This is a genomic window from Spiribacter vilamensis, assembly GCF_004217415.1.
Classification (GTDB): domain Bacteria; phylum Pseudomonadota; class Gammaproteobacteria; order Nitrococcales; family Nitrococcaceae; genus Spiribacter; species Spiribacter vilamensis.
This window is the reverse complement of sequence record NZ_SHLI01000001.1, coordinates 625,793-682,268: the sequence shown is the minus strand read 5'-3', so window position 1 is coordinate 682,268 and position 56,476 is coordinate 625,793. Positions and strand designations below refer to the sequence as shown.

The 56,476-nt window shown below is 61.9% G+C and carries 55 protein-coding genes, 1 other RNA gene and 1 pseudogene (1 of these 57 only partly in view); 38 read left to right on the top strand and 19 right to left on the bottom strand.

Annotated features, from left to right (window positions below; all coding sequences use genetic code 11):
* Positions 1–697, top strand: the end of a protein-coding gene (gene recN / locus EV698_RS03400) for a DNA repair protein RecN (RefSeq protein WP_130502745.1). 974 nt of this gene lie to the left of the window's left edge; only the last 697 of its 1,671 coding nucleotides appear in the window; the start codon falls outside the window, past its left edge; its stop codon occupies positions 695–697.
* 9 nt (positions 698–706) lie between these two features.
* On the opposite strand, the gene fur is transcribed toward recN, so the two are convergent.
* Positions 707–1,195 carry a ferric iron uptake transcriptional regulator gene (fur, locus tag EV698_RS03395; RefSeq protein WP_130502744.1) on the bottom strand — a complete coding sequence of 163 codons (489 nt, stop codon included), beginning with the start codon at positions 1,193–1,195 and terminating at the stop codon, positions 707–709.
* 34 nt (positions 1,196–1,229) lie between these two features.
* On the opposite strand from fur, the gene EV698_RS03390 reads away from it, so the two are divergent.
* On the top strand, positions 1,230–1,613 hold the full coding sequence (locus EV698_RS03390; RefSeq protein WP_130502743.1) for an outer membrane protein assembly factor BamE: 384 nt from the start codon (positions 1,230–1,232) through the stop codon (positions 1,611–1,613).
* Here the strand turns inward: EV698_RS03390 and EV698_RS03385 are convergent.
* Positions 1,610–1,915, bottom strand: a complete 306-nt coding sequence (locus tag EV698_RS03385) for an RnfH family protein (protein WP_239016194.1) — start codon at positions 1,913–1,915, stop codon at positions 1,610–1,612. The two genes, EV698_RS03390 and EV698_RS03385, sit on opposite strands and share 4 nt — an antisense overlap.
* A 4-nt stretch (positions 1,916–1,919) precedes the next feature.
* The gene (locus EV698_RS03380; protein ID WP_130502742.1) at positions 1,920–2,357 is read right to left on the bottom strand and encodes a type II toxin-antitoxin system RatA family toxin; all 438 of its coding nucleotides are present in this window, start codon (positions 2,355–2,357) and stop codon (positions 1,920–1,922) included.
* A gap of 117 nt (positions 2,358–2,474) precedes the next feature.
* Here EV698_RS03380 and smpB point away from each other — a divergent pair, with 117 nt between their 5' ends.
* The 5 genes from smpB to EV698_RS03355 all read left to right on the top strand — a co-directional run bounded on the left by smpB (position 2,475) and on the right by EV698_RS03355 (position 5,210).
* Positions 2,475–2,963, top strand: coding sequence for an SsrA-binding protein SmpB (gene smpB / locus EV698_RS03375; protein WP_130502741.1), 489 nt, complete (start codon positions 2,475–2,477; stop codon positions 2,961–2,963).
* Positions 2,964–3,016: 53 nt separating this feature from the next.
* Positions 3,017–3,374: a transfer-messenger RNA gene (ssrA, locus tag EV698_RS03370) on the top strand.
* 144 nt (positions 3,375–3,518) lie between these two features.
* The gene (locus EV698_RS03365) at positions 3,519–3,800 is read left to right on the top strand and encodes a type II toxin-antitoxin system RelE/ParE family toxin (protein WP_130502740.1); all 282 of its coding nucleotides are present in this window, start codon (positions 3,519–3,521) and stop codon (positions 3,798–3,800) included.
* A 1-nt stretch (position 3,801) separates the two neighbouring features.
* Positions 3,802–4,062, top strand: a complete 261-nt coding sequence (locus EV698_RS03360; protein ID WP_130502739.1) for a helix-turn-helix transcriptional regulator — start codon at positions 3,802–3,804, stop codon at positions 4,060–4,062.
* Between the two features lie 35 nt (positions 4,063–4,097).
* Positions 4,098–5,210: an SLC13 family permease gene (locus EV698_RS03355; protein WP_239016193.1), complete on the top strand. Its 1,113-nt coding sequence runs from the start codon at positions 4,098–4,100 to the stop codon at positions 5,208–5,210.
* Here EV698_RS03355 and EV698_RS03350 read toward each other — a convergent pair.
* Positions 5,207–7,336, bottom strand: a complete 2,130-nt coding sequence (locus EV698_RS03350; RefSeq protein ID WP_165385710.1) for a sensor domain-containing diguanylate cyclase — start codon at positions 7,334–7,336, stop codon at positions 5,207–5,209. The genes EV698_RS03355 and EV698_RS03350 overlap by 4 nt on opposite strands.
* A 178-nt stretch (positions 7,337–7,514) precedes the next feature.
* Complete coding sequence (locus EV698_RS03345) at positions 7,515–8,366, bottom strand: cysteine hydrolase family protein (protein WP_165385709.1); 852 nt, start codon at positions 8,364–8,366, stop codon at positions 7,515–7,517.
* Between the two features lie 80 nt (positions 8,367–8,446).
* Here EV698_RS03345 and EV698_RS03340 point away from each other — a divergent pair, with 80 nt between their 5' ends.
* The 9 genes from EV698_RS03340 to EV698_RS03295 all read left to right on the top strand — a co-directional run bounded on the left by EV698_RS03340 (position 8,447) and on the right by EV698_RS03295 (position 17,899).
* The gene (locus tag EV698_RS03340) at positions 8,447–9,976 is read left to right on the top strand and encodes an ABC transporter substrate-binding protein (protein WP_130502736.1); all 1,530 of its coding nucleotides are present in this window, start codon (positions 8,447–8,449) and stop codon (positions 9,974–9,976) included.
* Between the two features lie 8 nt (positions 9,977–9,984).
* On the top strand, positions 9,985–10,938 hold the full coding sequence (locus EV698_RS03335; protein WP_130502735.1) for an ABC transporter permease: 954 nt from the start codon (positions 9,985–9,987) through the stop codon (positions 10,936–10,938).
* Positions 10,895–11,737 carry an ABC transporter permease gene (locus EV698_RS03330; RefSeq protein ID WP_130502734.1) on the top strand — a complete coding sequence of 281 codons (843 nt, stop codon included), beginning with the start codon at positions 10,895–10,897 and terminating at the stop codon, positions 11,735–11,737. Before EV698_RS03335 ends, EV698_RS03330 begins: the two co-directional genes overlap by 44 nt.
* Positions 11,734–13,713 (top strand): dipeptide ABC transporter ATP-binding protein, encoded by a 1,980-nt coding sequence (locus EV698_RS03325; protein WP_130502733.1) that lies wholly within the window; start codon positions 11,734–11,736, stop codon positions 13,711–13,713. Before EV698_RS03330 ends, EV698_RS03325 begins: the two co-directional genes overlap by 4 nt.
* An 84-nt stretch (positions 13,714–13,797) precedes the next feature.
* The gene (locus EV698_RS03320) at positions 13,798–14,574 is read left to right on the top strand and encodes an SDR family NAD(P)-dependent oxidoreductase (protein ID WP_130502732.1); all 777 of its coding nucleotides are present in this window, start codon (positions 13,798–13,800) and stop codon (positions 14,572–14,574) included.
* Positions 14,575–14,979: 405 nt separating this feature from the next.
* Complete coding sequence (locus tag EV698_RS03310) at positions 14,980–15,468, top strand: fasciclin domain-containing protein (protein ID WP_130502730.1); 489 nt, start codon at positions 14,980–14,982, stop codon at positions 15,466–15,468.
* Between the two features lie 119 nt (positions 15,469–15,587).
* Positions 15,588–15,986, top strand: coding sequence for a YkvA family protein (locus EV698_RS03305; protein ID WP_130502729.1), 399 nt, complete (start codon positions 15,588–15,590; stop codon positions 15,984–15,986).
* A 412-nt stretch (positions 15,987–16,398) separates the two neighbouring features.
* The gene (locus tag EV698_RS03300) at positions 16,399–17,082 is read left to right on the top strand and encodes a VIT1/CCC1 transporter family protein (protein ID WP_130502728.1); all 684 of its coding nucleotides are present in this window, start codon (positions 16,399–16,401) and stop codon (positions 17,080–17,082) included.
* Between the two features lie 43 nt (positions 17,083–17,125).
* Complete coding sequence (locus EV698_RS03295; RefSeq protein WP_207220489.1) at positions 17,126–17,899, top strand: hypothetical protein; 774 nt, start codon at positions 17,126–17,128, stop codon at positions 17,897–17,899.
* A 22-nt stretch (positions 17,900–17,921) separates the two neighbouring features.
* Here the strand turns inward: EV698_RS03295 and EV698_RS03290 are convergent, their stop codons facing one another.
* A complete protein-coding gene (locus EV698_RS03290; protein WP_130502727.1) occupies positions 17,922–18,221 on the bottom strand; it encodes a ribbon-helix-helix domain-containing protein in 300 nt (99 codons plus the stop codon).
* A gap of 173 nt (positions 18,222–18,394) precedes the next feature.
* Here EV698_RS03290 and EV698_RS03285 point away from each other — a divergent pair, with 173 nt between their 5' ends.
* From EV698_RS03285 to gloA, 3 genes are read left to right on the top strand one after another with little or no spacing between them, the layout of a single operon-like run.
* The gene (locus tag EV698_RS03285; protein ID WP_130502726.1) at positions 18,395–18,961 is read left to right on the top strand and encodes a tat (twin-arginine translocation) pathway signal sequence; all 567 of its coding nucleotides are present in this window, start codon (positions 18,395–18,397) and stop codon (positions 18,959–18,961) included.
* 12 nt (positions 18,962–18,973) lie between these two features.
* Entirely contained in the window at positions 18,974–20,560 is a 1,587-nt protein-coding gene (locus tag EV698_RS03280; RefSeq protein ID WP_130502725.1) for a GMC family oxidoreductase, read from the top strand.
* Between the two features lie 17 nt (positions 20,561–20,577).
* Positions 20,578–21,117 carry a lactoylglutathione lyase gene (gloA, locus tag EV698_RS03275; protein WP_130502724.1) on the top strand — a complete coding sequence of 180 codons (540 nt, stop codon included), beginning with the start codon at positions 20,578–20,580 and terminating at the stop codon, positions 21,115–21,117.
* Positions 21,118–21,131: 14 nt separating this feature from the next.
* Here gloA and EV698_RS03270 read toward each other — a convergent pair whose 3' ends face one another.
* The 4 genes from EV698_RS03270 to EV698_RS03255 form a co-directional block, all read right to left on the bottom strand.
* Positions 21,132–23,339 carry a PepSY domain-containing protein gene (locus tag EV698_RS03270; protein WP_130502723.1) on the bottom strand — a complete coding sequence of 736 codons (2,208 nt, stop codon included), beginning with the start codon at positions 23,337–23,339 and terminating at the stop codon, positions 21,132–21,134.
* Positions 23,340–23,445: 106 nt separating this feature from the next.
* The gene (locus tag EV698_RS03265) at positions 23,446–24,120 is read right to left on the bottom strand and encodes a response regulator (protein WP_130502722.1); all 675 of its coding nucleotides are present in this window, start codon (positions 24,118–24,120) and stop codon (positions 23,446–23,448) included.
* Positions 24,121–24,145: 25 nt separating this feature from the next.
* Positions 24,146–25,027 (bottom strand): ATP-binding protein, encoded by an 882-nt coding sequence (locus tag EV698_RS10485; protein ID WP_420853045.1) that lies wholly within the window; start codon positions 25,025–25,027, stop codon positions 24,146–24,148.
* 551 nt (positions 25,028–25,578) lie between these two features.
* On the bottom strand, positions 25,579–26,052 hold the full coding sequence (locus EV698_RS03255; RefSeq protein ID WP_130502720.1) for a PepSY domain-containing protein: 474 nt from the start codon (positions 26,050–26,052) through the stop codon (positions 25,579–25,581).
* Between the two features lie 141 nt (positions 26,053–26,193).
* Here EV698_RS03255 and EV698_RS03250 point away from each other — a divergent pair, with 141 nt between their 5' ends.
* From EV698_RS03250 to EV698_RS03240, 3 genes are read left to right on the top strand one after another with little or no spacing between them, the layout of a single operon-like run.
* Positions 26,194–26,547, top strand: coding sequence for a PepSY domain-containing protein (locus EV698_RS03250; RefSeq protein ID WP_165385708.1), 354 nt, complete (start codon positions 26,194–26,196; stop codon positions 26,545–26,547).
* Positions 26,544–27,215, top strand: coding sequence for a response regulator (locus tag EV698_RS03245; RefSeq protein WP_130502718.1), 672 nt, complete (start codon positions 26,544–26,546; stop codon positions 27,213–27,215). Before EV698_RS03250 ends, EV698_RS03245 begins: the two co-directional genes overlap by 4 nt.
* On the top strand, positions 27,212–28,567 hold the full coding sequence (locus tag EV698_RS03240) for a sensor histidine kinase (RefSeq protein WP_207220488.1): 1,356 nt from the start codon (positions 27,212–27,214) through the stop codon (positions 28,565–28,567). The genes EV698_RS03245 and EV698_RS03240 overlap by 4 nt, the downstream gene beginning before the upstream one ends.
* Before the next feature lie 58 nt (positions 28,568–28,625).
* Here the strand turns inward: EV698_RS03240 and EV698_RS03235 are convergent, their stop codons facing one another.
* Positions 28,626–29,123 (bottom strand): phasin family protein, encoded by a 498-nt coding sequence (locus EV698_RS03235; protein WP_165385707.1) that lies wholly within the window; start codon positions 29,121–29,123, stop codon positions 28,626–28,628.
* Between the two features lie 194 nt (positions 29,124–29,317).
* On the opposite strand from EV698_RS03235, the gene putP reads away from it, so the two are divergent.
* Positions 29,318–30,784: a sodium/proline symporter PutP gene (gene putP, locus EV698_RS03230; protein WP_130502716.1), complete on the top strand. Its 1,467-nt coding sequence runs from the start codon at positions 29,318–29,320 to the stop codon at positions 30,782–30,784.
* Between the two features lie 99 nt (positions 30,785–30,883).
* Positions 30,884–32,128, top strand: a complete 1,245-nt coding sequence (locus EV698_RS03225; protein ID WP_207220487.1) for a glycerophosphodiester phosphodiesterase family protein — start codon at positions 30,884–30,886, stop codon at positions 32,126–32,128.
* Here EV698_RS03225 and EV698_RS03220 read toward each other — a convergent pair.
* The 6 genes from EV698_RS03220 to EV698_RS03195 form a co-directional block, all read right to left on the bottom strand.
* Positions 32,125–33,324 carry an MFS transporter gene (locus EV698_RS03220; protein WP_130502715.1) on the bottom strand — a complete coding sequence of 400 codons (1,200 nt, stop codon included), beginning with the start codon at positions 33,322–33,324 and terminating at the stop codon, positions 32,125–32,127. The two genes, EV698_RS03225 and EV698_RS03220, sit on opposite strands and share 4 nt — an antisense overlap.
* Before the next feature lie 148 nt (positions 33,325–33,472).
* The gene (locus tag EV698_RS03215) at positions 33,473–34,330 is read right to left on the bottom strand and encodes a fumarylacetoacetate hydrolase family protein (protein WP_130502714.1); all 858 of its coding nucleotides are present in this window, start codon (positions 34,328–34,330) and stop codon (positions 33,473–33,475) included.
* Positions 34,331–34,374: 44 nt separating this feature from the next.
* Positions 34,375–35,886, bottom strand: coding sequence for a sugar ABC transporter ATP-binding protein (locus EV698_RS03210; RefSeq protein WP_130502713.1), 1,512 nt, complete (start codon positions 35,884–35,886; stop codon positions 34,375–34,377).
* Complete coding sequence (locus tag EV698_RS03205; RefSeq protein ID WP_130502712.1) at positions 35,883–36,884, bottom strand: ABC transporter permease; 1,002 nt, start codon at positions 36,882–36,884, stop codon at positions 35,883–35,885. The genes EV698_RS03210 and EV698_RS03205 overlap by 4 nt, the downstream gene beginning before the upstream one ends.
* A gap of 14 nt (positions 36,885–36,898) precedes the next feature.
* Entirely contained in the window at positions 36,899–37,873 is a 975-nt protein-coding gene (locus EV698_RS03200; RefSeq protein WP_130502711.1) for an ABC transporter permease, read from the bottom strand.
* 80 nt (positions 37,874–37,953) lie between these two features.
* A complete protein-coding gene (locus EV698_RS03195; RefSeq protein WP_130502710.1) occupies positions 37,954–38,904 on the bottom strand; it encodes a sugar ABC transporter substrate-binding protein in 951 nt (316 codons plus the stop codon).
* Positions 38,905–39,084: 180 nt separating this feature from the next.
* Here EV698_RS03195 and EV698_RS03190 point away from each other — a divergent pair, with 180 nt between their 5' ends.
* From EV698_RS03190 to EV698_RS03130, 13 genes are all read left to right on the top strand, one after another.
* Positions 39,085–40,842 (top strand): extracellular solute-binding protein, encoded by a 1,758-nt coding sequence (locus tag EV698_RS03190; RefSeq protein ID WP_207220486.1) that lies wholly within the window; start codon positions 39,085–39,087, stop codon positions 40,840–40,842.
* 24 nt (positions 40,843–40,866) lie between these two features.
* A complete protein-coding gene (locus EV698_RS03185) occupies positions 40,867–41,676 on the top strand; it encodes an SDR family NAD(P)-dependent oxidoreductase (RefSeq protein WP_130502709.1) in 810 nt (269 codons plus the stop codon).
* Between the two features lie 88 nt (positions 41,677–41,764).
* Entirely contained in the window at positions 41,765–43,063 is a 1,299-nt protein-coding gene (locus EV698_RS03180; RefSeq protein ID WP_130502708.1) for a M24 family metallopeptidase, read from the top strand.
* A gap of 2 nt (positions 43,064–43,065) precedes the next feature.
* Positions 43,066–43,830 carry an SDR family oxidoreductase gene (locus tag EV698_RS03175; RefSeq protein ID WP_130502707.1) on the top strand — a complete coding sequence of 255 codons (765 nt, stop codon included), beginning with the start codon at positions 43,066–43,068 and terminating at the stop codon, positions 43,828–43,830.
* A gap of 10 nt (positions 43,831–43,840) precedes the next feature.
* Positions 43,841–44,584, top strand: a complete 744-nt coding sequence (locus EV698_RS03170) for an SDR family oxidoreductase (protein ID WP_130502706.1) — start codon at positions 43,841–43,843, stop codon at positions 44,582–44,584.
* A complete protein-coding gene (locus EV698_RS03165; RefSeq protein WP_207220485.1) occupies positions 44,584–45,723 on the top strand; it encodes an alpha-hydroxy acid oxidase in 1,140 nt (379 codons plus the stop codon). Before EV698_RS03170 ends, EV698_RS03165 begins: the two co-directional genes overlap by 1 nt.
* Before the next feature lie 76 nt (positions 45,724–45,799).
* Positions 45,800–46,738: an AEC family transporter gene (locus EV698_RS03160; RefSeq protein WP_130502704.1), complete on the top strand. Its 939-nt coding sequence runs from the start codon at positions 45,800–45,802 to the stop codon at positions 46,736–46,738.
* A 110-nt stretch (positions 46,739–46,848) separates the two neighbouring features.
* Entirely contained in the window at positions 46,849–47,883 is a 1,035-nt protein-coding gene (locus EV698_RS03155) for a DUF3179 domain-containing protein (RefSeq protein ID WP_239016192.1), read from the top strand.
* The gene (locus EV698_RS03150) at positions 47,880–48,431 is read left to right on the top strand and encodes a hypothetical protein (protein WP_130502702.1); all 552 of its coding nucleotides are present in this window, start codon (positions 47,880–47,882) and stop codon (positions 48,429–48,431) included. Before EV698_RS03155 ends, EV698_RS03150 begins: the two co-directional genes overlap by 4 nt.
* A 2-nt stretch (positions 48,432–48,433) precedes the next feature.
* On the top strand, positions 48,434–49,864 hold the full coding sequence (locus EV698_RS03145; protein ID WP_130502701.1) for a dihydrolipoyl dehydrogenase family protein: 1,431 nt from the start codon (positions 48,434–48,436) through the stop codon (positions 49,862–49,864).
* Positions 49,840–51,456, top strand: coding sequence for an ATP-binding protein (locus tag EV698_RS03140; protein WP_130502700.1), 1,617 nt, complete (start codon positions 49,840–49,842; stop codon positions 51,454–51,456). The genes EV698_RS03145 and EV698_RS03140 overlap by 25 nt, the downstream gene beginning before the upstream one ends.
* Complete coding sequence (locus EV698_RS03135; RefSeq protein ID WP_130502699.1) at positions 51,453–52,070, top strand: response regulator transcription factor; 618 nt, start codon at positions 51,453–51,455, stop codon at positions 52,068–52,070. The genes EV698_RS03140 and EV698_RS03135 overlap by 4 nt, the downstream gene beginning before the upstream one ends.
* A 12-nt stretch (positions 52,071–52,082) precedes the next feature.
* Positions 52,083–52,736, top strand: a complete 654-nt coding sequence (locus EV698_RS03130) for a TVP38/TMEM64 family protein (protein WP_130502698.1) — start codon at positions 52,083–52,085, stop codon at positions 52,734–52,736.
* Here EV698_RS03130 and EV698_RS03125 read toward each other — a convergent pair.
* Positions 52,733–53,971 carry an NAD(P)-binding protein gene (locus EV698_RS03125; protein ID WP_130502697.1) on the bottom strand — a complete coding sequence of 413 codons (1,239 nt, stop codon included), beginning with the start codon at positions 53,969–53,971 and terminating at the stop codon, positions 52,733–52,735. The genes EV698_RS03130 and EV698_RS03125 overlap by 4 nt on opposite strands.
* Before the next feature lie 244 nt (positions 53,972–54,215).
* Positions 54,216–55,214: pseudogene (locus EV698_RS03120) on the bottom strand (patatin-like phospholipase family protein).
* Positions 55,215–55,353: 139 nt separating this feature from the next.
* On the opposite strand from EV698_RS03120, the gene EV698_RS03115 reads away from it, so the two are divergent.
* Positions 55,354–56,352, top strand: a complete 999-nt coding sequence (locus EV698_RS03115) for an XrtA/PEP-CTERM system-associated ATPase (RefSeq protein ID WP_130502696.1) — start codon at positions 55,354–55,356, stop codon at positions 56,350–56,352.
* Positions 56,353–56,476 lie beyond the last annotated feature (124 nt).

Sequence of the window (56,476 nt, the reverse complement as noted above, 5' to 3'; positions counted from 1 at the left end):
CGAGCGCTTGCGCTACGAGCTCGAACGGCTGGAATCGGCGGACGAGCGGCTCGTTACCCTGCAGGCGGAACAGGCCGAACTGCTCGGGGACTATCGTGCGGCGGCGGAAAAGCTCTCGGCCTCTCGCCAGACCGCGGCCGAAACGCTCGGCAAGCGCGTCGGCACGCTCCTCGGCGAGCTGGGTATGGCGGGCGCCGAACTGATCATCGTGGTCGAGCCCAGTCTCGAGGCCGCGCCATCTCCCCATGGCGCGGATCGGGTGCGCTTCGATATTCGCACCAATGCCGATCAGCGCCCCGCCCCACTGCAGAAGATCGCCTCGGGCGGCGAACTCTCGCGCATCGGCCTGGCGCTGGAAGTGGCCACCGCCGATACCGCCGAGCTGCCATCACTGATCTTCGACGAGGCGGACAGCGGCATTGGCGGCGCCGTCGCCGAGGTCGTCGGACGGCAGTTGCGGGACCTCGCGCGGCATCATCAGGTGATCTGTATTACCCATTTGCCCCAGGTTGCCGCGCAGGGGATGAATCAGTTGCAGGTGGAAAAGCGCCAGACCGAGACTGGCCGAACGGTGACCGACGTCCAGGCGCTGTCGGCGGAACAGCGCATCGACGAGATCGCCCGCATGCTCGGCGGACTCGCCATCACCGAGAAAACCCTGAACCATGCCCGCGAGATGCTCGACCAGGCGGGTTGACGGCGGATTCTACGGCGTCGTCTCGCCCTCGCGACGTGCCGCCTTCGCGCAGTCCGGACAGCGGCCGTAGAGGATGAGCGAATGGCTCTGCAGCTGGTAACCGGAGACCGCCGCGACATCCGCCTGGCGGCGCTCGATGACCCGATCCTTGAATTCCTCCACCTTGCCGCAATCGACGCAGACCAGGTGATCGTGCTGAATGCCCGAGTTGAGCTCGAACACCGCCCGATCGCTGTCGAAATTATGCCGAATGACAATGCCGGCCTCGGCGAACTGGGTGAGCACACGATAGACCGTGGCGAGCCCGATATCCTCGCCGTCGTCGTGCAGACGCTGGTAGACCTCTTCGGCGGCCAGGTGCGCACGCTCGCGACCCGCGAGGATGCGCAGGATCTTGAGTCGCGGCGCCGTGGCCTTCAGTCCCGCGCGGCGGAGCTCATCCGACTCGTGGCTGATTTCCCAGGGAATGTGTGAGACGGGACGGGCTTGAGTTACCATTGGCTAAACCACTCGGAACGACGTTCTCTTTATAATGATTCCAGTATATACCGGCAAACGGATCATCGCAGCCACTATTATTGCCACGCTCGTGGCAGGCTGCACCAGCACCGTCGACAACCTTCCTTTCCTCTACAAACCCGAGATCCGTCAGGGCACATTGATCGATGAAGAGGCGGTCGACAAGCTCCGCCCGGGGATGACCGAGCGACAGGTCCGATACGTGCTGGGCCCACCCACTATCGAGGATCCCTTCACCGACAACCGATGGGATTATGTCTACGAGGTCGAACCCCGCAGCGCCGATGTCGAGGCCGTCTCGAGGCGCCTGACGCTTCGGTTCGACGAAGGTGGACTCTCCGGTGCGCAGGGTGATTTCGTTGACGCCGATCACCCGCTGTCCGACCCGACGGGTTAGCCCTGCCGAGACTCGCGCTGCGTTCGAGCCCGCGCTCGGCGTTGCGCCTTCGGATCGATTTGCAACGGGCGGTAGATTTCCACCCGATCTCCGTCATTGAGGGCGGTATCGAGGTCAACCGGCTGCGAGAAGATCCCGATCCCCGATTCCGCCGGATCGAGACCGGGAAACTCGGCGAGCAGTCCGGATTGCTGGATCGCCTCGCGGGCGGTGGCCCCGGATGGCAGGTCGAGGCTGATCAAACGCTGGTCCGACGGGAGCGCATAGGCTACTTCGACGGTGATCATCGGTTTGTTGACCATCGGCTCAGCGCGGCCCGTAACAGGCGTTGGCCCGGGTCACGAACGAATCGACGAGCGTGCCGGCAACCTGTGTGAAAACCTTGCCAAAGGCCATCGCGAGCAGCCGGCTGGAGAACTCGAACTCCAGATCCACCGAGACCTTGCAGGCGCCATCGCCCATCGGCTCGAAGCGCCAGACCCCCTCCAGATGCCGGAACGGACCCTCGACCAGGCGGATCTCGATCCGTTTTCCGGGGTGGCGATGGTTGCGGGTGACAAAGGATTTCTCGAAGCCCGCCTTCGAGAACAGCAGTTCGCCAACGACCCGATCCTCGCTGCGCTCGCGCTCATGGCTTCGCTTTACCCAGGGCAGGAAATCCTCGTAGCGCTCCACATCGTCCACCAGATCGAACATCTGGTGCGCGGAATACCTGACGATGGCGGAGCGTGAAACGGTGGTCATGCGGTGTGCTCGAGCGTTGCCGATAAAACAGCATCGAATGGTAACAAACTCCGCGCATCGGCTCATTGCCGTCATGCAGCATTGGATGCCGGGCCTCCGCCCCGTTAAACTGGACAGGTGAGCAAGAAATCAGGCAAAAAGAAATCCGGCGGCGACGACTCGAGCATCGTCGTCAATCGTCGTGCGCGCTTTGAATTCTTCATCGAGGAGCGATTCGAGGCGGGGCTTGTACTGCAGGGCTGGGAGGTCAAGAGCCTGCGTGCCGGGCGTGCCAACCTCACCGAGGCGTATGTTTTCATCCGCAACGGCGAGGCGTTCCTGATCGGGTGCAACCTGCCGCCCCTGCCAACCGCATCGACGCATATCCATCCCGACCCGACGCGGACGCGCAAACTGCTACTCCATCAGAAAGAGCTCGCCAAGCTCGTCGGCGCCACCGAACAGCGCGGTTATACCCTGGTGCCGCTCGACATGCACTGGTCGCGCGGCCGGGCGAAGCTCAGCATCGGGCTTGCCAAGGGCAAGAAGCAGCATGACAAGCGCGCGGACAAGAAGGAACGCGACTGGCAGCGCGAGAAGGGACGCCTGCTCAAGCACCGCGTTTAACCGCCCCCTTCCCCCGGAACCCGGTACGCGCTAACCTGTCTAGTGAACTATCTGGGGACGACATGGCTTCGACGAAGGTCGCGAAACTCCAGGTGCATGCCGGGGACGTCACTCAACCTCGTTAACAATGTGACAAAAAAGATAGTTGCCAACGACGACAACTTCGCTCTCGCGGCCTAAACACCCGTGAGCTGTTCGCACTCGATCGCCTGTGGTTGGGTGTAGAACAGGCATATTACACAGGCTAGCCCCGCGAGGAGCCCGGACTCGCGCGGCGAAACATAACGGGATCGCGGCAACCTGACCCTGGCCGTTGGGTCGGTGGCTGCTAAAAATAAAGACGGCGCTAAGCATGTAGACCCTGTAGCGGAGGTCCTTCGGACGCGGGTTCGATTCCCGCCGTCTCCACCATCCAAGAGTTTCAGGAGATCCACCAACGTCTACTGAAACGCCTCAAAAGCCCCGTTTTCGGGGCTTTTTTACGTCCAGAGCATTCATCGGGATCCGCTCCTGCCGAGTTGACATACCATATATGGTATATATACCTTCTGTGGTATGTGGGAGATATTCGAGCACAGGAGAGTGGCGAAAAACCTGGCGGCAGCGCCTGTCGAGGTCCAGAAGCGGTACGAGAAATGGAAAGATATTGTCGCCATCTCGGGACCTCAGGGGCTGCGCCACATTCGGGGTTTCAACGACGAAGCTTTGTCCGGTAGATGGAAAGGATTTCGGTCGTCGCGACTCAATATCCAGTACCGCGTCATCTACCGAGTGGAAAAAGATCAGGTGCTTGTAGAAGTTGAGAAGGTAACTCCCCACGATTACAGGAGGAATTGACATGAGCGAGTATCGTAAAGCCAAGAAGCGGATGGAAGTTTCTGTTGGTGAGTCAGTCCGCATCCTGCGTGAACTGCAGGAGATGAGTCAGAATGGATTGGCTAGCGCTACCGGAATATCTCAATCCACCATCTCTGCCATAGAGAATGGTCGCGTTCGTCTCGGTGTAGACCGTGCCAAGGTTCTGGCGCGGGCTTTGCATTGTCACCCTGCGGTCCTCGTGTTTCCTGGTTGGGATGTCGAGGGCGAGTCAGCCGCATAACCAGCGGCTCTTAGGCGACCGTCTTTCCGAGGCTTTTGATCACCATCTTCCGAAACGCCCTCGCCCGGATCGGCGAGGATTATCTCCTGCTGGGCCTGCTATTTGCCCTGATCCCGCTTCTGATCATCGATCAGCCGTCGGTGGGCGAGGTAGTGGGCTACGTGCACTGGCAGACGCTCATGGCGCTGGCCGGCCTGATGCTGCTCAGTGCCGGCCTGGCGTCGAGCGGTTTTCTGACCCATGCCGGGGGCTGGCTGCTCACCCGGATGGCCACCGAGCGGCGGCTGGCATGGGTGCTCGTCGTGTTCTCGGCGCTGCTCGCCGCCGTTGTCACCAACGACGTGGCGCTCTTCGTTACGGTGCCGCTGACGCTTCGGCTGATTAACGACAACGATCGCCTGCTGGGGCGGCTGGTCATCTTCCAGGCGTTCGCCGTCAATGCGGGATCGGCCCTCACACCGGTAGGCAATCCCCAGAATCTGCTGCTGTGGCGATCTTCCCCCGCTGGATTCGTCGACTTCACACTGGCCATGCTTCCCCTCGCCGGCGGGTTGCTACTGCTCGTGCTGGCGCTTGTGCCGCTCGCCTTCAGCGCCCGCCCGCTCCTGCATCAGGCATCGATTACGGCGGAGCGTATCGATCGACGACTGGCTACCGCCGCGCTGATCGGTTACCCATTATTTCTGGGACTGGTCGAGGCGGGATTCGCGCCAATCGCCGTCGGCCTGATGGTCGCCCTCGTTGCTCTCACCCGTCGCAGTGTTCTGCTCAACGTCGACTGGACGCTGCTGGGCGTTTTCGCACTGATGTTCGCAACCCTCGGAATCATCGCCGATTTTCCGGCAGTTACAGACATCGCGCACCGGATCTCGCAGCTACCGGGGGGCTGGCTGACCACCGGGACACTACTCTCGCAGGTCATTTCCAATGTCCCGGCGGCCATCCTCCTGGATCAGCTGACCGGCGACTGGCGGGCCGTTGCCTGGGGGGTGAACGTCGGCGGCTTCGGCCTGGCGATCGGGTCCATGGCCAATCTGATCGCGCTTCGTCTGGCGCGTCGCCCACATTTATGGGGCGCGTTCCACGCGTGGTCGATCCCGCTGGTGATCGCGGGCTGGGCGGTTGCGATGTTGGCCAATGACGTTTAGCGGACGCAATTACGCCCGCTGTGTTTCGCGGCATAGGCTCTATTGTCGACACGCTTGAGGAACTGCTGCCGTGTGGCCCGGTCATCGAAAGCCGCGACGCCCAGGCTGATGGTGATCCGGCCCACTCCGCTAAATTCGGTCTCGGCGACCCGGCAACGCAGCGCCTCGGCGACGCCATACGCGTCCGCCTGAGGGGTAGCGGGTAGCAAAACAAGGAACTCCTCTCCACCCCAGCGACAGAGGCTATCCACATCTCGCAGCCGCTGACTCGCCACGGCAACCAGTTCCTTTAGCACCGAATCGCCCACGTCATGCCCGTAGCGATCGTTGACCGATTTAAAGTGGTCCACGTCGAACAGGATTGCACTGAACGCGTCGTTAGTGCGCTGGCCGTATCGTTCAACGCGCTCTATTTCCGCGTCGATCAGCTCGCTCATGCGTCGCCGGTTAAACACTCCGGTGAGCGGGTCATGCGTCGCGCGATGCTCAAGATCGGCCTCGGTCTCGCGCTGCTGGGTGATATCCACGCCAGAGGCAAGAATGCTCAAGACCTCGCCCGCATCATCCCTGAGCAACACATTGCGGAAGGCGACGATCCGCTCCAGGCCGCTTGCCGTAACAATTCGATTCTCAATATATTCGGTCAGCTTTGTATCGCCTGCCCGCAATGCCTGAAACGTATTCCTCAATCGGAGCGCCTCATCCGAGGGTACGAACCGATCGAACCAGCCGGTCCCGATAATCTCCTCGCGCGGGAGACCGAGCAGCTCGCAACCGGCCTGATTGATCTCGGTGATCTGTCCCCACATGTCGATGACCATGACCAGGACTGGAACGGCTTCGAAATACGCCTCGGCACGATCCCGGGCCCGCTGGAGCGCATCCATCGCCGCTCTCTTCTCCGTGAGATCACGGATGTTCGCCTCGAGAATCGACTGATCGCCCAGATCAACACGACTGAGGAGGACCTCGGCGGGAAACGTTCGCCCCGTCCGGGTCTGGTATTGCCACTCGAACAGGACTTCACCCTTATCGAAGGCCTCCCGAAGCAGCGTGCTTGCGCTATCTTCGGAGCGCCGACCATCGGGCTGAAACACCGGCGACAACCCGGCGGGGGTATTGAATTCCCGCAGGAATGTGGCGCGGTCCGGTACCTCGAAGAGCGCCATCGCTGTCGGGTTAACATGCGTGAAACAGCCGTCTTCCGCGGTGAATACCACTGCATCCCGGGAGCTCTCGAAAACGGCCTGATAGGTCCGCAGCGAGCGTTCACGTGCGTGCTGTTGGGTCACATCCTGCAAGACCCATATATTGCCCTCTTTCGTCGAGGAACCGACTTGCTGGCCTTTCATTGAGACCGTAATGATGGTGCCGTCAGAGCGTTGCAGATCCACGATGATCTCGTAAGCCTCACCCGCCGCCATGGCCGGGTAGACTTCGGCACCCACACGCTCGAATCCGGCCTTGTCCGCATAAAAGCGGCTCGTATCAAAACCGACCATCTCACTCGCCGTGTAGCCAAGAAGCCGCTCGAGCGCGGGATTGACCTGCTGAATACGACGCCGGTGATCGATGAAGGCGACACCCACCGGTGAGCTTTTCAGAATCGCCTGCGCCTGATCACGGCTAACCTCAGCGTTGTAGCCACGCTCCTCGATCTCGTCTTCGGGATCTTCGAGCATCGCCGATTGCAGGAGCGCGCGCATGCGCTCGGTCTCATCCATCAGCATCTGACGGGACTCCGAACCGTGGGTGATATCGCGCTGGACCGATGCAAAGTGATCGATGTCTCCATCGCCGGAGCGCAGGGGAACAACACACCACTCTACTTGATAGTTTGTCCCGTCGCGGCGAATGTTCCAGACGACGCCGTTGAAAACCTCACCCGCCGCGAGGTCCTCCCTCAATCGGTCGAGTTCAGTGCGATCCGTCGCCGGTCCCTGGTGGAGGCGCGGCGTGGCGCCGATCAATGCCCCGCGGGGATGACCCGTCAGGCGGATGAACGCCTCGTTGACGTGCAGTGTGGTCGGCCCGGGCGGGTCCAGCACCGCCGTCGTAATACATACGGGGAAGTCGGTCTGCTCAATGGCGATTTCGAAGAATTTAGTTCGCAAATTCAGGGACATGCGCTTCATCTATACGACTGGACTGATCAGTGTCTGCAGATGCGCATGCAGACCCATGTTCTGCCAAAAGTAGTGGACTGGCGTCTACGTTTCAATCAGATACAGATGATGCAGCGCAAGTGACCGCTCACACACTGTGAATACACACAGATTCGTGTGTAGAGGGCGTGTGCATAACTCAGTCTTCTTTCCTGCCATCGGGATGGCTCGTCCCCTTCACGGCGCCTACTTCGCCCGTGATGAAGTCGTTTTCCATGTAGTGGATAACGTCATGCGTGGAGACCACTTTCCCGACCGTGCTGCTGGCGACCTTCAGTGCGATTTCGTGATTGGCAGTCGCCGTTGCGATCGCGTCATGCGCCAGCACGACATCGTATCCTCGCGAATTGCCGGCGTAAGCGGTCGCGAGAATACATTCATCTGTCCACAGGCCCGACAGCACGATAGTGTCGATTCCAGCGGCCTTCAATTTTTCGTCGAGATACGAACGGCCGTTTTCGTCGAAATTCCAGAACATGTCCAGATGCTTGCCGTGGTAGAACCAGCCGCCGGCAAGTTCTTCTTCGGTCGGGGCAATCTCTGACAGCGGCTCCATTGCTGGCCCACCGCCGAATACATACACGGCATTCACCGGATCGTCCGGTCGCAGGCCTCTTGGTCCGTACCATCGATCCATCGCATTACTGATCCCGTCGTCAAAGGTCCGGGTCCAGGCACTCCACGCGATGCGGACGCCGTCACTAGCTGACTGCGCCGAGCGGAACGTCTCTACCAGCCTGGTCAGGTTCGGCAGGATCTCTCCGGCATAGGGTCGATACTCCTCCTGGCAGTCATCGAGCAGCAGCGCAATCCGGCGAGGTCTATGGTTCAAATCCCAGGAAGCCCAGAACGCCAGCGGTTGATCATTCGGTCCTCCGGGTGTGCTGGAGTGGTTGGGCATCGGCTCGAGCGCCAGATCCCTGTCGCGGTGCTTGCGTGGTGCCTGTAAGGCCTCTGCCAGGGTCAGGATTTTCTCGTCATTCCCTTCCATCGCCGATCTCCTTAAAGCCATGGTTTTTAGAGGTGAGCATCGGTTATAGTGATGAATATTATTTATCGGAGCAAACACGCATGGACAGTATCGATCGTCGTCGCCGCCGCATAATGCAGACACTGGGTATTGCCGGTGCGGCCACCGCAACCGGGACCTGGCCCATCATCGGGCGGGCCCAGGAGCCGAGCCGTGGCGGGACGCTCAGCGTTGCCGTGCCCCTGGCCGATAACCTCGAGCCTGTCACCATGAGTGGGGGTGGCACCATTGCCATCGTCCAGCAGATTGCCGAGTACCTGGTCTGGGCCGAGGATGACCTGAGCCTGCGCCCGGTGCTCGCCACTGACTGGAACTCGGAAGACGGCGCCCGCGTCTGGAATTTCCAGCTACGCGAGGGCGTGCAATTCCATGATGGCCGGGAGATGACCAGCGCCGACGTGGTGGCGAGCTTCCAGCGCTTGGTCGAGCCCGACAGTGGCTCGGCCGGTGCCGCCCAGCTCGATTTCCTGCAACCGCAGAATGTCACCGCGAACGGCCGCTATTCCGTTCGATTCGAGCTCGATCGCCCGGTCGGCGCGTTCCCGTATTACACGCATGTCTACAACGCGGTGATTCTGCCTGCCGACTACGAGGGCGATTTCGCCAACAACCCGATCGGCACCGGGCCGTTCAAGCTCGACGAGTACCGTCCCCAGGGAGGGGCGCGGTTGTCGCGCAACGCCAATTACTGGAACAACCCGCTGCCCTATCTCGACGCCGTCGAGCTGGACTTCTACGACGGCTCGCAGTCACAGGTCATCGCCATGCAGGGCGGCGAAGCGGACGCCATGCTCTCGGCCGGATATATCGATATCCGCCCGCTGTTCGGCCAGGACAACGTGCGCATGATCAATCAGCCCACGTCGAGCCATACCCAGGTCACCATGCGCACCGACAAGGCGCCGTTCAACGACGTCCGCGTGCGCCAGGCGGTCGCCCTGGCCGTCGATCGGCCCAACGCAATTGAAACACTGCTGGGCGGCAACGCCGCGATTGGCAACGATCATCCGCTCGCGCCGATTTACCCGATGGATATCACGATCGAGCAGCGGCGGCGCGATGTCGAGCAGGCTCGTGCGTTGCTGACCGAGGCGGGTTATCCCGATGGCTTCCCGATCGATCTTTATGTCGGACGGCTTTCCGAATTGCCGCAGTACGCGGAAATGCTCCAGCAGATGCTCAGCCCGATCGGGATTGATGTCAGTCTCAAGGTCGAACCGGTCAACGTCTACTATGGCCACTGGACGGAAGTCACCTTTGGTGTGACGGACTGGGCCAGTCGGGCGACGCCGGGGCAGTTCCTGAACGCCGCGTTCCGCGGAGGGGTCGACTGGAACGTCCCGAAGTGGTCCAACGACCGCTTCGATACGCTGCTGGATCAGTTCGAGAGCGAACCTGACGAAGCGGAACGTGAGCGGCTTGCCAACGAGCTGGCCACGATCCTGCAGGACGAGGTACCCGCGGTGATCGGCTACTTCAAGGATGGCTTCCGTCCGGTCAACACACGTGTCCGTGATCTGCCGGGCAACATGTCGAACTTCCTCGATCTAACCCGCACCTGGGTCGTCTGATTCGGTAAATGCTGCGCTACACCCTTCGTCGACTGGGGATGCTCGGTGTGACGCTCCTGGTCGCCTCGGTTCTGATTTTCCTCATGACCGCGGTGCTGCCGGGAGACATTGGCCGAATCATCCTGGGGCCGTTTGCCGACGAGTCGGCGGTGCAGGCCCTGAATGAATCACTCGGGCTCAATGACCCGCCGATCCAGCGTTATTTCGACTGGATTGGCGGCGTCCTGCAGGGTGACTGGGGCCAATCGACCTCACTCAACACACCGGTTCTACCCCTGGCGCTCGAGCGCTTTGGCCGTTCACTGGTGCTCGCCGGACTGGGGATTGTGGTTCTGCTGCCGCTGGCAGTCGGGGCGGGAGTAGCGGCCGGCCGTCGGCCTGACGGAGTGCTCGATCGCAGTCTATCCGTGGTCGGACTTGCCCTGGGTGCGATGCCGGAGTTCGTGACGGGCACGCTGCTGATTGTCGTCTTCGGACTGGGCCTCGAATGGTTTCCGGTGCAAGCAACCACGGGGGCGGATGACGGTTTCTGGGGCGTGATTCACGGGCTGGTATTGCCTGCGATGTGCCTTGTTCTGTTGTTGTTCGCCTACCTGTTCCGGATGGCCCGGTCGGGCATGATCAGCGCACTGGAGGCCGACTACACGCGCACCGCACGGCTCAAGGGCCTGCCCGAGCGGATCGTGTTGCGGCGTCATGTCCTGCGCAACGCGCTGCTCTCGACGGTGACGGTCATGGGCGCTCAGCTCGGCTGGCTCGTCGGCGGGCTCGTCGTCGTGGAGAGCCTGTTTCGCTACCCCGGCATCGGCAGCCTGTTGCACAACGCCGCCCTCAACAAGGATATCCCCCTGCTCGCAGGCTGCACGCTGCTGGTAACAGCGGTATTCGCGCTCGCCAACCTGGCCGCCGATTTGGTCTATGCACTCCTCAACCCGCGAGTCCGTGGTGCGCTGGCTGATTAAGTCGATTGCCGCCGCACCGGGGCTGACGGTGGGGATCGTCCTCATCGCCACCTGGGTTATATCGGCGGCGCTTGCCCCCTGGGTGGCGCCCTTCGAGCCCACCGCCATGGGCGTCGGCCCCCAGACGGAGGCACCGTCGTGGCAGCACTGGTTTGGTACCGATGAGTATGGCCGGGATATCCTGAGCCGCGTCGTCCACGGCGGGCGCTATGTCCTGGCGATTGCTCCGGCCTCGACACTGCTGGGCCTGGGGCTCGGGACATTGATTGGCCTGGTCGCCGCTTACGGGCGGGGCTGGCTGGATGAGGCGATCATGCGACTGCTGGACGCCATCATGGCCTTTCCGATTGTCGTTCTCGCCCTGCTCGTTCTGACCGTCCTTGGCAGTTCGACGCTGAATGTCATTCTGGTAATCGGGCTCATCTTTGCGCCCCTGATTGCCCGGACGGCGCGTGCAGCCGCGCTCGTCGAGGTACGCAAGGAATACGTCGAGGCCGCCCGGCTGCGGGGTGAGGGCCACTGGGCAGTTATGGTGCTCGAGGTGGCGCCCAACATTCGTGGCCCGCTGATGGTGGAAGGCACGATCCGGCTGGGCTACGCCGTGTTCACCTCCGCAACGCTGGGTTTTCTGGGGCTGGGTGTTCAACCACCGGCACCGGACTGGGGGGTTATGGTCTCGTCGAACCGCGCGCTGCTCACTACCGCACCGTGGGCGGTGCTCGCCCCGGCGCTCGCCATTGCCGCGGTGGTGATCGGCTTTTCACTCATTGCCGACGGTCTGCGGGATCGAAATCAATGACGGGCGCTCCCCTGCTTTCCTTTGAGGATTTGACCATTGCCTTTCGTCGCGGCGGCGAATGGCGCGCAGCCGTGCGCGGCGTCGACTTGCAGGTCGAGCCCGGCGAGGCCGTGGGCCTGATCGGTGAATCGGGCTGCGGCAAGTCGACGCTCGCCATGGCGAGCCTGGGTTATCTGCCTGAGAACGCGCGCATCATGACTGGCGAGGTCAGTCTGATGGGCGAATCAATGATGCAGATGCCTCCGGCGCGACTGCAACATCACCGGGGAAACACGATTGCGGCGGTCTACCAGGATCCGGCTGCAGCCCTTAACCCGTCGCTGACCATCGGCCGGCAGATTACCGAGATCTATGAATACCAGCGGGGGCTTGGCGCGAAGGAAGCCATCGATGCCGCTGCGGGTATCCTCGAACAGGTCCGTATCGCCGACCCCGGTCAGTTGCTGGATGCCTATCCGCATCAGATATCCGGCGGGATGCAGCAACGGGTGGTGATTGCCATGGCGTTGGCGGGCGAGCCCGACCTGCTGGTCCTCGATGAGCCCACAACGGCCCTGGATGCCAGCATCCAGGCCGAAGTGCTGTCCCTGTTCGCCGATCTGCGGCGCGATCTGGACGTGGCGATGCTGCTCATCAGCCACGACCTGACCGTGGTGCGCGCCGTCTGCGATCGGGCCGCGGTGATGTATGCCGGCGAAGTGGTCGAGTCGGCGCCGGTAAATGAACTCTTCGAGCGTCCGCAGCATCCGTACACGGCATCGCTTATCGACTGCATTCCCACCGGGTATACGCACTGGTCGGACGAGCGGCTGGCGTCGATTCCAGGTTATCCGCCGGCGCTGGGAGAGCGCGCGCCCGGCTGTGCGTTTGCATCGCGCTGTCCGGTGGCGCGTGCGGCGTGTCGCGAGCAACCCGTCGAACTGGCGTCGGTCGGTTCCGAGCACACCAGCCGGTGCCTGTTTCCCGAGGACACCGCGGCGCCGGGCGGTAACCGACCACCGGCAACGTCGGGACAGGCGCCGGGCGCGGTTGTCCTGGAGACTGAAGACCTCGTCGTCGGCTACAAGGACGTGCGCGTCCTGGACGGCATCACGCTGGACGTGCGTGCCGGCGAGACGCTCGCCCTCGTCGGGGAGTCGGGCAGTGGCAAAAGCACCCTCGCCCGCGCGTTGACCGGTTTGACCATCCCCGAGAGCGGAACGGTGCGCCTGGATCGCAAGGTGCTTCCCGGTCCGCAGCGACGGCGTGGACAACAGACACGGCGGGCGCTGCAGATGGTATTCCAGTCGCCCGAGAACACGCTGAACACCAGCCACCACGTGGGGCCGGCTCTGGCCCGGGCAATCCGCAAGCTGGGCGGACTGGGTTTTCGGGCGGCCCGCGCGCTCGTGCCCGAGCGCCTCGACCAGGTTGCGCTCGAGGCGGACACTGCCAATCGCCTGCCGGCGCAACTCTCCGGCGGGCAGCGTCAGCGCGTCGCCATTGCCCGGGCGTTCGCGGGTGACCCCGAGGCCGTTATTCTGGATGAGCCCACGTCCGCCCTCGATGTCTCGGTCCAGGCGGCCGTACTGGATCTGTTGATCGATTTACAGCAGCGCAGCGGCACGGCGTACCTGTTCATTTCGCATGATCTGGCCGTCGTTCGGTATATCGCCGATCGCGTGGCGGTACTATTCCTCGGCCGCATTATGGAGGTCGGCCCCGTCGAGGCGATTTTCACCGGCGCGCGTCACCCCTACACCGCGGAGTTGCTCGCCGCCATCCCCGGGATGGCCGAGGGCCATACCAGTACCCAGGGTCGTGGATCGATTACCGGGCCGGGCGATCGGCCTACGGGCTGTCCCTACGCCTCCCGCTGCCCGTATGTCATGCCGGTTTGCGAGGATAATCCGCCACCGGTGCGCGAACCCGAGACGGGGCATCAGATCCATTGCCATTTGCCGGTCGAGGAGCTGCCGGGGGCGTCGCGAGAGTAACGGCCTTTGTTGATGCATCACCGCGGCAACTAATGGGTTATTGTTCCAGAGAGTTCATAACACCTGATAAGGGGAGAGAAGCTCATGGAACTTAACGGAAAAACGGCGCTGGTGACTGGTGGTGGCCGCGGTATCGGCCAGGGGATCGCGATGGCGCTCGCCAGAGCCGGCGCCGATGTAATGATCGCTGACCTGGATGCCGACATTGCAAAGGAAACGGCGACTGAGGTTGAAAAACTGGGTCGTCGGAGTGGCGCCTTCGAGGTCGACGTATCCGATCCTGCATCCGTAAAACAGCTCATCGATAATATCGTTGCCCACGCCGGGCAGCTGGATATCGCGGTCAACAATGCGGGCATCCTCAACATCCGCTCGGTCGCTGAGCTCTCGAGCGATGACTGGGATCGCGTAATGACGGTCAACGCGAAGGGGGTGTTTCTATGCTCGCAGGCCGAGCTCGCCGTCATGCGGCCGAGGGGCTTTGGTCGCATCATCAATGTCTCTTCCATCGCGGGCAAGGTGGGCTTTCCGGATCTTTCCCACTACTCCGCATCGAAGTTCGCCGTCATCGGCTTTACCAATGCAATCGCGAAAGAGGTCGCCACCGAAGGCGTCACCGTCAATGCGCTTTGTCCCGGTATCGTCGGCACCGGCATGTGGCGAGGTGAGGAAGGCCTTGCCGGCCGCTGGCGTCAGGAAGGCGAAACGGAGGCCGACTCCTGGGAGCGGCATCAAAAGACACTGCTGCCTCAGGGTGAGGCGCAAACGCCGGAGGACATGGGACAGCTGGCGGTCTATCTGGCGGCTGCCGAGCATGTGACGGGACAGGCGATCGCCGTCGACGGTGGCTTCTCGTTGTAACGCCGGTGCATTGGTAGGGAGAGGCCCGTCGCCTCTTTATGCGAGTCAGAAACAAGGCCTGTTTCATGTGCAACAAGCCCGGGGAGGTCCTCTACCGGTGTCGGTACGGGGACCTCACGGACTGGGTCTTTCTGTGTCGCCCGTGTCTGACCGAAGTCAAAGCGGCTTATGCGGGCTCTTATCAATACGGCGGGACCTGGAAGAGCCGGAAGAAGTAAGTTGCGTGTAACGCGGGCTTTTTCGCGCCAGCGTTGGGCGAGCCGCTCGGCTGTGATGGAGAGCCCGGCGGGCCCCGTCGGCGGCCGTCATTGTCGCCACGGAACCATTTCCTCTTTTTCCCCTCTATCAATGAGTGCAGCTTGTTTGAACAATTAGCGCACACTCATAATTATTAGAGGAATAAAAATGATCAATCTAATCAAGGCAATCGCTGCCACAGCTTTCCTTGCCATCGGCATAACGGTAAATGCGGATGAGCATGATGGCGCGATGGGTAAAGACATAGTCGATACCGCCATCGGCGCCGACGATTTCAATACCCTGGTGACCGCGGTACAGGCTGCCGACCTGGTCGAGACACTGAAGGGTGAAGGCCCGTTTACGGTATTCGCTCCGACCGACGAGGCCTTCGCAGCCATTCCGGAGAGTGATCTGGAAGCTCTGCTGGCCGACAAGGACCAGTTGACCGCCGTTCTTACCTATCATGTTGTCTCGGGCAAGGTGATGGCAGAGGACGTTGTCGGGCTCGATTCAGCCACAACGGTTCAGGGCTCGGATGTCAGCATTGAAGTCGTGGACGGGAACGTCATGATTGACGGTGCGACGGTTGTCACCACCGACATCGAGGCGAGCAACGGCGTTATTCATGTCATTGATGGCGTCCTGATGCCGTAATCGAGCGAAGTCCTGACATCACGGGACTTTCTATACTGGCCGCTTAGTGTTCTATCAGACATGAGCGGCCATTTTTTTGGGCGAAAAGCATTGAGTCGATTATTTCCGGTCTGGTGATTATGACGATATCAAGCGATGAAGAAAGAAAAGCGCGCGAACAGTTCGAAACCCACACCGACAATGTAGACGGCGAGCGTGTCGGGTACGCATCAAGGAAAGGCAGACGAAAAGTCGAGGGCTTCGGGGGCAAGCCACCCAGTCGCATTCAAAGCCTCTGGCGGGATATCAATCTGATGATTGGCCTCGCCTCGGACTACTCCCGAGGAAACTACACGCAGATCCCCTGGAATGTGCTTGCGGCCGTTACCGGCGCGATCCTCTACTTTGTCTCGCCCGTGGATGTGGTGCCGGATTTCATACCGGTTATCGGCTACGTGGACGATGCGCTGGTCATCAAACTGGCCCTGGAGATCGCAAGGCCCGATCTGGAAGCCTATGCGGAGTGGAAGAGCGCATAGATCAGCTTGGGCGGGTCGGCCAGATACGACGGTGGGCCCGGCGGGGTCGAGGCCAAGGGGCGCTGTCATCTATTTCCGACCTTCTGCACACTGGGCATACACACTGGGTGGTGTGTATAGCCAGTGTGCAAAGCGTCGGTAAATGCTAGATGTTGGGTACCGGATGATTCCATTGCTCCGAGGAGCTATCCTCTGTGGCTGGCACAGGGGGCAAATGAATGAACATCCCGCTGCACGCGAGCCTCTCTGAAGCGCAGGAGGCGATTGTCGTTGAGCTGCGACGCACGCTGCGGCTCCCGCTTGATGATCTGCTAGCGATAAACGGAGGCCAATCGGCTACTTGAGCCCTTGGTATTCTATATCAGCATTTATGAACTAACGAGGGGTCAAAAATTAATTGCAGGATATGACTATGTACAGAGCACACAAAGAGCATCATAAAAGCCAGAAGGTCGGTTGGCTGCGTGCCGCTGTAATGGGAGCCAATGATGGCGTTGTTTCTACTGCAGCATTGATTCTTGGTGTTGCAGCTTCCGGCTCTTCTGAGACTGCGATACTTTTAGCCGGCTCATCAGGATTAGTAGCAGGGGCTATGTCGATGGCGGCAGGGGAATATGTTTCTGTCAGCTCCCAGGCAGACACCCAAAAAGCAGATGTTGAGCAAGAAAGAACGGCACTTAAGGAAAACCCTGAAGAAGAAATTGAAGAGCTCGCAGAGATTTACAAAAAGCGTGGTCTTGATGATCAACTTGCCAGAGAAGTTGCACAACAGTTGATGGATAAAGATGCACTGCGCGCTCACATGCGTGATGAAATTGGCATTACAGAAGTGTCCGGTGCAAGCCCGTTAGCGGCGGCTGGATCCTCTGCGCTCGCGTTTGTAGTGGGTGCAGGCCTCCCTTTGTTGAGTGTTTGGCTTTCGCCAGCTGAGTATACGCAGAGTGCAGTCGCTGTCTTCTCTGTTGTTTTCTTGATGATCCTTGGCGGACTGGCCGCTTACACAGGCGGTGCCAACGTTGTAAAAGGAACTGTACGCGTTACATTCTGGGGTGCTGTGGCGATGGCAGTTACCACTGGAATAGGGACGTTATTTTAGACAAACCTGGGTTTCTCGTAGCTAGATAGAGGAGTAGTCATTTATGAAATTCAAAGCAATCATTCTCGTCGCCAGCTTTGCGTTGGCTATGGTTTCGGGCACTGCCGTGGCTGAAGACACCGACATCACGGTTCGAGTAATGAGCAAAGATGCCAAATTCGTAGGCACCAGTATGGGGGGAGCTAGGGTAATTCTGCGTGATCAAGAAACAGGTGAGGTCCTGGCAAAGGGACTTACCGCTGGCGGCACCGGCGACACCGCAAAAATCATGCATAAAAATGGTGGCCGCCGCGCTGCTATGGCTGACGAATCTGCGGCATCGTTCAAAACTACACTGGATCTCGACCGACCCCGATTAATCGAAGCGGAAGTGTATGGGCCACTTGCCCAGCCACAAGCCGCACACGCTGCAAGTGCGACCCAATGGGTCATTCCTGGCGGCCACCTTTCGGTTGGAGATGGTTGGGTCATTGAATTGCCGGGCTTTGTAGTCAATGTACTGGAACCGGCGGCTGCCCGGAAAGTTTCAGCCTCGCAAGTTGAGAGCCTTTCAGTAAGCGCCAATGTCATGATGATGTGCGGTTGCCCGATCACCCCGGACGGTCTCTGGGACGCAAATCAATTCGAGGTTGGCATGACTATCTCTAAAAATGGAGAAAAAGTGGGTGAAGAGGCAATGTCTTACGCTGGGAGCAGCAGTATGTTCGGCGGTGAAATGCCCGTCACAGAGCCCGGCGTGTACGAAATAATCGTTCATGCTTATGACCCAGAAAACGGCAATACCGGTATCGACAAAACGACCGTTGTCGTTGAATAAAATGATCCAACGCTCGCCGCAATCATGCGGTGCGCAATCCCGGGGTGCCCGCTTCCTCCGGAATCTGCCGCTCCAGATACCGCGCGCAACAGACCCGCAGCAATGACGCGAGATTCCTGACCTCGCCCTGGCGCGCCAGTACCTCGTCGTGGATCTCGGTGACGAACTGCGGCACGGTCAGATGCTGCTCCGCGCTGAGCTTCTCGAGGATCCACCAGAACTCGTTCTCGAGCCGGATGCTGGTCACGAACCCGCTGAGCCGTACCGATCGGGTACTCGACTCGTAGCGCCCGGTTGGCGTCGACGCGTAGACCTCGCACATCGATCTCTCTCCTCTTTTTTTGATCGGTTTTGATCGGTTTTGATCGTTGTAGTAGCACGCTACTACCCCGTGGGCAAACACGCAGCACACAATCGAATCACGCACCCGCCAAGAGGTGTCGACAACAAGGCGTGCGCCCCTGCGTCGCGCCCACACAGGAGGAGATCCCAACCATGTTGGATCAGACCATGAACCGGCGCCGCTTTCTCAAGGGAAGCGGCTCGACCCTGATGGGAACACTGGCAATGACCAGTATGCCCATCGCGATCCTCGCCCCGTCCCGGTCCTGGGCGCTCGAGCTCCAGCATCTCGATGCCCACCAGGGCAGGATCCTGCTTCGACTCACCCGCCATATCTTCCCCCACAAGACGCTTGAAGACGCGGTCTACGCCCTCGTCGTCAAGGATCTGGACGCGGCGTCCGCCGCCGACACCGGAACGGCGGAGACGATGCGCGCCGGTATTGCCGCACTGGACAGCCGCGCCGGTGGCGACTGGCTGGCGCTCGATGACGCGCAACAGCTCATGCATGTCCGCGCCATTGCCGGGTCGGATCTGTTCCGCAAGGTCCAGTCCACCGCCGTCGTCTCGCTCTACAACAACGAAATGGCATTCCGGCATTTCGGTTACGGCGGCGAGCTGGGCGATGCCGGGTATCTGTCCCGCGGCTTCAATGATCTGACCTGGCTGCCGGAGCTGCCGAGCAGTGCCAGTGGCCCCGTCCCCGGGATGAGTGGTTGAGGAGACCGAACAATGGAAAACTACGAGAATCAGCGTACCTTTACGCAGGACGACGGCAGCGTTGTCGTCATTATCGGATCGGGCGCGGGCGGCGGGACGCTGGCCAATGAGCTGGCACAGAAAGGCATCGATGCCGTTGTGCTCGAGGCCGGCAAGCTGCATACACGCGGTGATTTCATCGCCGATGAATGGGCGTCATTCGGCCAGCTTGCGTGGCTCGATAACCGCACCACCAGCGGTACCTGGCGGGTGGCGCGGGACTTCCCCAATCTGCCGTCGTGGATCGTAAAGGCGGTCGGCGGCAGCACCGTGCACTGGGCCGGGGCGAGCCTGCGCTTCCAGCCCCACGAATTCCGTGTCGCCACCGAATATGGCGATATCCCCGGCGCCAACCTGCTCGACTGGCCGATCGCCTATGAAGACCTTGCACCGTACTACGACCGGGCCGAGGACCGGATGGGCGTCACGCGGACCAACGGCATCCCCGGCCTGCCCGGCAACAACAACTTCAAGGTCATGCATGCCGGCGCCACGGCCATTGGCTACAAGAACTGCCATACCGGCAACATGGCGATTAACAGCGTCCCGCGGGATGGCCGGGCCGGCTGTGCCCAGCGCGGCTTCTGCTTTCAGGGCTGCACCACGGGGGCGAAGTGGTCGACCCTGTTTACCGAGATCCCGCGTGCCCTCGCTACCGGCCACGTCGAGCTGCGTCCCGAATCGCAGGTCGCCTCGATCGAGCATGATGACCGCGGCCGGGTGAGTGCCGTGGTGTACTTCGATGCCAGTGGCAATGAACAGCGACAGCGTGCCCGGGCGGTTGCCGTGGCGGGTAACTCCATCGAGACCCCGCGGATGCTGCTCAACTCGGCGTCGAGCCAATTCCCCGACGGCCTCGCCAATTCATCGGGCCAGGTAGGACGGAATTACATGCGCCACATGACCGGCTCGGTCTATGCCAGCTTCGAGGAGCCGGTACACATGTACCGCGGCACGACAATGGCCGGCATCGTCCAGGACGAGGCCCATCACGACCCGTCCCGAGGCTTCTCCGGTGGCTACGAGATCGAGACCGTGTCGCTCGGTCTGCCCTTCATGGCGGCGTTCTTCGATCCCGGCGCCTGGGGCAGCGATTTTACCGAGGCAATGGACCAGTACGCGCACATGGCGGGCATGTGGCTGGTCGGCGAGGATATGCCGCAGCAGCGCAACCGCGTCACCCTCAATACGGATGTGAAGGACACCTACGGCCTGCCCGTCCCCAACGTCCACTACGACGACCATCCCAACGACGTCGCGATGCGCCAGCACGCCTTTCAGCAGGGGATCGCCATCTACGAGGCTGCCGGCGCCAAAAAGGCCTACAAGACGCCGCCCTACCCCTCCACCCATAACCTCGGGACCTGCCGGATGAGTGAGCGTGCCCGTGACGGGGTCTGCAACGGCTTTGGCCAGACCCATGATATCGATAACCTGTTCATCTCGGACGGCAGCCAGTTCACCACCAGTGCGGCCGAGAATCCGACACTGACCATCGTCAGCCTCGCAATGCGACAGGCCGACTACATTGCCCGGCAGATGGCCGATCGAGCGATTTGATAACAAGGAGGATGCCAATGACCTTTTCCACCGAGCAGTATCCCGGCGTGGTCGAGCAACGGCCCGAGTCGACCCGCGGGTTCGCGCTCAACCACAGCATGATGCGCATCAAGGACCCTGAACGCTCGCTGGCGTTTTACACCGGCGTAATGGGCATGCGCGTTCTTCGGCGACTGGATTTCGAGGAGCTCAATTTCTCGCTGTATTTCCTCGACTGCCCCACCGAGGGCCAGGAAACGCCGCCCTCCGACGTCGGCGAGCGGACCGTCTGGACGTTTTCACAGCGCGGTCTGCTCGAGCTCACCCACAACTGGGGCAGCGAGAATGATCCGAACGTCAGCTATCACGATGGCAACTCGGAGCCGCAGGGATTCGGGCACATCTGCGTCGCGGTGCCCGATCTGGACACCGCGGAACGCTGGTTCGATGACAATGACGTCGAATTCATCAAGCGTCCGGATCAAGGCAAACTGACCGATGTGGCCTTTATCCGTGACCCGGACGGGTACTGGATCGAGGTGGTGGAACCGGCGCGGCTCGGCAACCTCGGTCGCTGAGGCAGCGCACGGGATCAGTAGACATCTTCGACGTACCGGCCTTCTGCCTTGAGCATGGCCGGGGTTACCCCTGCGGGTGCAAGGATATCCTCCAGCGCCTGCGTAACGCCCGTCGCCATGGAACGCCCGCCACAGACCATTATCTGTCCTCCGTGACGGATCGCGTGCAGGATGTGTGCCGCCTCGATATACAGCACATCCTGCACGTACTGTGGTTGATCGGCGCGTGACTCCGCGGTGAAGAGGTGTTCTAGACGCCCCTTGCCCTGCCAGTCGACAAACTCTTCCCGATACATGAAATCACTGTTCGCGTGACGCAGCCCGAAGAACAGGTGCACTGGCCGGCGGCGCGTATTCGCGCGGATGAACCCCGCCAGCGGCGCGACACCCGTACCCGCACCGATCAGCACCAGCGGCGCATCGCCCTTCCCCGACTTGAAGGTCTGGTTGCGACGCAGAAAGGCCGCGACCGTGTCACCGGGCTCAAGCGCCATCAACTGTCCCGAGCACACCCCGCCAGGTTGCTTCCTCACCACGATCTCCAAGAAACCGTCACGGTGACTTGATGCCAGCGAATAGAACCGTGGCAGAGTCGCTCCCTCGGGCACTACGCCGATCAGATCTCCGGCGGCAAACCGGCCGAAGCCGCGCCCTCTCAGCCTTTGCCATAGCGAGGTGCGTGGCAGGGCAAAGCGCAGGATCGCCGTGGGAGACCGCACCTCGGCCCCGTAATCGCGGCGCGACACGAGCGTCAATGCATGGCTTGCGGGCCGTCCCGGTTCGTGCACGAGCTCCAGCTCGATGCCCATTACCGCCCCCAGGTCCCGTCCCCAGCGGGCGAAATCCTGCGACGATTGGCGGTCAACCGTGTCGAGCGGCATGAGTTGCCCCCAGCCCCGCGCCTGCGCCTCGTCAGAGACCCTCTGCGCATAACCGCAATAGGTTGCAAAGCCGCGATCGCCAAAGCCCAGAACCGTGAGCGGTGTGGCGGGAGGCTCGGGCACTGCCGCCAGCTTGTCGAGGAAACCCTTGGCCGAGGCCGGTGCATCGCCATCGCCGTAGGTCGCAGCCAGGACGAGGATGCGCTCGGCACTGGCATAGCGCTCGGGGGCAAAAGCGGACATCGAGGCCAGGTGGACCGACTGCCCGGCTTGCATCAAGGCGCGGGCCAGCGTTACGGCAAAGCCCCAGGTGCTTCCGCCCTCGCTACCGACCAGGATGACCGTTCGTGCCTGGTTTGCCCGCACCGTACCGCGCAGGCGTGGCTGTCGAATCCGTCCGGCCCACCACATCAGTACACCGGTCACGGCCATCACGGGGGCGGCAAGCGCCATCAGCCCCAGCACAACGCCGAGCACGGCCGCTCCCTTGCCAGTGTGCAGCATGTAGATGGTTTCCGAGATGCGCTGCAGCAGCGTGGCCTCGGTCCAGTTGATCATCTCGCCCGTGGCCGGATCGATCACGCCGACACCCGTCGCTGTTTCGATCGCGACCGTATCCCCCGGCCGAGTCGGATCGGAGGGTGACAGGCTGCGCAGGGCCGACACCGGAATATCGTCCAGCGCCGGCATTTGCGATAGCGGGATAGGTTCCGCATCGCTAGTGGCTTCGGCAATTCCGGGTTCGGCGGGCGTCACCTCGATCAGCCCGAAGGTCTCCGCCGACATCCATAGCGCGGTGAGCGCAGACAGAGTCAGGCCGACAACGGCCACACGTGCCAGCTCCACATGCACGCGTCCAGCCGTGCCCCCCTTGAGCGGGGCGAACCAGCATCGCCAGCCGCCCACTCGCCGCGCCACGAGCACAGCACCGGACAAGGCCAGTATCAGCATCGCCCCGGCTGTGAGGGCAGCGGCCACGCGCCCCGTATCGTCCAGTAGGAATGACCTGTGCAGATTGGTAATCCAGACGCGAACCGGATTCTTGTCGGCACTCGCCACAGTCTCGCCGGTGGCCGGGTCAATCACGCCGTTGTCAGGCTCACCCTGCTCGAACCAATAGGCCTTAATCTTGCCCGAAGGCGTGCGTTTGATCTTCTCCAGTCCGGGATGGGCTGCCTGAACCCGCCCGGCCAGATCCGCCACGGTCGTGGTCTCGGCCGTTGTCGGCGCGGTGACGCTTTCGAGCGCCGGAAACACCGACAGCGCGGCACCACTGAGCGTCACCACAACGATAAGAGCGGCGGCGAGGATACCCGGCCACCGGTGCAGGATCCGCATCATATTTGACTTCTCTTTGCTCTACTCGTGGAACATGGTCCCAATAAGTCTGGCAAGAGTCCGTGAAGGGAATCGGGAGGAAATGCGAAGAGATAGTGAAAGTCGAGGGCTAAAGGGCCTCGATACGGTAGCCGATACCGTAGACCGAGCGGATCGTCTCCTCTTCACCGCGCACCGCTGCCATCTTGCGCCGTAAATTCTTGATGTGGGTGTCAACCGTGCGATCGGTGACCACGCGATGATCGTCGTAGATCCGATCGAGCAGCTGTGCGCGCGAAAAAACCCGGCCGGGCCACGACGCCAGCATCGCCAGCAAGCGCAACTCGACCGGAGTGAGATCGAGTTCGTAGCCGTCCAGCACCGCCCGGTACTCCGCTTCGTTGACAACCAGACCCTGGCCGGCGGTCGGCGGCTCGCTGCCCGCAGCGCGACGCAATATGGCCTTGACCCGGGCGACCACCTCCCGCGGGCTGAAGGGCTTGCAGATGTAGTCGTCGGCTCCGAGCTCGAGCCCCAGCAGCCGGTCGATTTCCTCGACTTTGGCCGTGATCATGACGATGGGCACGTCACTGAAGCGGCGCAGCTCCCGGCATACGGTTAGCCCGTCCTGCCCCGGGAGCATGAGATCGAGCAAGACGAGTTGGGGCTGGTGCTTGCGCACCCACTCCACTACCGCGCTGCCATCGACCAGGCAATGCGGCTCGTAGCCGGCGTTGCGCAGGTAATCGACGAGCAGCGACGCCAGGCGCTCCTCGTCCTCCACGATCAGGATCCTTCGGTTCATGCCCGGCCTTCCCCTCCGATTGGCTTCATTCCCGTGGTAGCCACACCCGGATACCCAACCCGCCCAGCGGCGAGGGGTAAGCCTCGATGCTACCTCCGTGGGCCTCGACGATGCTGCGGCCGATGGCAAGCCCCAGGCCGGCGCCACCACTGGCGCGGCTGCGTGACCCCTCCACCCGATAGAGGCGCTCGAAAATCCTTTCCAGCGCCGGCTCGGGGACAACCGGCGCGGAGTCCTCCAGCCGCACCGTCGCGCCCTCGTCATCCGCCTCAAGGCGCAGTCGGGCCCGGCCGCCGGGATCGGTGTAGCGCAGGTTGTTCTGCAGCAGGTTGGTCCAGAGCTGCTCCAGGCGGCGCCGATCCCCACGCACGGTTATCGGGTCGGCGGGCAGGGCCAACTCCAGGGCGAGCCCCGCCTCGTCGAATCGCGATTGCCAATGCTCCGCCAGATCGGAGAGTAGGCCCGCGAGTTCCACCATCCCCATGCGATAACTGAGCGCTCCCGCATCGGCCAGGGAGAGCTCGTAGAGGTCGTCGATAAGCCGGCCGAGGGTAGCCACACTCTCCTGCAGACCCGCCACCGTCTCCGCGGTCAGAGGACGAACACCGTCCTCAATGGCCTCAAGCTCCCCGCGTAGTACCGATACGGGAGTACGTAGTTCGTGCGAGAGGTCGGACATCACTTCCCGGCGCAAGCGCTCGTTGTGCTCGAGGGTCTCGGCAAGGCGATTAAAGTCCCGGGCCAGCTGACCAAGCTCATCTCGACGGAGCTCGCTCACCCGCGTGGTCAAATCGCCATCAGCCAGGATCCGGGTTGCCGTCGCGACGCGCCGCACCGGCGCGAGGAAACCCCGTGCCAATAGCAGGCCAAGCAAGGCGGCCAGCGCCACACTGACCGCCGCGATCATCGAGGCCGTCTCCAGCTGCTCGCGCTGAAAGCGAAGAGCGATACCCTCGGTCACCTTGCTACTGGGGCGGTAGGCAAGCCAGCCGAGCGCCTGATCATCGCTCTTGATCTGGATGCGCACGGCGTTGTTCGGCGCCGGCCCAGGCATGCCCACCCGCTCGCCATCCGCATCCAGTAACCAGGGGCCACGGCTCCGACGGGATAATCCGCGGCGCCGCTCACCCTGCTCTTCGGCATCCGGTTTTCCCTCCACGCCGCGAAGCACGACCCGCGGCCAGCGCTCCTGCCCCCGGAGCGCCGTCCAGCTGCCGTGCTCTTCGTAGTAATCCTCCAGGGCCCCGGCGAGCTCCTCCATGCGCTCACCTTCGCGCTCACGCAGATAGTCCAGGAAGTCGCTGCGGAAGGTCCACTGCACCGCCACCGCCATCGACACCACCACCAGCAGCGTGATGCCGAGGAAGGCAACGAAGAGCTTGGCGGTGATTCCCGGTCGTCTCATTCAACCTCTCTACCGCCGGTCTCCGGCGATGGCAAACATCCACACAGGTTCCGTTAGTCTCGGGTGACATTAGACAGTGACGTATCACCAAGACGGAAATAGACCTTCATCTCGCCGTCTCCATCCTTGCCATTCTCGCTGTCGCCGTCCCCTTCCACTTCGACGTGGCCCTTTTCATCCACCTCGATTCCCTCGATACGGGTCATTCCCTCGCCGAATGCGGCCTCGGCGTAATTACGCACCTGATCGGCACTCATGCCCCAGACGCCGTCAATACGCTTCTCGCGCTTCTCGCGAATGACCTCGCCGGACTCGGTCATCTTGATCTCGGTGTACCATTCGCCGTCCATCCAGCCTTCGACCTCGGTCATTTCATCGTCCTCGAACTCCAGCTCGTTGAAATGAGTAATCCCGTGTTCGGAGGCAGCCGTCACGATTCGGTCGATAGCCCCTGTTGAATCGGCCGCGTGGGCCATCGGGGCGATCGCCAGTGCGGACAGGAGGGTAATGCTTGCTGCTGTTTTCATGGGTGTTCTCCAGGTTTGCTATGTATGTGTGAATCGTCTCCAATTGGAGAGGGAATTTAACAGCGCCCGGGTGACACGCCGGTTAGCGCTCCATTCACATTCTGTTCATGCCCGTCGCCGTTATACTCTTGAATAATGATTGTGAGACGGCCCTTTCCCCTTAATACGCCAAAGCCGGTGATGCGCGTGCTGCTGTGCATTGCATGTAGCCTGCCGCTTGTGTCACTGGCCGGTGATGAGGAGCGGCGAGGGCTGCGCGAGCAGATCGAATCGGGCAAGTTGTTGCCGCTCACCCAGATCATTGAGACGTTACGTCGCGACTACCGTGGCGAGGTGCTTGAGGTGGAGCTCGAGGATGAAGACAGCGTGCGTCTCTACGAGATCGAGCTCCTCGGGCCCGACGGGCAGATTGTCGAGTTCGTGCTGGATGCAGCCACCGGGGAAATCATTGGCATGGAAGGCAGCAAAATCGATCAGATGAGGCGCGATCCGTGAAATTGCTGCTGGTGGAGGATGACCAGGCCCTGTCGCGGGAACTGGCCAGCGCGCTGGAAGACACCGGCATTATCGTTGAATGTGCCGACACCGGCTCGGGCGCCGATTACCAGGTGATGACCCAGTCCTATGACGTCGTCATCCTCGACCTGGGACTCCCCGATGGCAACGCGGTGACCTGGCTCGAGGGCTGGCGCCAGCAGGGAGTGGATATCCCCGTCTTGATCCTGACCGCCCGGGAGCGCTGGTCTGACAAGGCGGCAGGGTTCTCCGCCGGCGCCGACGATTACGTCACCAAGCCGTTCGAGACCGCGGAGGTGCTTTTCCGGCTGCGGGCTCTTGTCAGACGCAGCCACAATCATGCGCACCCGCAGATCCAGGTCGGTGACCTGACCCTGGACACCCAGATGGGCCAGCTCACCCGTTGTGGCATGCCGGTTTCGCTGACCGCGCAGGAGTATCGGCTCGTGGAAAGGCTGATGCAGGCGTTTCCGCGAACGGTGAGTCGCCAGGAGCTCGCCGAGTACGGCTACGAGAGCGACCACGAGCCCGACTCCAACGTGATCGATGTCCAGATCAGCCGCCTCAGGCGAAAGCTCGGCGCAGCGGCGATCGAAACGCTGCGCGGCCGTGGCTATCGTCTGGCGGGGCCCGTCGATCGCCAGTGACCCGACACCGCACCACCATTCATACCCGGATGCTCGCCGGCGCCGGCCTGATGATCCTCCTGGTGTTGCCGGTCGCGGGATTGTTGCTGTCCTGGAATTTCCAGCAATCCATCAATACGGCGTTCGACGAGCGGCTGGGCTCGCTGCTCAACGTGGTGCTTGCCAGCCTCGATTACGATCGCATCGATGGATCGCTATCACCGCCGGATGTCCCGGGTGAGTCCCGGTTCAGCCGTATCTTCTCGGGCTGGTACTGGCAGGTCGAAGGACCGGAGCAGACGTTTACTTCCCGGTCACTCTGGGACGAGCGCCTATCCGGGACCGATCGTGACGGTCCCGCCACGTACAACGTCGACGGCCCCGATAATCACGAGCTTCGGGTCATCCAGCGCGCCGTGACGCTGCCCGGCATGGACTCGCCCCTTTACGTTACAGTGGCGGCGCCGCTGGACTCGATCCAGGCCGAAATGGATGAGTTCAACCAGCTGCTATGGCTATCACTACTCGTGCTCGCACTCATCCTGCTGACCGGGCTGGCCCTTCAATTGCGCTGGGGACTTGCGCCGTTGCGTCACATCCAGTCCGATCTGAGCCGTGTCGAGAACGGTGATCGTGATCGGCTGAACACCGATCTGCCGGCGGAGCTGACCGGCCTGGCGAATGCCATGAACCGGGTCCTCGAGCGCGATCAGTCGCTAATCCAGCGCAGCCGGCAGACCGCGGATAACCTGGCCCACGCACTGAAAACCCCGATTGCGGTGATTGGCACACTGGCGGATCGCCTGCCCGATGACCAGAGGGCCACACTCAAGGGCGAAATCCAGCGCATGGACGCGGCGATCCGCCACCACCTCTCGCGTGCCTCCGCGGCGGGACCCTCGGCACTGGGCGCATCCCGCAACCTTGCGGAAACGCTCCAGCCGCTTCTGCAGGGTTTCGAGCGTCTCGCCGGGCGCCGCCAGCTCGAGTGCCGATTCAGCATCCCGGACACCATCAGCGTCAGAACCGATCCCCAGGACCTCCAGGAGATGGTTGGCAACCTGATCGATAACGCCGCCAAGTGGGCTGATCGGCGTTTCCAGCTGGTCGTTGAGCAGGACACCGACAGCATCCTTTTCCGGGTGATAGATGACGGCCCGGGAATGAGCGCGGACGCCCGGGCAGCGGTCATGGAGCGCGGAGTCAAACTCGACGAATCCAGTCCGGGCTCGGGCCTCGGATTGGCCATCGCCCGGGAGCTGGCGGCGTTATACGACGGAAGCCTTCACCTTGAGCCATCCGAAACGGGTGGAACCGAGGCACAACTGCGATTGCCGGGGCAGTCACGCACCCGCCGGTCCGGGCGCTCATAAAAAACCCGCCGGTGCCGAAGCAAGGGCGGGTTGGCGTTGGCGGTTAGCCGCTCAGCCGTTACTGCGCGGTATTCGTCGAGCTGTTAGCGGCCTTCCGGCTGCTCGTCTTACCGGCAGCGGCCGTGGTCTTGGTCTTGCCAGCGGTTGCGGTCACGGCGCTGGTAGCCTCCTGGACCTGCTCCGCGCCCTTCTCCGCTGCCTTTTCGGCGGCCTTCTGAACCTGGGCGACATTGTCCTGCGTCACCTTTTGCGCGTCCTCGACAAAGGCCTTATGGGCATCGACGAGTTTCTCGGCGTCGGCCTTGAGGCGCTCGCCGAACTGCTGGGCAACCTCGGGCTGTTTGCCGACGTAATTCCTCATGGCCTCGACATCACGGATTTCCAGCGCCGCATAGGCATTCCGGAAAGCCATATCGGTGCAGGCCTTGGCCGTCTCGATCTGGATGCCAGCAATCTTCTCGGCATGACCGGTGACGGTGTGGAAAAAGCTGCGCATCGGGGCGAAAACGCCTGTCTCGACCTGCTCATTGACCTGATTGATCGTCTTGCTCGCCATGGTTGGCCTCCTATGCCCTGAGGGCATTTGTTAACGCTTGAAATAATGTAGCGAACATGATGCTGCGATGCAACAAAGACCGCATCAAATCGTTCGACGTTTAGCATCAATAGCCTGAATGGAGTTGCATTTCTTGAAACGAAAAAAAACGCTAGCCTCGGAATGCCGAGCTACATACGCACGAGGAGCGCCTGATGAACTTACCCCTCCCGACCCTGCTGACGTTCGCCCTTTACCTGGTTGCCATGCTGGCGCTCGGTTTTGCCGCGTATCGTATGACGAACAACCTGTCCGACTACGTCCTGGGAGGCCGTAGCCTGGGCCCCGGCGTCGCCGCCCTGAGTGCGGGCGCCTCGGACATGAGCGGCTGGCTGTTGCTGGGCCTGCCCGGCGCGGTCTACGCCTCCGGCCTGAGCGAGCTGTGGATCGGGGTCGGCCTGACCGCCGGCGCGTTCCTGAACTGGCGCTATATTGCCGCGCGGTTGCGACGGTACACCGCGCTCGCCAAGGACTCGCTTACCATTCCCGACTTCCTCGAGAATCGCTTCGGCGATAACTCGCACATGCTGCGAACGATCTCGGCCATCGTGATCCTGATCTTTTTCACGCTCTATATCTCCGCCGGCCTGGTAGGTGGCGGGCTGCTGTTCCAGAGTTCCTTCGGCATGGACTACACCACCGCCCTGATTGTCGGTGCCATCGTGATCGTCTCCTACACGTTCCTGGGGGGATTCCTGGCCGTAAGCTGGACCGACTTCTTCCAGGGCATCCTCATGTTCCTGACGCTGCTTGTCGTACCCATGTTCGTCGTTGTGCTTATCGGCGGATGGGGCACGGTGCAGAGCGAGGTCAATGCCGTAGACAGCAGCAATAGCGCCCTTTTCCAGGGCATGACCGTCCTCGGTATGCTGTCCCTGCTCTCCTGGGGCCTGGGCTATTTCGGCCAACCGCATATCCTGGCGCGATTCATGGCGATGCGCTCCGAGGCCGACGTCCCGCGGGCGACGCTGATCGGCATGAGCTGGATGATCCTGGCACTGATCGGCTCGGTGGCAACCGGGTACATGGGGATTGCCTATTTCAGCGGGACACCCCTCGAGAACAGTGAGACGGTCCTCATCGAGCTCATTCGGGCGCTGTTCAACCCGTGGGTCGCCGGTGTGCTGATGGCGGCCATCCTCGCGGCGATCATGAGCACCATCGACTCGCAGCTACTGGTCTCCGCCAGCGCGCTGACCAATGACTTCTACAAGGGCATGATCCGTCCCAACGCCACCGATGCGGAACTGGTCTGGATCAGTCGTGGCGCCGTCGCCGGCGTGTCCATCTTCGCCCTGCTGCTTGCCCTGGACCCGGAAGCGGGCGTACTCGACCTGGTCTCCTACGCCTGGGGCGGATTCGGTGCGGCCTTTGGCCCGATCGTCATCCTCTCGCTGTACTGGCCGCGGATGACCCGCAACGGCGCACTCGCCGGCATGATCGTCGGCGCCGCCACGGTGATTATCTGGAAGCAGCTCTCGGGAGGCCTGTTCGACTACTACGAGCTGCTGCCGGGCTTCATCTTCGCCGGTGCCGCCGTTGTGGCGGCGAGCCTGATGGACAAGCAGCCCTCCGATCGCATTGCCGGTGAATTCGAGGCTTCGCTGAAACCAGGCAGTTGAGTCGATCCAGGGGCCGGGGCAATCTGTCCCGGCCCATCGTCACAGGTTTGTCACTTTCGTTTGCAAAACTTCATGAGTCTTCAAATAAGGGAAAGACTCATGAAAAACCGATCAAGAATGCTCGCATTGCTGACAACGGCGCTGCTCGGTGTGGCCGCACTGGCTCCGGGCGCCAATGTCGTTGCCCAGGAAACCGAATCGCTTAGTTACGGGCCGCGCCCGCTCTACCTGATCGATCGCATGGCTGATAGCGAACTTAAAGACGAGCTGATGGCCTGCCGCGGCCAGACGCCCGAGCGTACGGATTTCACAATCGGCCACCGCGGCGCACCCCTGATGTTTCCGGAGCATACGACGCAGGGCAACCGCGCCGCTGCACGGATGGGCGCCGGCATCCTCGAGTGTGACGTGACCTTCACCGAGGATCACGAACTGGTCTGTCGGCATGCGCAGAACGACCTGCACACGACCACCGACATCCTCGCGAGCGATCTCGCCGAGACCTGCCAGACGCCGTTTACTCCCGCCTCGGAAAACGGTCCTGCCACCGCAGAGTGCCTAAGCTCGGATATCACGCTCGCGGAGTTCCGGACGCTGACCGGCAAGATGGATGCGGCCGACACCGAAGCGACCACGGTCGAGGGCTACATGGACGGCACGGCTGACTGGCGCACCGATCTCTACGCCACCGAGGGCGGCACGCTGATGACCCATGCCGAGTCGATCGAGCTTTTCCGGTCACTGGGCGCCAAGTTCACGCCCGAGCTGAAGTCCCCGGCGGTGGAGATGCCGCACAACGGTTTCAGCCAGGCCGACTATGCCCAGAAGCTCGTTGATGAATACAAGGCGGCCGGCGTACCCGCTTCGGACGTCTGGCCGCAGTCGTTCAACCTCGAAGACGTGCGCTACTGGATCGAGAATGAACCCGCTTTCGGCGAGCAGGCGGTGTATCTGGATGACAGCTACAACCGTGACGGCTTCGACCCGATGGACTCGGCCACCTTCGAGCCCTCGATGCAGGAACTGGCCGATATGGGCGTTAACTACATCGCGCCGCCGATGTGGATGCTCGTGACCACCGACGGCGAGGAGATTGTGCCTTCACCCTACGCGAAGGCCGCGACCGAGGCCGGCATCGAGATCGTCGCCTGGACACTCGAGCGCTCGGGTCCATTGGTCGATGGCGGCGGCTGGTACTTCCAGACGGTAGAAGAAACCATCGATACCGATGCCGACTACTACAGGATGCTCGACGCCCTGCACCGCAAGGTGGGGATCGCCGGCATGTTCAGTGACTGGCCAGCAACGGTGACGTACTACGCCAATTGCGTCGGTATCGACTAGGCCGGACTACTCGCTGGATACAGCCCGGCGTGCACGATGCGCCGGGAGACAACGACGCCGGCCCAGGCGAGGCCGGCGCCGATCATTCCGACCGCGAACAGTCCCAGAAGCGCGACGGTCGCGTTGAACGTCTCGAGGGTAAAACCGAACGTAATGGGACCGATCACGACACCGGCAAAAGTAATGCTCAGACCCTTGCCGGTAATACTGCCGAGGGCGCTGGACGGGACGGCATTCGACAGCTCGGCGACATAGACACCGTTCCAGCCACTGGCACAGAGCCCGAGTGCCGCGGCGAGGCCATAAAGTAACAGCGGGTCCGGGTTATCAACGCGAATAAGCGGCACCAGCGCGGCGCTGAGTAGTGCCGTCAGAACACCGATCGCAGGCAGCACGGTCCACCAGCGACGAAGGTAATCGGCGACCAGGCCCCAGGCGGGCCGCCCGATGATCCCCGAGACATGGAAAACCGCGAGCACAACGCCGGCAGCAACCGGCGTGAAATCGAAGAACTGATACGCAATCAGCCCGAGAAACGCGGAGAATACGAGCTGTATAAAGCTGTAGCAGAAAGACGCTGCCGCCAGCAGCTGACAGCCGAGGTGGAACATCGCCTCCCGATTTCCCCCGGAACGGGCCCCCGGCGTCTCGATACCGGTGTCAATGCGGTGCGAGTGTTGCCAGAAACCGATCAGGATCGCTGCAACAATCGTCGCGCTCAGAACGATCGTGCCCGTGTAGTCCAATTGGTTCGCGGCAAACGGCAGCGTCAGCCCGGCGACTGCCCCACCGAGCGGGACACCGCTTTGCTTAAGCGAGAAGACAACGTTGCGCTGGCGCAGCGGTGCGAGCTGGTAGAGCACCACCGAGCTCGATGGATTAAGTGGCCCGTAGGCAATGCCCATCAGGATCGCGGCGATCAGGAACGCCCAGGCCGTGCTCATAGCGAGGCACAGGTAACCGATCAGCCCGATCAGGATGGCGAAATTACTGGTACCGAGCGGTCCGAACCGGGGGAAAAAGCGATAGGCCAGGACACTGCTCACCATCGCCATCAGATACGCCACCGAGGGGAACAGCCCGATAACGAGCTCGGGCCGCGCAAGCGCCGCCTCGAAATAAGGCGCGGTTGCCGGCACCGAGAGGATGAAGAACGATCCGAGCGCCTGATGCGTCACCGTGAGGCCGAGTGGCATCGCGATACGTCTTTGCGGGTTCAATGGTTCGGTCGGAGATAGCAAGGCCTTCAGGGCTCCTTCTTTCGGGTCGATGCACGGGCCCTTGTGGTGACGGCGAGACGGTCATTAAGTTCAGCCACGTCACCAACATCGACACCGACCCCCGTTAGCCAGCGGGCAGGACGCTCGACCTCTGCTCACCCAGGCCGGTGATCCCTAGCGACACCGTCTCTCCGCCATGCAGGAAGCGCTGGGGGGACTGGCCCATGCCGACGCCTGGCGGTGTGCCGGTTGAAATGACGTCTCCCGGCTGCAGGCTCATGAACTGGCTGCAATAAGAGACAAGCTGCGGGACGTTGAAGATCAGTGTCGCCGTTGAGCCGGTCTGCATCCGATCACCGTCGACATCGAGCCATAGTTCCAGCGCGTTGACATCGCTGATCTCATCGAGCGTAACAAGCCACGGGCCGGTCGGCCCGAAAGTATCGCAACCCTTGCCTTTGTCCCAGGTACCGGCACGCTCGTTCTGGAATTCGCGCTCGGACACATCGTTGATGACGCAAAGCCCCGCCACATGGCGCATTGCATCCGCCTCGTCGATGTAGACACCAGGGTCGCCGATGACAACGCCGAGCTCTACCTCCCAGTCGGTTTTCACGGAATGGCGCGGGACCTGGATCGCATCATTCGGCCCGACAACGGCCGAGGTCCATTTATTGAAGATGATCGGCTCTTTGGGGATTGGCATGCCCGCTTCTTCGGCGTGATCCGCATAATTCAGGCCGATGCAAATGAACTTGCCAATGCCTCCGACACAGGGACCGAGTCGCAAATCCTCCTGGGGCGTACCTTCAACAACAGGTAACGAATCGATATCCAGATCCTGTAGGGCTTTCAGATTGGCGGCCCCCAGTGTTTGGCCGGCGATATCCGGAACCCTGTCCGAGAGATCGCGCACGCGGCCCGATGTGTCGAGCAGACCGGGTTTTTCGGCACCGGGAGCGCCATGGCGGAGAAATTTCATCGGATTTTCCTTTAATTAAATGATTAGAGTTGAGGCTGATCGCATCAGGCCGCCTGTTCGGGCTCGATACCGGAAATAGCCTGGATAAGGCTATCCTCGGTGACCTCTCCGGCGCTGAAAGTCCGCATGACACGACCGGAGTACATCGCGACAACGCGGTCCGAGACATGCAGCACCTCGGGCATTTCCGAGGAGATCACTATGACCGCATAACCCTGTGCCGCCAGCTCGCGGATGAGATTGTGGATCTCCGATTTGCTGCCCACATCGATACCGCGTGTCGGCTCGTCGACGATCAGCACCCGAGGATGCATCGACAGCCACTTCCCGATGACGATTTTCTGCTGATTGCCCCCCGAGAGGTTGCACACCAGCTGCTTCCAGCCCGGTGTGCGGATGTCCAGGCGGTCGCGATACTGGTCGAAAATAGCGATTTCGGAGCCCTCGGCCACGAACGGTCCGGCCTTCAGATCATCGCACTGCGCTAAAGTCATGTTGTCACGGCAATTCATGCCCAGCACCAGACCCTGTGTTTTGCGATTTTCGGGAACAAGCGAAATGCCCCGCGCAATCGCATCGGCCGGACAATGAATGCGCACGAGTTCGCCACCGAGATAAATCGAACCGGCTGATGGTTCGCGCAGGCCGAAAAGTGTCTCGGCGATCTCGGTACGCCCGGCACCTACGAGCCCGTAAAAGCCCACGACCTCACCACTGCGCACCTCGAAGCTCACATCCTCGAACAGGTGCCCACAAGACAGGCCCCGTACTTCGAGCGCCACTTCACCCAGTTCGTGATGGCATTCGACGCGGCTCAGATCGAGCTTGCGCCCGATCATCATGTGGGTCACCCCTTCCTCGTCGGTGTCGGCGGTATTAACGGTACCCTGGAACTGACCATCGCGGAGCACGCTGATCCGGTCGGTAATCTTGAACACCTCTTCCATCCTGTGAGAGATGTACACGATGCCGACGCCCTGTTCCTGCAGGCTCGAAATTACCTCGAAGAGCACGACCTTCTCGGCATCCGTCAGCGAGGCAGTCGGCTCGTCAAAAATCACTGCCTTGGCATCCACAGTGAGTGCACGCGCGATTTCCACCATCTGTTGATTGGCAATCGACAGGTCACCGACACGGGTTCGGGCATTGAACCCCACCTTGAGCCGGTCAAGGATCCGGTTGGTCCTGGTCTCGAGCTCGGCCCGGTCCAGTAGCCCGAAACGCTTGCGTGGCAGTTCGCCGAGGTAGATGTTCTCCGCGACGCTCAGCTCCTCGGCGAGGCTGAGCTCCTGGTGGATGAACACGATTCCCTTGGCCTTGGCATCCAGCGGGCCAGACATCGTCACCGGCTGTTCGCCCACGATAATCCGACCCTCATCGGGTTGATGGATACCGCCGAGCACTTTCATCAGAGTCGATTTCCCGGCGCCGTTCTCCCCCATCAGGGCGTGAACCTCACCTGGCATAATGGTGAGCGAGACACCGTCCAGGGCACGTACGCCGGGGAAGGTCTTGACGATGCCTTCCAGTCGAAGCACAGGGGATTGCGCGGTCATATCTTCAACTCCTCCTTACCTTTTGTATTCAATTGCCGGTCGAGAAGCAGTACCGCGATCAGGATCAGGCCGATCACGAGATTGACTGTCGAGGTGTCGGCACCGATGTGCGACAGGCCCTTGCGCAGGAGCTGGATTGCCAGTACGCCGCCAAAAGTCGAGATAATTGACCCCGCCCCGCCGGCGAGTTTTGTCCCGCCCAGAACAACCGCGGTGATTACCCAGAGCTCATAGAGCATTCCGTCGTTGGGGTTGACCGAGCCGCTTTCCGAATAGAACACCACCGCCGACAGTGCGGCGAGAAAGCCGATAATCATGAAGTTGATCAACATATGCGGCCCGACCCGGATCCCGGCGTTAACCGCCGCCTCACGGTTATTGCCAATGGCATAGGCGTTGCGGCCGTGGACGGTCCTGTTCATCAGAAACCAGATCACGGCCGTGACCAGTAACAAGAACCAGGTGGCGGAATGCAGCCCGAGGAACTGCGCCTCCGCGAAGTCCACCAGCGTCCAGTTGAGGTGGGACGTGGGCTGTTCACCGTTATACATGAACACGAGCCCGCGATAGCCCAGCATTGCGCCGAGGGTGACGATGAAGGCATCAACCCCGGTTTTCCATACGATCAGTCCATTGATCGCACCGAGCACGGTGCCGGTCAGCAGCGCCAGGGCCCAGGCCACGGGGATGACCCAGTCGCCGAGGCCCGCGAAGATCGGCCAGGTCATGGAGTCGAGCATCACGACGGCGCTGAGCGCGTAGGTCGCTCCGACACTGAGATCGATATTGCCGTTGATCATGACGATCGTCATGCCCATCGCAATTATGCCAATGGGCGCCGACTGCTTGAAAAGTAGCAGCATGTTGTCGACGTCCATGAAAGCGGTCTCGCTGAGCGACAGGAACTGGCCCGCGACGGTGAAAAAGATCAGTTCGAAAACGATGAATCCCCAGATCGCGCCGCTTTTCAGAAATATTTTGAGGGTGCTCGGTTGCATTGCTGTCTTCCTGTTCACGCGATGGGGGACCAGAGGCCGCCACGCTTTGCCGCAATATCGAGCCAGACCGCGAGGATGATGATGACCCAGGTCACGACATACTGGGCATAGAACGGCAGACCGACGAGCAGGAGCCCATTCTGGATAAAGCCAAGGATCAGCACGCCGATCACTGTCTTGAAAATCGTCCCTGCCCCGCCCATCAGCGACGCGCCGCCGAGGATCACCGCCGCGAGCACTTCGAGCTCGAGCCCTTGGCCGACGGTGTTTTGTGAACCCATTGAACGGCTGGCCTGCAAAAGCCCGGCGGTGGCGACGCAAAAAGCCGAGACCAGGTAGCAGCTGAATACGACCCGGGCGCGCGGAATGCCGGAGAACGTGGCCGCCGTCCCGTTACCGCCAACGGCATAAACCTTGCGCCCGAAGGGTGTCTTGGCGAGCATCACACCGAGCACAGCGGCGAGGGAAAGGAAGATGAGGATGGGCGTTGGTATACCGAGCACATCTCCCCGCCCGAACATACCGAACCAGGTTCCCGCCATGTCGTCGATATCCATGTTCTTGCCGCCCGAGTAGGTGAGCGTTAGCCCATGAATGGCTGACAGCATCCCCAGGGTCACAATCAGAGAATTGAGTTTCAGGTAACCGACGAGAAAGCCGATGAAAGCCCCGAGGCATAACGTCATCGCAAACATGGCGGGAATGGCGAGCGCCGGGCCGATCTTGTCGTGCAGATCGAGAACAACAATCGTGGAGAAGGACATCATCGAGCCGACCGAGAGGTCGAGATTGCCGCTGATGACAACAAAGGTCACGCCGAGCGCCATCACCCCGAGAATGGCCGAGGACCGGACGACACCCATGATGTTATCGGGGTCAAGAAACCGGTCATTAGCCAGTGTGAAAAGGATCATGAACAGGACAAAGGCCACCAGGATGCCTTGCCGAGCAAGGAATTGGCCCATGTCCTTTCTAGTGAGTGCCACCATTTCCCACTCCGTTGCGAGACTGCCCTCATGAACGCCGGGCGCAGCGCTGTTGCCGCGCCCGGTATGGCTATATGCAGTCTTCAGAACACCGGCTTGGTGAACTCACCCATGTTGTCCTGCGTGATCGCTGGCGTCTCAAAGTAGTTGAGGAACGGCACATCGACGCCGTCGAGGATATCAACCGCGGTCTCAAGCGCTGCCCGGGCGTCGTCGACCGGTGACTGATAAATCGAACCCCAGTAATCACCGTTTGCCATCGCCTCGTAGCCCACGGCGAAATTGGTTGCACCAACGAAGGTAATGCCCTCGCGTCCCGCGGCCATTGCCGCATTGAGGCCACCCACTCCCATATTGTCATCACCCGCGTAGACACCATCGATGTCGTCATACTTGGTGAGAAACGCCTCCATCACCGTCTGCGCCTTTTCGCGGTTCCAGTCTCCGGGCTGGCTATCGACCAGTTCCACGTTGGGACAGATCTCTGGAAGACGCTCGGTAAAACCATCCGAGCGCTCGATTGCCGTGGTATAGCCCGGCTGGCCGGTAATCTCGACAATCTGCGCCTCGTCAGCGATGCCCAGAGCCTTGAACCGGTCACACATCACTTCGGCCGCGGTGGCGCCCTGCGCAATGTTGTCCGGCCCCGAAAAAGAAGAGATGAAGTCAAAGCCTTTCTCGTCGATATTGGAGTTGGTGACGACGACCGGGATGTCGGCTTGCTTCGCTTTTCTGACAGCAGGGATAACCGCCTCGCCGTTAGTCGGCCAGATAATGATGGCATCGACTCCTTGCTGGATCAGGTTCTCCATCTGCGCAATCTGGCGAGCTACGTCACCGCCGGCGTCGAGCACTACCGCCTCCACGCGATCATTGGCGTTGGCGGCATCGACGAATGCCTGTTCATAAGTCGTCTGGTAACTGTCGACGCCTACATTGTTCTGTGTGATGCCGATCTTGTAAGTCTCGGCCTGTGCGACGCCAACCACCGCGGTGCTCGCTGCAGCAGCGGCAAGAATAGTCTGGAATTTCATCGGATTCTCCTCCTGAATTTTATTAACTGCCTGAATCCTCAGGCTTGGAATCAGTCTTGCACCTTATCGTCGCCCGGCGAAGCAGCAATTCTATCCATATCGGATATTTATTTATCCGGTATGGATAAAAACCCGATATCTTGGTTTTACCAATTTGAACACCGTAGGGGCGTGGTAGAGATGACGAAAACGAGTTCATCCGAAATGAACATGAACGTGGAAAAGGCGGGACAAGGATCGCCGGAGGGAGGCGATTTGTTCCGCGTTCTTTCCTACCTGGAGGAATGCACCAATGAACTGGAGGCCACGGTTGATCTCCACGATCCCAACCCGGTGTTCCGCATGGCGCTACACGCGATCAAACGGCATCTCGAAGGCAAGGTAATGACACCCACGTCCTTGATCGCTGCAAGTAATGTCCCGTACGCGACCGCCAACAGGCGGCTCAGGGAAATGATCGAGGCCGGACTGATTGACCAGCGCCCACGCACCCGGTCGGGTAAGCGTTTTTCGATGCACCCCAGCGAAAAACTGCTCAATCAGTGGACCCAGATGTCGAGGCAGGTACGCAATCTGGCGGCGACCTATTTCAGCGATCAGAGTAGTCGCGAAGAGACGCACGACTATTATTACGGCGGGTCCTACATGACCGGCCGCACGATCCCGCCGATCCAGGCGCTATCCGAGCCCCTCAAGCTGGCTGGCGGCATGCGCGTGCTCGTGCATGGCGATCCGACGTTCATGGTGATGGAAAACTTCAAGCGCCAGTTCGAGCAGGTGATCGGTACGCAGATCCATCAGCGCGCCTTCTCCATTGATCGCCTGCGCGCCGAGGCGCTGCGCAACGCCGAGCGCACATTCAGCCGCTACGACATCATCGCACTGGATCTGCCCTGGATCGGTGAATTCGCCGAGAAGGATATCCTGATGCCGCTCGACGAGATCATGGACATGACACGACTCGACCCGGCGGATTTCCACACGGCCGGCTGGAAAGCGATCCACTGGGGCGGGCGGCCCTATGGCGTGCCGGCGCAAACCACACCGGAGCTTTTGCTCTATCGCCGTGATCTTCTGACCGCGGCGGGGCTGGAGCCACCGGCAACCACTGGCCAGTTGCTGGACGCGGCACGCGAGCTGCACGCGCCTCGAAAAGGCCTCTACGGCATGGCCTTCAACGGGGCACGAGGCACCGCGCTTGGCCATACCGTTTTAATGACAATGGCGGATTTCGGCCAGCCCGTACTCGACCTGCCCGTGACGAGCAGAGGTTTTGACACCGACACGCTGGCTGCCCGTGACTATTGCGCGACCATTGATACCGAGCGCGGACTGATGGCGGCCGAGTACCTCGTGGAGCTGCTGCAATACGCACCGCCCCAGACCCTCTCGATGTCGTGGTACGAGCGCATGCGCGCTTACTCGGAGGGCCATGTCGCCATGGCCTATGGGTATACGCTCCTCGCTCCCTATTTCGAACTCAATCCATCGTCACCCGCGCACGGGCAGACCGGCTACCTGCCGCATCCGAGTGGACCAGGCATGGCCAATGTTGCACCCATCGGTGGCTACGCGATGGGTATTCCGGCCAACCTTGCCCCGGAGCGGGCTGCAGCGGCAGTCGAGGCACTGCGCGTTTTCACCAGTCCCGAGGCCCAGAAGCTATACGTCCAGAGCGGCAGCCGCACCAGTCCACGCTACAGCGTCGGGGCAGATGCCGAAGTGAGGCGCGCCTCGCCGATTTTCGAGGCCGTGGACGCCATGTCCTGGCGCGATGAACTGCAGTTCTGGCCGCGGCCACCGATCCCCGAAATTACCGGGATTGTCCAGATCTGCGGCGAGGAGTTCCACGACATGCTGCGCGGCCGGATCAGCCCCCGCGCCGCACTCAGCCAGGCCCAGGAAAGGGCCGACACGCTCATCGCAAACCCTGAATAGTAAAACAACGAGGAGGAGACACTCATGGATCCCGACCGCCTTAAAGGCAAGAACATTCTGATCACCGGTGCGGCCCGCGGCATGGGTGCCGCCAATGCCGAGAGCTTCGCCGCGCAAGGGGCAAACGTATGCCTCGGAGATCTGGATCCGGACGAGGCGCAGAAGGTTGCCGAGCGCATCAACGATGCCGGTAACGGCCGCGCCATCGCTGTCAGGATGGATGTCACCAAACGCGAGGACAACGCGAGCGCCGTCGCAGCCACGGTCGAAGCATTCGGTTCGATCAACGTGGGGATGTTCAATGCAGGCCTCAACAAGCCCCGGTTTTTCATGGATATCGATGAAGACAACTGGGACATGATCATGAACGTCAACACCAAGGCGATGTGGCTGGGAATGCAGGAAGTAGCCCGCCAGATGATCGAGCAGGGCCCGATGGAGGATCACCCGTACAAACTCATTAACGTCGGATCGATTGCCTCGCGCAAGCCGCTTATCGATGTAACGGTTTATTGCACATCGAAATACGGTTGCCTGGCGCTGACCCACTGCGGGGCGATCGGGCTTGCCGAGCACAACATCACCGTTAATGGCTTTGCGCCCGGTGTGGTGGTAACGCCGCTGTGGGAGCAACTCGACAAAGACCTGATCAACATGGGTTTCAAGGAACGCGAGGGTCAGGCCTACGAAGACATCGTCAACAATTTCCTACAGATCAAGCGAGTCTCCTACCCCAGGGACATCACCGGGACCGCCTCTTTTCTCGCCAGTGGTGACAGCGACTACATGACCGGACAGATGATCCACATCGACGGCGGATGGTGCATCCAGTGAGACCGCAATCATTGCCCTTGCGCCCGTTTACCGCCTTTCCCGACACACAAGAACAGTGCGGATTGCCCCCGCACCGAGGAGACAACTCATGACACGCGCCCTCATGCCCAATCTACTGACGCCGCAGGACCTGCAACCGAACTGGCAGTGGGAATCGAAGCTACCGTCGCCCGGTCATATGTCCGTCGATTTCGAGCGGCGTATCGACCACGACCGACTGCGTCGTTATCGCCTGGCCCGCACACGACAGGCGCTGCAAGCGTCGGGCGCGGGCACGCTATTACTGTTCGATGTGAACAACATCCGCTATGTCAGCTCCACCAAGATCGGCGAGTGGGAGCGCGACAAGATGTGTCGCTTCTGCCTGCTCACCGGCGACGACAGTCCCTATGTGTGGGATTTCGGCTCGGCCGCCGTGCATCACCAGAAGTATTCCGACTGGCTCGAGCCAAGCCATTGCCTTGCGGGTGTGGTCGGCATGCGCGGGACGATCCCGCCGGAGTTCGGCCTGATGCGACGCTATGCCAGAGACATTGCGCGGCTGATCAAGGAGGCCGGCATGGCCGACATGCCCGTGGGTGTGGATTACGCCGAGACTGCGATGTTCCACGCGCTCAAGGAGGAAGGGCTCAACGTGGTCGATGGCCAGCAGATCATGCTGTCGGCGCGCGAGATCAAGAACTGGGACGAGATCCAGCTCCTGACACAGGCGGCCTCGATGGTCGATGGCGTCTATCACATGATCTACGAGGAGCTGAAGCCCGGCGTACGCGAAAACGACATCGTTGCCTACAGCAACAAGATGCTCTACCAGATGGGTAGCGACGACGTCGAGGCGATCAATGCAATCAGCGGCGAGCGCTGCAATCCACACCCCCACAACTTCACCGATCGCCTGTTCCGCCCGGGTGACCAGGCCTTCTTCGATATCCTGCAGAGCTACCAGGGTTATCGCACCTGCTACTACCGGACATTCAACATCGGGCGCTCTACGCCGTCGCAGAACGACGCTTACGTCAAGGCCCGCGAGTGGATTGATGCCTCGATCGCGATGATCCGGCCCGGCGTTACGACTGACAAAGTGGCCGCGGTCTGGCCCAGGGCGGAGGATTTCGGCTTCCCCTCCGAAGAGGCGGCTTTCGGGCTACAGTTCGGCCACGGGCTCGGCCTTGCCCTGCATGAGCGCCCGATCATCAGCCGCGCCGTCAGCCTTGATCACCCGATGGAGATTCAGACCGGTATGGTCTTTGCGCTGGAGACCTACTGTCCGGCGACAGACGGCTACTCCGCCGCACGGATCGAAGAGGAAGTGGTGGTCACGCCGGAAGGGTGCGAGATCATTTCGCTCTTTCCCGCCGAAGATCTGCCCATCGCGAACCGGTACTAATCATGAGCAATCCATTCGATCTGACCGGCCGCAAGGCGCTGGTTACCGGCGGGGCAACCGGCATCGGCGAAGGCATCGCCCTCGGCCTTGCCGCCGCCGGGGCCGATGTGGCCCTGACTTATCGCACTCACCAGCCCGATGAGGCCCTCGCCGGCATCGAGGCGGCGGGCGGCAAAAGCGCGGCCGTCAAAGCCGATTTTACGGGCATGAACCAGGCTGCCGCCGAAGACGTCGTCACCTTCGCCTCGGACGCACTCGGCGGTCTGGATATCCTGGTCAACAACGCCGGGATCATCCATCGCGAGGACAGCACCGAAATGGCGATGGGGGACTGGCAGCGCGTATTGTCAGTCAACCTCGACTCGGTCTGGCTGCTCTCCCAGGCCGCCGGCAAGCGCATGGTCGCCCAGGGGGCTGGCAGGATCATCATCGTATCGTCCGTGCTCGGCTCGCAGGGCGGTCTTCGTGTACCGGCCTACGCCTCCAGCAAACACGCGGTTCTGGGCCTGACCAAAGCACTCTGCAATGAGTGGGCGCCACACGGCGTCAACGTCAACAGCATCGCACCGGGTTATACGGCGACGGAGAATACCCAGGCGTTACGTGACGATCCGGATCGCGCCAAAGCCCTGCTGGACCGCATCCCGGCGGGTCGATTCGCAGACCCCTCGGAAATCGCCGGCGCCGCTGTCTTTCTGGCATCGGATGCGGCCACTTATTGCCACGGGAGCACGGTCACCGTCGATGGCGGCTGGCTCGCCCGCTAGGAGAAAAGCAATGGAACACACACTGACGGGCAAGACCGCCCTTGTGACAGCAGCCGCCAACGGCATCGGACGCGCCAGTGCCGAAGCAATGGCCGCGCGCGGCGCCCGGGTTATCGCCACCGACATCGATGGTGCAGCGGTCGAGGCCCTCGCACAGACCCACCCGAACATGACCGGCTACCAACTCGACGTGCTTGACGGTTCAGCCGTCGAATCCCTTATCGCATCCATCCCGCCCGTGAATATCCTGCTGAACTGCGCCGGGTGGGTCCATGACGGCACGATCCTCGACTGTGACGAGGCCGTCTGGGATCGATCCTTCGACCTGAACGCCAAGGCGATATTCCGCATCACCAAGGCCGTTCTGCCCGGCATGCTGGATGCCGGGAGCGGGTCGGTCATCAACATCGCCTCCATCGTCTCGAGTGAGAAAGGCGCACCGCGCCGATTCGCCTATGGCGCATCGAAGGCGGCCATCGTTGGCATGACGAAATCCATTGCAGCCGATTTCGTCAAAGACGGCATTCGGTGTAACGCGATCTGTCCCGGCACGGTACAGAGCCCGTCACTAAACGATCGCCTGAGCGCAACAGGTGATTTTGATAAGGCGCTCGCCGCCTTCAAGGACCGTCAGCCGATGGGACGGCTCGGCCGGCCCGAGGAAATCGCGGAAGTGGTCTGCTACCTCGCGGGGGATCTATCGGCCTTTACCACGGGCCAAGCCTTTGCCATCGACGGTGGGTGGTCGAACTGATGGGACTGGATCGTGCCGCTTCGATTGATGATCTTCGCCGTCGAGCCAGGCGGCGTATCCCTCGCTTCGCCTTTGATCTGGTCGACGGCGGTGCCGAGAGCGAGCGCAACCTGCGGCGCAACATCGAGGCCTTCGAGGAGGTTGAACTGACGCCCCGCTACATGGTGGACGTATCCGAACTCGACACTAAGGCCACGCTTTTCGGCCAGACCTACGATATGCCGTTCGGGATGGCGCCCATCGGCATGCTCAACGCGTTCTGGCCCGGTGCCGATCTGACCCTGGCGAGGCTGTGCAAGCAGTACAACGTCCCCTATGTCGCAGGCTCCGCCGCGTCCACCACACTGGAGTCCCTCGCCGAGGCGGCAGACGGGAACGGCTGGTTCCAGCTCTACGTCTCGAGCGATGCGGATGTGACCGAGAGCTTGATCCAGCGCGCCGAGGCGGCGGGCTACACCACACTGATCGTCACCGCTGATGTCCCGGCAGCGGGCAAGAGGGATCGCGACATCCGCAACCAGCTGGCCGTCCCGTTCAGGATCACGCCCGAGGTGATCGCGGGTCTGATGGCTAATCCGCGCTGGTCGCTGGAAACACTCATACACGGCAAGCCGAACATCGCGAACTACGCAGACCTTCTGCAAAACGCAACATCCTATGCGGATGTCCAGAAGACCCTGATCACGCCGAGCTTCACCTGGGATGACCTGAAGCGTCTGCGCGCACGCTGGAAAGGCAAGCTTCTAGTCAAAGGCATCCTGCATCCAGAGGATGCGGCGAAATGCGTGGACATCGGTTGTGACGGCATCATCGTGTCCAACCATGGCGGTCGGCAGGTTGCGTTCGGTCCACCCACCGTTGAAGCGCTCCCGGCGATTGCGGAGGAAGTCGCGGGCCGTGTGGTGATTATTCTCGACAGTGGTGTGCGCCGGGGGGCGGATATCCTGCGGGCAAAGGCGCTCGGCGCCGACTTCGCCTTTGCAGGCCGGGCACTTGCCTACGGTGTAGGCGCGGGTGGCCAGGCCGGCGTGGGGCGCGCCTTCGAGATCCTTCAGCTGGAATTGATCCGCGCCCTGGGTCAGCTGGGCGTCCCCTCGTTCGCCAGCGTTGGGGCGTCGGAACTCAGCCACCCAGGCTAGCGTTTGCGATTATCGCCCGGACCTGCGATAACGCCCTGCCGGTCCAGGCGATCAACTCTCGAACACTGGCGGACGCATGCAGGCGGTTTTCAATCTCGCGCTCCCCTTCTTTGCGCTGATCTTCACCGGGTATCTTGCCGCCCGGGCAAGGATGCTGGGAACGAGCACGGTCGGTGGGCTGAACACCTTTGTGTTCTACTTTGCCCTCCCTGCCCTGCTCCTGATCGAGACCTACCAGGCGCCGGCCGTCACCGGTGCGGTGGGCGGGCTGCTGGCGGGCTACTATATCCCGGGCATCGTACTGTTTTTCGTCGTCCTGCTCATCGCCCGCCGTTTCATGCAACTGCGTACAGCCGATGCCGCCATCCAGGCGCTCGGTGGCGTCTTCTCCAACGTCGGCTTCATCGGACTGCCGCTGGTGATCCTGCTGTTCGGCACCGAGGCCGCGCTGCCCGCCGTTGTGATCGTCATGGGCGACACCATTGTCATGCTGGGGCTCGCAACCGCGCTGATCGAAGCGGATCTGGGCACGCAGCGCAGTCGACTGGCGCTTTGCGGTCAGATCACCGGCGGTGTCGCCCGTAACCCCATCGTGATGGCGGGCGTGATCGGGATCAGTCTTAACCTGCTGGCGGTCCCAGTGGCCGAGCCGGTCCTGCGCTATGGCGGATTGCTGGCCGATGCAGCGGGCCCGTGTGCACTGTTCGCACTGGGAGCGACGCTGGCGGGGCGGCCGATGAGTGAGGGGGCCGGCGAGACGGCCTGGCTCTGCGCGCTCAAGCTACTGATTCATCCCGCACTGGTCGCAGGCATGGTGATATGGGTGGTCGATCTACCGCCCGTCTGGGCAGCCGTAGCCATTCTGCAGGCGGCCCTGCCCATCGCGGCCAATGTCTATGTGCTCGCACAGCGCTATCAACGACGGCCCGAGCAGATCTCCACCGCCATCTTCCTGTCCACGGCGATCGGCGTGCTCACACTCAGTGCACTGATCAGCTGGATCTATCCGGTCTGAACCCGCATCACCGACTGGACGGCTGGCGAATGCGTCCGTACGACTACGGACGTCACTTTCCCGCTCGGCCACTAATATGGGAAGCAGGTCGTATCAGAGGGGAAACCGCCGTGGCTGCTCCAACATGCTTTCTGCACACATTCGCCCCCGGGTTGCTGTTCCTCGCCGGCATTACCCTTCATGGCACGGTGTCGGCCCTGCCCCTCGCTGATCCGGCCGAACGACCGGTCGCGGAGGCCATCGGCCGCTACGAGGCGGACTCCCTCGCCGGCGGACCGGGCAAGGATGGCATCCCGGCTATCGATTCGCCGCAGTTCGAAGCCGCCGATCAGTCCGATCTCGATCCCGGCGACAAGGTGATCGGGCTGTACTACAAGGGCGAGGCGCGCGCCTATCCTCAGTCCACGCTGGTCTGGCACGAGATCGTCAACGACACCATCGACGGCGACGGCATCGCCATCACCTATTGCCCGCTGACGGGCAGTGCCGTCGGCTTCGAGCGCGGCGAGACCGAGCTGGGCGTGAGTGGTCGGCTGGTCAATAGCAACCTGGTGATGTACGACCGCACCAGTGATTCACGCTTCCCGCAGATACTCGCGACCGGCATCACCGGTCGACATCGACGCGAGGCCCTGCGCGAGGTTCGGCTGATCTGGACTACCTGGGAGGCCTGGCGGACACGCTATCCGCAGACACGGGTACTCAGCCGCAACACCGGGTTCCTGCGTAACTACGGCGACGATCCCTACGGGACGTACAACCCCGTGACCGGGTATTACCGCCCCGACAGCCGTGCGCTTTTCCCGGCCATGCACACTGACGATCGCTATCCGGCCAAACAGGTCGTACTGGGCCTGCGGGACCGCAACGGTGCCGTGGCCATCGACAAGACCCGGCTCGCCCGCGACGGCGTCATCGAATTCTCCCGCGGTGGCGATCACTACCTCGCCATCCACGATCCGGTCCTCGATACCGGCTGGCTGTTCCGCGCCGGGCAATCCGTCAGCGTCGACCCATCGGCCGTCGAGTTCGGACCCGAAGGGCCGCGATTCCCCGGTCGCGACGCACTCACGCCGATCAATGCGTTCGAGGTCATGTGGTTCGCGTGGTTCGCCTTCTACCCGGATACCGGACACCTCCAGTGATGAGACGCTTCCTTCCCGTCAGCGCGGTGGTCACGGTCGTCATCGTCTACAGTCTGTTCTACCTGTGGATGATCGGTGACCTGTCCATCCACTCGCAGGCGGGCTGGGGCTGGCAGAGTGTCCCGGACTGGACCGGGCGCCTGACCGATCGTCGCGGCCCGTTCCTGTTCGAGCCGACGGCGCAGCTCACCGCGCCCTTGGGCACCTGGCTCATCAGCCCGCTGAACAGCCTGGTCGCGATGGGTCTCGGGGGGCTGCTGGGCGGTAATCTCCTGATCTGGCACCGGCGCCGGCAACTCCCTGTATATTGTCAGGCGGGGCGGTCGGGACGCTGGAGCGCGCTGGCCTCGGTCCCCGCGCTGCTTGCCGGGGGGGCCTGCTGTGCACCGGCCCTCCTGCTGGTCATCGCCACGCCGTCGATCGGTTTTCTGGCCGGGCTGTTTCCCTGGCTGGTTCCCCTTTCAGCGGCCCTTTTGAGCGGCACGCTGACAGCCCAGATATTTTTCTACCACGCTGCCCGCCAAAGGGTAGAACAACGCACTGGATAGCTATGGATCATAAACACGACCTGATTATCATCGGCGGTGGTGTCGGCGGACTGGTTACCGCCAGCGTCGCGGGACAGCTCGGCCTCGATGTCGTACTGGTCGAGCGCGGATCGGCGCTGGGTGGCGACTGCCTTCACCATGGATGTGTGCCGAGCAAGACGCTGCTCCACAGTGCAAGCGTCGCGCAGACGGTTCGCAATGCCGAGGGCTCCGGTATTAGTGCCGGGCTCGGGGACATCGACCTCGAGGCGGTCATGGATCGCGTCCGTTCGGTCATTGCCCGAATCCAGCAGGCGGACGATCCCGACCGGTTCCGTGGCTATGGTGTGGACGTGCAGTTCGGTGAGGCGCGCTTCCTCGACGCCCGCACCATCGAGGTCAAGGGCAATCGGTTGCGGGCGCGGCGGTTCGTGATCGCGACGGGCTCGCAGCCGACAATCCCCCCGATTCCGGGGCTCGACGACGTCCCGTATCTCACCAACGAAACCGTGTTCGACGAGACCACCCTGCCGGCGCGTCTCGCGGTAATCGGTGGCGGGCCCATCGGGACCGAGCTGGGGCAGGCCTTCGCGCGGCTCGGGAGCCGGGTCACCCTGATCGAGGCGGGCGGACAGATCCTGCCCAAGGACGATCCGGCACTGGCGCAACAGCTCCGTGCCTGCCTGGAGAGCGAGGGTGTGTCGGTACGCGTCAACACCCGCGTCGAGTCGGCCGCCGCCACCGCCAACGACACCGCAGCGCTTACGCTATCGGGGGATGCCGGAGAGGAAACACTCACGGTCGATCGGGTCCTCGTCGCCGCGGGCCGCAAACCCAATCTGCAGTCGATCAATCCCGGCGCGGCCGGGCTTGAACTCGCGCCCGACGGCACGCTGACGGTCGATGCCAGGCTGCGAACCCGCCAGCACCATATCTATGCCTGCGGTGACTGCGCCGGTCCCTACCCGTTTACCCATATGGCGGAATACCAGGCGAGCGTCATCATCAGCAACGCGATCTTCCGGATGCCGAAGAAAGCCGACTATAGCGCCGTGCCCTGGGTCACCTATACCGATCCGGAACTCGCGCATGTGGGCATGACCGTCACGGACGCCCAGGACGCCGGCATTGCCTTTTCCATCGCCGCCTTCCCCGTCGCCGACGTCGACCGGGCGATTGCCCAGGGACAGACTGCCGGGGAGCTGCGATTAATAGTCAGTCGCGGGAAGATCATCGGCGCGAGCCTGCTCAGCCCCCATGCCGGCGAGCTGATCCACGAGATCGCGCTGGCGATCGCCGAGGGCATCCCGCTGAGAAAACTCGCCGGGATGATCCACGCCTATCCAACACTAGCGCAGATCACCAAGCGCGCCGCCGGGGCCCACTTCGCCCCGCAGCTTTTCTCTAGCCGCACGCGTGGATTCGTCAAATGGATCAACCGGATCCTGCCCTGATCCGGCGTCGACTCCGCGCCGAGGCCACGACGGCGGTCGCGGGTGCGGGACTGATCCTGGTCGGGATCGCCTGGGCCAGCCGCTTTGTGCCGGCAGGGCTCGAACTGCCGCTCATCCTGCCGACCAGTCCCGTCATGCTGGGGGTAGCCCTGCAACGCCGATGGCTAGCATTGATCGTTGCCGGAATCGCTCACACGCTCGCGGTCACCTATTACCTGGACGCCATTCCCATCGTCGCCATCCCGACCGCACTGGGTTTAATGGCATCGGCCGTGCTCGGCGCAACCATCTCGCGCCGGACGAATGTATCCCTGCACTTCGAAGACGGGCGCCAGGTCATCGCGTTTCTATTGATCGGGCTAGGGGTCAGCGCATTCGGCAGCGCATTGTCCGGCGCCATCGGGACAACCGGACTGCAGACAGGGCTGGAGAAGGCCGTGCTGCTTTGCTGGATTGCCGACGGTATGGGCATGCTGCTCATCGGCCCGGCGTGGTTGCTGGCGCTGCAGCGCCCGAAAGGCTGGCCGCTGCGCGGCATCGATAGCCTGATGCTGCTGGTCGTGACCGCCGTTACTTACGGGATCTACGCCGGCCATCTCGACCCCGAATTCGCCCGACCGCTGTCGTACGCCGTTTTCCCGCTGATCATGGCGACCAGCTACCGATGTGGTCGACTGACAACGGCGCTGGCGATTGCCGGTATCGCCGCGATTGCCATCAGCTGCACCGCCCTCGGCAAAGGGCCTTTCGCGATCAATGGCCTGCAAGCCGATGTGCTGGCGCTCCACGCCAACCTCGCGATCCTCAGCCTGACCGGACTGATCATGGCGGTGATCCGTTATCAGAAAAGCCTGGCCGATGCGGCGATGCAGACGCACCTGCTGCGCTTTGCCCGCGCCAATCGGCTGGATGCGATGTCAACGCTTGCCGCCGGCATGGCCCACGAGCTCAACCAGCCGCTGACATCCGCCAACGCCTACGCGCAGTCAATCCGCCGCCAGCTAAAAAACGACACCCACAGCGCCGATCTGCAACCCGCCCTGGACGGCATGATCACGAGTAACGAGCGTGCGGCGCGAATCGTCCGGCACTTTCGTCATTACCTCGGCGACGGGGAGAACCATGCGGAGCGGTTCGATATCCGTCGCGGTGTCAGTGCCGCGATTGATCTCGTGAGGCCAACGCTGAATGACCACCGGATCGCGCTGGATGTCGACCTGCCGGATCGGCCGGTCGAGTGGATCGGGGATCCCGTCGGGCTCGAGCAGATCGTCGTCAATCTGCTCCAGAATGCCGATGAGGCCCTTATGACGCGACCCAGCGATGAACCGCGCTGGATCCATGTGCTGGTACGCTGCCAGCCGCGTCGCCGCCGGCTGCGACTGCTGGTCCGGGATAACGGACCCGGGCTGGACGAGGCACGGCTGGAGCATCTATTCGAACCGCTGGCATCGGGGCATGACTCGGGGACCGGACTGGGGCTCGCCATCTCCCGCTCGATCGCCGAGGCGCACGGCGGATGGATCAGTGGCCGCAACCGTGTCGGTGGTGGCGCGGAATTCACCCTCGAGCTGTCGATGGCGGAACCATGAGTGCACATCCCGTCGTCAGGCTGGTCGATGACGATCCGGACGTGCGCGCGGCGCTGTCCATGATGCTTCGCGGCGCCGGTTTTCGCATCCAGGCATTCGCCGATGCCCGGGCCCTGCTTGACGCCGTCACCCCCGAATGCCGCGGGTGTCTGATCATCGATGTTCGACTGGGTGACATCAACGGCCTCGAGCTCCAGCGCCTCCTGATCGAGCGACGCATCCACTTGCCACGCCTGTTCATCACGGGTCACGGTGATGTCCCGCTCGCCGTCGAGGCCGTCTCTTACGGTGCGCTGGACTTCCTCGAGAAACCGCTCGATGACGAGGCGCTGATCGCGCGGGTGGAACAGGCCATTGCGGCCGACCGTGAGTGGGCAATCGCCCATGAGGAAGTGACCCGCACGGAAATGCTCATCGATCGCCTCACCCCGCGCGAGACCGAGGTCATGGCGCTGATGGTCGAGGGGCTCCCGAGCAAACGCATTGCGACCCGGCTGGGCGCGAGCGTCAGGACCATCGAGGTCCACCGCGCCCGGGTCCTCGAGAAGCTCGAGGTAGCGAACAGTGCCGAACTGATTCGACGGGTCGTTCAGATCCCCGACTACAACCCATAGAAAGGTCATCGGATGTCCAGACTCAAGAAAATCGCGCTGCTGACCGTCATCGCCGTTCTGATCGCGATCGGCCTGACACTGCGCAGCGAAATCGACCGCGAGACGGTCGCCAACCTGATCACGGGGCTGGGCCCCTGGGCCGGGCTCGCCTTCATCGGCGCCTATGCCGCCGGTGCCGTCGCGTTCCTCCCCGGTCTGGTATTCACGATCACCGGTGGCGCCCTGTTCGGCCCGGTACTGGGCACGCTCTACAGCCTGATCGGCGCTACGCTGGGCGGTACGCTCGCCTTTCTGGCCGCCCGCCACGGCCTCGGGGACTGGGTGGCCACCCGCACCGGTCAGCGCCTCGAGCGCCTGCAGCGCGGTATCGATCGCGAGGGCTGGCGGTTTGTCGCCCTGATGCGGCTGGTCCCGCTGGTCCCCTTCAACCTGCTCAACTACGCCCTCGGCTTAACGCGGGTCGGGGTAACGGTCTATGTCGTAACCAGCTTCATCGCCATGGCACCGGGGGCGCTGGCCTATGTCTGGGTCGGCCATGCCGGCCGCCAGGCCCTCGCCGGCGGTGGCAACGTCGTGCAGAGCGTGCTGATTGCACTGGCGCTGATCGCAGTACTCGCCTTCGTCCCGCGGCTGGTGCGTAGCCTGCGGAACGATGCGGAGGTTTAGCTCTTTCCCTCTGCGATATGACCGTGCATCTCTTCTGCAACATTGACGCCGGATAGAAGCGCGCTTTCGTAACTGCCCATACGTGCGCTCGTGCTGACATAGTCCCCGCAAAAAGCCACCCGGGCGTCGGGGCATACCGACAGTGCCTGCGACAGTGGGTCTCCCTCGGGATAGGCATTGCCCCATCGATGCAGCAACGGGCCGAACGCGTAGCGGGACTTATCAAAGGCCGGCATGCCTGGGATGGTGCTCAGCGCCAATAGCATCTCGTCGATCAGATCCTCTTCGCGGCTGGTATCCGAGGACGCATCACCCACTCTCGCAGCACTCGATGAAGAACCATGGACACCGGCATTTTCGCGGGCAAAGCCGATGGTGGAATGCAGAACCACGGAGCAGCCACCGCCGTCGCAGGGCTGGATGGAGATCTTCGACAGGACGTCGTGATCTTTGACCAGGGCATCGCTGAAACCCAGCCGCCGCCATTGAGCGGCCACCTCATCGGTGCCGTAGAACAACACCGTGAGCACCGGGGCGGCCGTTTGCCGGGCGATGGCCTCCAGTGACTCGTTCAACCGGCTATCATCCAGCTCCGTGGCCGCCGCGACGAGCGGCGGTTCGCCCCCGAACGTAGCCGACCAGCGGGGATGCGCGACGCCGCTGCCCGATACGATCAGCCAGTCGGCGGTGCCAACCTCCTCGCCGTTTTTATCGGTTAATGTCCATTGACCATCCCCTCCTCCATCGTGGGAGAGACCTCGCACCATCGTTGAATACCGGGTCGTGATCGGAGTCAGGAGCTCGCTATCGCCATCCAGCAACAGCGAGCTCGCGATATTCGCCATTTCGCCGTTTTCACCGGTGATCAACGCTACATCGTCGGTTTTCTCGTCCGGAGAGAGCTCACCGGTAGCGCCGTCAATAAAGCACCGAGTCCCCGAATAGGGCTTAACGGCATCGCCCAGCGACGGCAGCAGATCCCGACCCTGGTCCGTGGAGATATCCGCATAGGGTGCCCCGTGATTGACGCGGAACTCGGGGATTGACCGGGTTTTCCGCGTTGCCGCCCGTCCACCGGGCCCGCGGCCGATTTCATAGAGCGTGATGCGACTGAGGTGATCCGGCATCGTCAGCGCGAGGCTGCGCGCCACCGAGGAGCCGGCGATGCCGTTGCCGATAATCGCCACGCTGACGGCATGGGGGGACGGGACAGAGTTGGATGCGGAGTCGGACATATGAAAAACACCATAGACATGAAACCGACATGTTACTGAATTCCATCAGTCTGCCGAAGCGGCGCAGTTGCATGGGAGGTTCGACATATGGAGAAGACGGTCTCGGCTTCTGGCTCCGTTGTCAGCTCTTCCCAACCCTTTGCACATTCTCTATACACACTCATCAGTGTGTATTCGGCGTGTGCAAGGGTTCGAAAAAAAGTGACAGCGCCTTACCCTGACCCGGCCAGGCACCCCGCCGACCCTAAAAATCACTCAACGCCCGCGAGCTGCGCCGCCCGATGCTACCTCCGTGATCCGCAAGCCAGCGCCGCGCCGCATCCTGCCCCGCGTCATGCATCGCATCGAGCGAAAGACCGTCAGTTTCCAGCCGACTCGCAGCCGACTGCCGCGCGAGGGCAGCACCGCCATCGAGGTGATGGAAGCGCAGACGTGCGATCTGTCGGTGCCGACGCGAGAGTGACCAGCGACCGGGTAATCCCGCATCCGCCTGCCAGGTGGCGATCCAGTGCAGCTCACGCAAAAGGTGGGTGCTGAACCCCAGTTCGCGGGTGCGTTGCAGAATGCCATCGACGCGTCGCGGCGGTATTCCCGACGCACGCTCCGGCAGGAGCTGGATAAGCATCAAATCATTCGAATGCGCCGCCTCGACCAGGGGAAGCAGCGCGGGATTCGCGGCAAAGCCACCGTCCCAGTAATACCGCCCCTCGATCTCGACCGCCTGGAAAAGCGTCGGGATACAGGTGGACGCAAGGAGCACATCCACACTCAGCTCGTGCCGCTCAAAGAGCCGGAGCTGGCCGGTTTCGACATCGGTAGCAGCGATGAATAGCGGTGACTGGCCGCCGGCACGAAGCGCCTCCCAGTCGAGGGAGTCCCTGAGCAACTGGCGAAGCGGATTGAAGCCGGCGGGATTGAACTGGTAGGGCGAGGCCATCGCCGTCACCGCCTTCAGCGCCTCCCCCTGGAGCGACTCATCGAGGCGCCAGGGCAGTCGCATAAGCGCATTCATCTGCCCGATACCCTCCTAGAGAGCCTGCAGTGCGGCTCGGGCGCCCTTTGCCCCATCGGCGGCCCAGCCCGAGGCAAGCGCCACTGCGTTGAGGGCGCCGGCACTCGTCCCGCTCAAGCCCGCCGGCCGGATGCCGGCAGCCAGAAGGCCGTCGAGCGCTCCCCAGGTAAAGGCCCCGTGAGATCCACCGCCCTGCAACGCAAGGGCCAGCGGCGCATCAATCCTCTGCATAATGACACCCGCCTTTCAACGTTCCGAAGGACATCATATTCGAAGTGCATCCAGTGCGGTAAACCTGGAAAGGACGCGATCCAGATGCCGAGATTTCGCTACTATGCAGATAGCTAAACCAACGGGTTGAGGTCATTCAATGTACGAACGTTTTTACAACCTGATCGGAAAACCCTTCCAACTCAGCCCAGATCCGGCATTTTTCTACGGCAGTCGCGGCCACAAGCGTGCAGCGGCGTACCTCGAATACGGTGTCGAACAGGGCGAGGGGTTCATCGTCATTACCGGCGAGGTGGGCGCCGGTAAGACCACGCTGGTGCGGAATCTTTTCCGGAGTCTACCTCTCAATCGTGTGGTTGCGGCACAGATCGTGAGCACTCAGCTGGATGCCAACGATATGCTCGGAGCGGTCTGTTCGGCCTTTGGCCTCGGGACCGAAGGCGGCAAGGCGGAGCGCCTGTTCAGGCTCGAAAAACACCTGCAGGCCTGTCAGCGTGCCGGCAAGCGTTGCCTTCTGGTGGTCGACGAGGCGCAGAACCTGTCGCCGGCTACTCTCGAAGAACTGCGGATGCTGTCCAATTTCCAGTCGGACAGTGGGTCGTTGCTGCAAAGTTTTCTCGTGGGCCAGCCGGAATTCCGTGACATGTTTCAGGGCGACGCTATGCGCCAGCTGCGCCAGAGGGTCATAGCGACCTGTCATCTTGGCCCGTTGAACGCCGACGAGACGCGCGAATATATCGAACACCGACTCCGCAAGGTCGGTTGGGAGCAGGATCCGTCATTTACCGATGCCGCCTTCGATGCACTCCACCGCTACTCGGAGGGCGTCCCGCGCCGGATCAACACTGTCTGTGATCGCTTGCTACTCATGGCCTCTCTTGAAGAGCGCCATGAAATCGACGCCGATGGCGTACAGGAAGTCGTGGACGAGCTGGATCAGGACTTCGGTGTCCGGGAACAGATACCTGCCCCCGACGCACTACAGCCACCAACGGATGATCCGCCCGCGCCAACGCCACCGGCATCATCGCAACCAGCCGATGACGCAACACACACGGCTGCCCAGCTCGAGCGTTTTGCCTCCTATACGACGGCCGTGTCGCGTCGAATCCTCAAAAACCTGCGGCAACGCCACTAAGCCGACTGAACACTTTGACAGCGTCGGTGTTTTTTACACTTTTGATGGGCAGACCTTTGAGAATTTGGCTCTGGAGTATTTTTATTTCGTAAAGTCAAATACTTAAAAAGATGGCCCGTTACTT

What these genes read in the sequence shown, in the direction of transcription:
- EV698_RS03145 (WP_130502701.1), top strand. Translation starts at nt 48,434, where the DNA reads ATGGATCATAAACACGACCTGATTATCATCGGCGGTGGTGTCGGCGGA.
- EV698_RS03390 (WP_130502743.1), top strand. Translation starts at nt 1,230, where the DNA reads ATGATTCCAGTATATACCGGCAAACGGATCATCGCAGCCACTATTATT.
- EV698_RS03115 (WP_130502696.1), top strand. Translation starts at nt 55,354, where the DNA reads ATGTACGAACGTTTTTACAACCTGATCGGAAAACCCTTCCAACTCAGC.
- EV698_RS03125 (WP_130502697.1), bottom strand. Translation starts at nt 53,971, where the DNA reads ATGTCCGACTCCGCATCCAACTCTGTCCCGTCCCCCCATGCCGTCAGC.
- EV698_RS03185 (WP_130502709.1), top strand. Translation starts at nt 40,867, where the DNA reads ATGGATCCCGACCGCCTTAAAGGCAAGAACATTCTGATCACCGGTGCG.
- EV698_RS03190 (WP_207220486.1), top strand. Translation starts at nt 39,085, where the DNA reads ATGACGAAAACGAGTTCATCCGAAATGAACATGAACGTGGAAAAGGCG.
- EV698_RS03305 (WP_130502729.1), top strand. Translation starts at nt 15,588, where the DNA reads ATGACGATATCAAGCGATGAAGAAAGAAAAGCGCGCGAACAGTTCGAA.
- fur (WP_130502744.1), bottom strand. Translation starts at nt 1,195, where the DNA reads ATGGTAACTCAAGCCCGTCCCGTCTCACACATTCCCTGGGAAATCAGC.
- EV698_RS03335 (WP_130502735.1), top strand. Translation starts at nt 9,985, where the DNA reads ATGCTGCGCTACACCCTTCGTCGACTGGGGATGCTCGGTGTGACGCTC.
- EV698_RS03310 (WP_130502730.1), top strand. Translation starts at nt 14,980, where the DNA reads ATGATCAATCTAATCAAGGCAATCGCTGCCACAGCTTTCCTTGCCATC.
- EV698_RS03350 (WP_165385710.1), bottom strand. Translation starts at nt 7,336, where the DNA reads ATGTCCCTGAATTTGCGAACTAAATTCTTCGAAATCGCCATTGAGCAG.
- EV698_RS03330 (WP_130502734.1), top strand. Translation starts at nt 10,895, where the DNA reads ATGCACTCCTCAACCCGCGAGTCCGTGGTGCGCTGGCTGATTAAGTCG.
- EV698_RS03235 (WP_165385707.1), bottom strand. Translation starts at nt 29,123, where the DNA reads ATGGCGAGCAAGACGATCAATCAGGTCAATGAGCAGGTCGAGACAGGC.
- EV698_RS03285 (WP_130502726.1), top strand. Translation starts at nt 18,395, where the DNA reads ATGTTGGATCAGACCATGAACCGGCGCCGCTTTCTCAAGGGAAGCGGC.
- EV698_RS03205 (WP_130502712.1), bottom strand. Translation starts at nt 36,884, where the DNA reads ATGCAACCGAGCACCCTCAAAATATTTCTGAAAAGCGGCGCGATCTGG.
- EV698_RS03135 (WP_130502699.1), top strand. Translation starts at nt 51,453, where the DNA reads ATGAGTGCACATCCCGTCGTCAGGCTGGTCGATGACGATCCGGACGTG.
- EV698_RS03195 (WP_130502710.1), bottom strand. Translation starts at nt 38,904, where the DNA reads ATGAAATTCCAGACTATTCTTGCCGCTGCTGCAGCGAGCACCGCGGTG.
- EV698_RS03255 (WP_130502720.1), bottom strand. Translation starts at nt 26,052, where the DNA reads ATGAAAACAGCAGCAAGCATTACCCTCCTGTCCGCACTGGCGATCGCC.
- EV698_RS03320 (WP_130502732.1), top strand. Translation starts at nt 13,798, where the DNA reads ATGGAACTTAACGGAAAAACGGCGCTGGTGACTGGTGGTGGCCGCGGT.
- EV698_RS03290 (WP_130502727.1), bottom strand. Translation starts at nt 18,221, where the DNA reads ATGTGCGAGGTCTACGCGTCGACGCCAACCGGGCGCTACGAGTCGAGT.
- EV698_RS03295 (WP_207220489.1), top strand. Translation starts at nt 17,126, where the DNA reads ATGAAATTCAAAGCAATCATTCTCGTCGCCAGCTTTGCGTTGGCTATG.
- EV698_RS03365 (WP_130502740.1), top strand. Translation starts at nt 3,519, where the DNA reads ATGTGGGAGATATTCGAGCACAGGAGAGTGGCGAAAAACCTGGCGGCA.
- EV698_RS03160 (WP_130502704.1), top strand. Translation starts at nt 45,800, where the DNA reads ATGCAGGCGGTTTTCAATCTCGCGCTCCCCTTCTTTGCGCTGATCTTC.
- EV698_RS03280 (WP_130502725.1), top strand. Translation starts at nt 18,974, where the DNA reads ATGGAAAACTACGAGAATCAGCGTACCTTTACGCAGGACGACGGCAGC.
- EV698_RS03360 (WP_130502739.1), top strand. Translation starts at nt 3,802, where the DNA reads ATGAGCGAGTATCGTAAAGCCAAGAAGCGGATGGAAGTTTCTGTTGGT.
- EV698_RS03220 (WP_130502715.1), bottom strand. Translation starts at nt 33,324, where the DNA reads ATGCCACTCGGCCTCACGGTGACGCATCAGGCGCTCGGATCGTTCTTC.
- EV698_RS03140 (WP_130502700.1), top strand. Translation starts at nt 49,840, where the DNA reads ATGGATCAACCGGATCCTGCCCTGATCCGGCGTCGACTCCGCGCCGAG.
- EV698_RS03300 (WP_130502728.1), top strand. Translation starts at nt 16,399, where the DNA reads ATGTACAGAGCACACAAAGAGCATCATAAAAGCCAGAAGGTCGGTTGG.
- EV698_RS03225 (WP_207220487.1), top strand. Translation starts at nt 30,884, where the DNA reads ATGAAAAACCGATCAAGAATGCTCGCATTGCTGACAACGGCGCTGCTC.
- EV698_RS03385 (WP_239016194.1), bottom strand. Translation starts at nt 1,915, where the DNA reads ATGGTCAACAAACCGATGATCACCGTCGAAGTAGCCTATGCGCTCCCG.
- EV698_RS03210 (WP_130502713.1), bottom strand. Translation starts at nt 35,886, where the DNA reads ATGACCGCGCAATCCCCTGTGCTTCGACTGGAAGGCATCGTCAAGACC.
- EV698_RS03325 (WP_130502733.1), top strand. Translation starts at nt 11,734, where the DNA reads ATGACGGGCGCTCCCCTGCTTTCCTTTGAGGATTTGACCATTGCCTTT.
- EV698_RS03130 (WP_130502698.1), top strand. Translation starts at nt 52,083, where the DNA reads ATGTCCAGACTCAAGAAAATCGCGCTGCTGACCGTCATCGCCGTTCTG.
- EV698_RS03170 (WP_130502706.1), top strand. Translation starts at nt 43,841, where the DNA reads ATGGAACACACACTGACGGGCAAGACCGCCCTTGTGACAGCAGCCGCC.
- EV698_RS03270 (WP_130502723.1), bottom strand. Translation starts at nt 23,339, where the DNA reads ATGATGCGGATCCTGCACCGGTGGCCGGGTATCCTCGCCGCCGCTCTT.
- EV698_RS03180 (WP_130502708.1), top strand. Translation starts at nt 41,765, where the DNA reads ATGACACGCGCCCTCATGCCCAATCTACTGACGCCGCAGGACCTGCAA.
- EV698_RS03165 (WP_207220485.1), top strand. Translation starts at nt 44,584, where the DNA reads ATGGGACTGGATCGTGCCGCTTCGATTGATGATCTTCGCCGTCGAGCC.
- EV698_RS03345 (WP_165385709.1), bottom strand. Translation starts at nt 8,366, where the DNA reads ATGGAAGGGAATGACGAGAAAATCCTGACCCTGGCAGAGGCCTTACAG.
- EV698_RS03340 (WP_130502736.1), top strand. Translation starts at nt 8,447, where the DNA reads ATGGACAGTATCGATCGTCGTCGCCGCCGCATAATGCAGACACTGGGT.
- EV698_RS03215 (WP_130502714.1), bottom strand. Translation starts at nt 34,330, where the DNA reads ATGAAATTTCTCCGCCATGGCGCTCCCGGTGCCGAAAAACCCGGTCTG.
- EV698_RS03265 (WP_130502722.1), bottom strand. Translation starts at nt 24,120, where the DNA reads ATGAACCGAAGGATCCTGATCGTGGAGGACGAGGAGCGCCTGGCGTCG.
- putP (WP_130502716.1), top strand. Translation starts at nt 29,318, where the DNA reads ATGAACTTACCCCTCCCGACCCTGCTGACGTTCGCCCTTTACCTGGTT.
- EV698_RS03175 (WP_130502707.1), top strand. Translation starts at nt 43,066, where the DNA reads ATGAGCAATCCATTCGATCTGACCGGCCGCAAGGCGCTGGTTACCGGC.
- EV698_RS03380 (WP_130502742.1), bottom strand. Translation starts at nt 2,357, where the DNA reads ATGACCACCGTTTCACGCTCCGCCATCGTCAGGTATTCCGCGCACCAG.
- gloA (WP_130502724.1), top strand. Translation starts at nt 20,578, where the DNA reads ATGACCTTTTCCACCGAGCAGTATCCCGGCGTGGTCGAGCAACGGCCC.
- EV698_RS10485 (WP_420853045.1), bottom strand. Translation starts at nt 25,027, where the DNA reads ATGATCGCGGCGGTCAGTGTGGCGCTGGCCGCCTTGCTTGGCCTGCTA.
- EV698_RS03200 (WP_130502711.1), bottom strand. Translation starts at nt 37,873, where the DNA reads ATGGTGGCACTCACTAGAAAGGACATGGGCCAATTCCTTGCTCGGCAA.